Annotated in this window: 48 protein-coding genes, 1 tRNA gene and 1 pseudogene (1 of these 50 running past the window's edge); 31 read left to right on the top strand and 19 right to left on the bottom strand. The window is 35.1% G+C overall.

Annotation, left to right across the window (positions count from 1 at the left end; genetic code table 11):
- Together DEU40_RS13890 and DEU40_RS13885 are read right to left on the bottom strand one after the other, a co-directional pair.
- Positions 1-704, bottom strand: partial view of a YggS family pyridoxal phosphate-dependent enzyme gene (locus DEU40_RS13890; protein WP_110010377.1) — the 5' portion only. It extends 37 nt beyond the left edge of the window; 704 of the gene's 741 nt are visible here — the first part of the coding sequence; it begins with the start codon at positions 702-704; its stop codon lies beyond the left edge, outside the window.
- On the bottom strand, positions 701-1420 hold the full coding sequence (locus DEU40_RS13885; protein ID WP_110010376.1) for an AAA family ATPase: 720 nt from the start codon (positions 1418-1420) through the stop codon (positions 701-703). Before DEU40_RS13885 ends, DEU40_RS13890 begins: the two co-directional genes overlap by 4 nt.
- 981 nt (positions 1421-2401) lie before the next feature.
- Here DEU40_RS13885 and DEU40_RS13880 point away from each other — a divergent pair.
- Complete coding sequence (locus tag DEU40_RS13880) at positions 2402-2737, top strand: DMT family transporter (RefSeq protein ID WP_110010375.1); 336 nt, start codon at positions 2402-2404, stop codon at positions 2735-2737.
- Here the strand turns inward: DEU40_RS13880 and DEU40_RS13875 are convergent.
- Positions 2734-3390 carry a glycosyltransferase family 32 protein gene (locus DEU40_RS13875; RefSeq protein WP_110010374.1) on the bottom strand — a complete coding sequence of 219 codons (657 nt, stop codon included), beginning with the start codon at positions 3388-3390 and terminating at the stop codon, positions 2734-2736. The two genes, DEU40_RS13880 and DEU40_RS13875, sit on opposite strands and share 4 nt — an antisense overlap.
- Before the next feature lie 242 nt (positions 3391-3632).
- Positions 3633-4064 (bottom strand): hypothetical protein, encoded by a 432-nt coding sequence (locus DEU40_RS13870; protein ID WP_110010373.1) that lies wholly within the window; start codon positions 4062-4064, stop codon positions 3633-3635.
- 189 nt (positions 4065-4253) lie between these two features.
- On the opposite strand from DEU40_RS13870, the gene DEU40_RS13865 reads away from it, so the two are divergent.
- Together DEU40_RS13865 and DEU40_RS13860 are read left to right on the top strand one after the other, a co-directional pair.
- Entirely contained in the window at positions 4254-5330 is a 1077-nt protein-coding gene (locus DEU40_RS13865) for a sensor histidine kinase (RefSeq protein ID WP_110010372.1), read from the top strand.
- Positions 5330-6052 carry a LytR/AlgR family response regulator transcription factor gene (locus DEU40_RS13860; protein ID WP_110010371.1) on the top strand — a complete coding sequence of 241 codons (723 nt, stop codon included), beginning with the start codon at positions 5330-5332 and terminating at the stop codon, positions 6050-6052. Before DEU40_RS13865 ends, DEU40_RS13860 begins: the two co-directional genes overlap by 1 nt.
- Positions 6053-6224: 172 nt before the next feature.
- On the opposite strand, the gene DEU40_RS13855 is transcribed toward DEU40_RS13860, so the two are convergent.
- Positions 6225-6959, bottom strand: coding sequence for a DNA-formamidopyrimidine glycosylase family protein (locus DEU40_RS13855; protein ID WP_110010370.1), 735 nt, complete (start codon positions 6957-6959; stop codon positions 6225-6227).
- An 89-nt stretch (positions 6960-7048) separates the two neighbouring features.
- Positions 7049-7678, bottom strand: coding sequence for a class I SAM-dependent methyltransferase (locus DEU40_RS13850; protein ID WP_110010369.1), 630 nt, complete (start codon positions 7676-7678; stop codon positions 7049-7051).
- A gap of 203 nt (positions 7679-7881) precedes the next feature.
- Here DEU40_RS13850 and DEU40_RS13845 point away from each other — a divergent pair, with 203 nt between their 5' ends.
- Positions 7882-9237 carry a deoxyguanosinetriphosphate triphosphohydrolase gene (locus DEU40_RS13845; RefSeq protein ID WP_110010428.1) on the top strand — a complete coding sequence of 452 codons (1356 nt, stop codon included), beginning with the start codon at positions 7882-7884 and terminating at the stop codon, positions 9235-9237.
- A gap of 7 nt (positions 9238-9244) precedes the next feature.
- On the opposite strand, the gene DEU40_RS13840 is transcribed toward DEU40_RS13845, so the two are convergent.
- The 6 genes from DEU40_RS13840 to DEU40_RS13815 all read right to left on the bottom strand — a co-directional run bounded on the left by DEU40_RS13840 (position 9245) and on the right by DEU40_RS13815 (position 13016).
- A complete protein-coding gene (locus DEU40_RS13840; RefSeq protein ID WP_228406518.1) occupies positions 9245-10336 on the bottom strand; it encodes an NAD(P)H-dependent flavin oxidoreductase in 1092 nt (363 codons plus the stop codon).
- Between the two features lie 12 nt (positions 10337-10348).
- Positions 10349-10801, bottom strand: a complete 453-nt coding sequence (locus tag DEU40_RS13835; RefSeq protein WP_110010368.1) for a nuclear transport factor 2 family protein — start codon at positions 10799-10801, stop codon at positions 10349-10351.
- Entirely contained in the window at positions 10798-11532 is a 735-nt protein-coding gene (locus DEU40_RS13830) for an SDR family NAD(P)-dependent oxidoreductase (RefSeq protein WP_110010367.1), read from the bottom strand. The genes DEU40_RS13835 and DEU40_RS13830 overlap by 4 nt, the downstream gene beginning before the upstream one ends.
- A gap of 7 nt (positions 11533-11539) precedes the next feature.
- Entirely contained in the window at positions 11540-11758 is a 219-nt protein-coding gene (locus DEU40_RS13825) for a tautomerase family protein (RefSeq protein ID WP_062675241.1), read from the bottom strand.
- A 26-nt stretch (positions 11759-11784) separates the two neighbouring features.
- A complete protein-coding gene (locus DEU40_RS13820) occupies positions 11785-12318 on the bottom strand; it encodes a YceI family protein (RefSeq protein ID WP_110010366.1) in 534 nt (177 codons plus the stop codon).
- Between the two features lie 107 nt (positions 12319-12425).
- The gene (locus DEU40_RS13815) at positions 12426-13016 is read right to left on the bottom strand and encodes a Crp/Fnr family transcriptional regulator (protein ID WP_228406517.1); all 591 of its coding nucleotides are present in this window, start codon (positions 13014-13016) and stop codon (positions 12426-12428) included.
- A 179-nt stretch (positions 13017-13195) separates the two neighbouring features.
- Here DEU40_RS13815 and DEU40_RS13810 point away from each other — a divergent pair, with 179 nt between their 5' ends.
- A complete protein-coding gene (locus DEU40_RS13810) occupies positions 13196-14134 on the top strand; it encodes an SPFH domain-containing protein (RefSeq protein ID WP_110010426.1) in 939 nt (312 codons plus the stop codon).
- 167 nt (positions 14135-14301) lie between these two features.
- Here the strand turns inward: DEU40_RS13810 and DEU40_RS22665 are convergent, their stop codons facing one another.
- On the bottom strand, positions 14302-14916 hold the full coding sequence (locus DEU40_RS22665; protein ID WP_228406516.1) for a DUF4377 domain-containing protein: 615 nt from the start codon (positions 14914-14916) through the stop codon (positions 14302-14304).
- A 144-nt stretch (positions 14917-15060) separates the two neighbouring features.
- Between DEU40_RS22665 and DEU40_RS13795 the strand changes: the two genes are divergently transcribed.
- From DEU40_RS13795 to DEU40_RS13785, 3 genes are all read left to right on the top strand, one after another.
- Entirely contained in the window at positions 15061-17082 is a 2022-nt protein-coding gene (locus tag DEU40_RS13795; RefSeq protein ID WP_110010364.1) for a hypothetical protein, read from the top strand.
- Positions 17083-17207: 125 nt separating this feature from the next.
- Positions 17208-17663, top strand: a complete 456-nt coding sequence (locus DEU40_RS13790; protein WP_110010363.1) for a lipocalin family protein — start codon at positions 17208-17210, stop codon at positions 17661-17663.
- A gap of 24 nt (positions 17664-17687) precedes the next feature.
- On the top strand, positions 17688-18152 hold the full coding sequence (locus DEU40_RS13785; RefSeq protein ID WP_110010362.1) for a hypothetical protein: 465 nt from the start codon (positions 17688-17690) through the stop codon (positions 18150-18152).
- A 325-nt stretch (positions 18153-18477) separates the two neighbouring features.
- Here the strand turns inward: DEU40_RS13785 and DEU40_RS13780 are convergent, their stop codons facing one another.
- The 4 genes from DEU40_RS13780 to DEU40_RS13765 form a co-directional block, all read right to left on the bottom strand.
- A complete protein-coding gene (locus tag DEU40_RS13780) occupies positions 18478-18816 on the bottom strand; it encodes a DUF962 domain-containing protein (protein WP_110010361.1) in 339 nt (112 codons plus the stop codon).
- A gap of 159 nt (positions 18817-18975) precedes the next feature.
- Entirely contained in the window at positions 18976-20658 is a 1683-nt protein-coding gene (locus tag DEU40_RS13775) for an APC family permease (protein WP_110010360.1), read from the bottom strand.
- A gap of 104 nt (positions 20659-20762) precedes the next feature.
- Complete coding sequence (locus tag DEU40_RS13770; RefSeq protein WP_110010359.1) at positions 20763-23027, bottom strand: CocE/NonD family hydrolase; 2265 nt, start codon at positions 23025-23027, stop codon at positions 20763-20765.
- Between the two features lie 182 nt (positions 23028-23209).
- The gene (locus DEU40_RS13765; RefSeq protein ID WP_110010358.1) at positions 23210-25447 is read right to left on the bottom strand and encodes a CocE/NonD family hydrolase; all 2238 of its coding nucleotides are present in this window, start codon (positions 25445-25447) and stop codon (positions 23210-23212) included.
- Positions 25448-25704: 257 nt separating this feature from the next.
- On the opposite strand from DEU40_RS13765, the gene DEU40_RS13760 reads away from it, so the two are divergent.
- From DEU40_RS13760 to DEU40_RS13745, 4 genes are all read left to right on the top strand, one after another.
- On the top strand, positions 25705-28668 hold the full coding sequence (locus DEU40_RS13760; protein WP_110010357.1) for a tetratricopeptide repeat protein: 2964 nt from the start codon (positions 25705-25707) through the stop codon (positions 28666-28668).
- A 3-nt stretch (positions 28669-28671) separates the two neighbouring features.
- Entirely contained in the window at positions 28672-29163 is a 492-nt protein-coding gene (locus tag DEU40_RS13755) for a hypothetical protein (RefSeq protein WP_110010356.1), read from the top strand.
- 35 nt (positions 29164-29198) lie between these two features.
- Complete coding sequence (locus DEU40_RS13750) at positions 29199-30962, top strand: TonB-dependent receptor (protein WP_110010355.1); 1764 nt, start codon at positions 29199-29201, stop codon at positions 30960-30962.
- Positions 30963-31022: 60 nt separating this feature from the next.
- Positions 31023-31094: transfer RNA gene (locus DEU40_RS13745), tRNA-Arg, on the top strand.
- A 745-nt stretch (positions 31095-31839) separates the two neighbouring features.
- Here DEU40_RS13745 and DEU40_RS22855 read toward each other — a convergent pair.
- A pseudogene (locus DEU40_RS22855) lies at positions 31840-32076 on the bottom strand (recombinase family protein); the annotation flags it as partial.
- 1023 nt (positions 32077-33099) lie between these two features.
- On the opposite strand from DEU40_RS22855, the gene DEU40_RS13735 reads away from it, so the two are divergent.
- Positions 33100-33441: an alpha-ketoglutarate-dependent dioxygenase AlkB gene (locus DEU40_RS13735; protein ID WP_228406515.1), complete on the top strand. Its 342-nt coding sequence runs from the start codon at positions 33100-33102 to the stop codon at positions 33439-33441.
- 214 nt (positions 33442-33655) lie between these two features.
- On the opposite strand, the gene DEU40_RS13730 is transcribed toward DEU40_RS13735, so the two are convergent.
- Positions 33656-33796 carry a bacteriocin-like protein gene (locus tag DEU40_RS13730; RefSeq protein WP_110010354.1) on the bottom strand — a complete coding sequence of 47 codons (141 nt, stop codon included), beginning with the start codon at positions 33794-33796 and terminating at the stop codon, positions 33656-33658.
- Between the two features lie 142 nt (positions 33797-33938).
- Between DEU40_RS13730 and DEU40_RS13725 the strand changes: the two genes are divergently transcribed.
- The 18 genes from DEU40_RS13725 (at position 33939) to DEU40_RS13640 (ending at position 57031) form a co-directional block, all read left to right on the top strand.
- On the top strand, positions 33939-34064 hold the full coding sequence (locus tag DEU40_RS13725; protein WP_228406521.1) for a helix-turn-helix domain-containing protein: 126 nt from the start codon (positions 33939-33941) through the stop codon (positions 34062-34064).
- Positions 34065-34263: 199 nt separating this feature from the next.
- Positions 34264-34509: a hypothetical protein gene (locus tag DEU40_RS13720; RefSeq protein WP_110010353.1), complete on the top strand. Its 246-nt coding sequence runs from the start codon at positions 34264-34266 to the stop codon at positions 34507-34509.
- A 186-nt stretch (positions 34510-34695) separates the two neighbouring features.
- Complete coding sequence (locus tag DEU40_RS13715; RefSeq protein ID WP_228406514.1) at positions 34696-35520, top strand: helix-turn-helix domain-containing protein; 825 nt, start codon at positions 34696-34698, stop codon at positions 35518-35520.
- Positions 35521-35749: 229 nt separating this feature from the next.
- Positions 35750-36571, top strand: coding sequence for an alpha/beta fold hydrolase (locus tag DEU40_RS13710; RefSeq protein ID WP_110010351.1), 822 nt, complete (start codon positions 35750-35752; stop codon positions 36569-36571).
- A 116-nt stretch (positions 36572-36687) separates the two neighbouring features.
- Positions 36688-37596 carry an alpha/beta fold hydrolase gene (locus DEU40_RS13705; protein WP_110010350.1) on the top strand — a complete coding sequence of 303 codons (909 nt, stop codon included), beginning with the start codon at positions 36688-36690 and terminating at the stop codon, positions 37594-37596.
- Between the two features lie 63 nt (positions 37597-37659).
- Positions 37660-38103 carry a Rid family detoxifying hydrolase gene (locus DEU40_RS13700; RefSeq protein ID WP_171006352.1) on the top strand — a complete coding sequence of 148 codons (444 nt, stop codon included), beginning with the start codon at positions 37660-37662 and terminating at the stop codon, positions 38101-38103.
- Between the two features lie 721 nt (positions 38104-38824).
- Positions 38825-40375 carry a T9SS type A sorting domain-containing protein gene (locus DEU40_RS13695; RefSeq protein ID WP_110010349.1) on the top strand — a complete coding sequence of 517 codons (1551 nt, stop codon included), beginning with the start codon at positions 38825-38827 and terminating at the stop codon, positions 40373-40375.
- Between the two features lie 10 nt (positions 40376-40385).
- Positions 40386-43889 (top strand): hypothetical protein, encoded by a 3504-nt coding sequence (locus DEU40_RS13690; protein WP_146207860.1) that lies wholly within the window; start codon positions 40386-40388, stop codon positions 43887-43889.
- 8 nt (positions 43890-43897) lie between these two features.
- The gene (locus tag DEU40_RS13685; protein ID WP_110010347.1) at positions 43898-47437 is read left to right on the top strand and encodes a DUF6443 domain-containing protein; all 3540 of its coding nucleotides are present in this window, start codon (positions 43898-43900) and stop codon (positions 47435-47437) included.
- Positions 47437-48024, top strand: a complete 588-nt coding sequence (locus DEU40_RS13680) for a hypothetical protein (RefSeq protein WP_110010346.1) — start codon at positions 47437-47439, stop codon at positions 48022-48024. The genes DEU40_RS13685 and DEU40_RS13680 overlap by 1 nt, the downstream gene beginning before the upstream one ends.
- A gap of 582 nt (positions 48025-48606) precedes the next feature.
- Positions 48607-49842, top strand: coding sequence for a helix-turn-helix domain-containing protein (locus DEU40_RS13675; RefSeq protein WP_137905841.1), 1236 nt, complete (start codon positions 48607-48609; stop codon positions 49840-49842).
- A gap of 44 nt (positions 49843-49886) precedes the next feature.
- Positions 49887-50738 (top strand): RteC domain-containing protein, encoded by an 852-nt coding sequence (locus DEU40_RS13670; RefSeq protein ID WP_110010344.1) that lies wholly within the window; start codon positions 49887-49889, stop codon positions 50736-50738.
- 106 nt (positions 50739-50844) lie between these two features.
- Entirely contained in the window at positions 50845-51141 is a 297-nt protein-coding gene (locus tag DEU40_RS13665) for a helix-turn-helix domain-containing protein (protein ID WP_110010343.1), read from the top strand.
- Between the two features lie 242 nt (positions 51142-51383).
- Positions 51384-51563: a hypothetical protein gene (locus DEU40_RS13660; RefSeq protein WP_137905843.1), complete on the top strand. Its 180-nt coding sequence runs from the start codon at positions 51384-51386 to the stop codon at positions 51561-51563.
- A 493-nt stretch (positions 51564-52056) separates the two neighbouring features.
- Entirely contained in the window at positions 52057-53415 is a 1359-nt protein-coding gene (locus DEU40_RS13655) for a tetratricopeptide repeat protein (RefSeq protein ID WP_181397969.1), read from the top strand.
- A 399-nt stretch (positions 53416-53814) separates the two neighbouring features.
- Positions 53815-55296: a tetratricopeptide repeat protein gene (locus DEU40_RS13650; protein WP_110010340.1), complete on the top strand. Its 1482-nt coding sequence runs from the start codon at positions 53815-53817 to the stop codon at positions 55294-55296.
- 78 nt (positions 55297-55374) lie between these two features.
- Positions 55375-56022 (top strand): hypothetical protein, encoded by a 648-nt coding sequence (locus DEU40_RS13645; RefSeq protein ID WP_110010339.1) that lies wholly within the window; start codon positions 55375-55377, stop codon positions 56020-56022.
- A 373-nt stretch (positions 56023-56395) separates the two neighbouring features.
- Positions 56396-57031, top strand: coding sequence for a hypothetical protein (locus DEU40_RS13640; protein WP_110010338.1), 636 nt, complete (start codon positions 56396-56398; stop codon positions 57029-57031).
- Positions 57032-57671: the final 640 nt, after the last annotated feature.

Here is a 57671-nt window from a genome sequence, read left to right as displayed (position 1 = left end):
TCTGGGTAGATTCTCGCTCCAAAAACGGCAGTTCCCACCCGTACAATGGTGGCGCCTTCTTCAATGGCTGTTTCCAGATCGCCGCTCATTCCCATAGAAAGTTCCTTCATTTCTACGTTGGGGATATTTTCGGTGATGATGTCCTGCTGAAGATTTTTCAGGATTTTAAAGCATGCTCTTACTTTATCGGTCTCAGCACTGAACAGACCGATGGTCATCAATCCCTTTATCTTTAAAGTAGAGTAGTGAGAGACCTTTCGGGTAAGTTCAATCGCCTGATCAGGATTAACGCCAAATTTGCTTACTTCATTGGATGTATTCACCTGAATCAAAACATCCATTGTTCTGTTTTCAGCCAAAAGTCTTTGATGAAGTTTTTCAGCAAGTTCCAGACGATCCAGAGACTGGACGCAGGTAACATCGTATTTCAGGATATCTTTGATTTTATTGGTCTGAAGATGGCCGATAAAATGATTTTCATGGGGAATGTCTTTCAGGTCTTCATATTTCTCCTTCAATTCCTGTACCTTGTTTTCTGCGATCAATTCCTGTCCGTTTTCCAAAGCAATTTTGATACGGTCTGCAGAAACAGTTTTCGTAGCCAGTAATAATCTGACTTCATTATTGTTTCTTCCGGATTGCTCACAAGACTTTCTTATTCTTTCATTGATCAAAGCGAGGTTGTGGAGAATATCTTCTTTCATGATGGGATAATTTCTTTAGCCTCCAGTTTTTTTATTAAAGCAGCTTTGACGGCGGTTAAAGCATGGTCTTTAGCTTCAGCAAAAGAAACAGAGTATTTTCTTTCAATCGTTCTCAAATCTTCCGGAAACTGTGCTAATAATTGATTGTAGTACGAATCCAGAATTTCAGCGGAAGGCATTTCATAATTAATTTTTAGCTGGAAGCGTCTTAAAAGGGCAGTGTCAATAATCTCAGGATGATTGGTGGCACAGATTAAAAGAGCATTCTCAGGATAATAATCAATCAGTTGAATCAGGGTATTAACTAATCTTCTCATTTCACCCACATCTTTATCATCGCTGCCTCTCGCTTTTCCGATCTGATCCAGTTCGTCAAGAAAAAGTACGGATCTTTCTCTGGCGGCTTTATCAAAGATCATTTTAATATTCTGGGACGTTTCCCCGATACGGGATGAAACAATATTGCTAAGGTTTAAAATAATAATATTTTTTCCCAGAGCATTGGCAATGGCCTTGGCCGTCATTGTTTTTCCACATCCGGAACTTCCTTCAAGCAGAATCTTATGGTTAACCGGCAGGCCGTATTCCTGCAGTTCCTTAACATAAGCATGCTCCTTGATAAGTTGTACAAGCTGCTCCCTGTTGTTCGCATTGAGAAATACTTCGTTAAGATTTACCTGTTCTTTATCTTGAATAATAAGGTTGTACAGATTCATAATGACAATTAAAAAATATTGAGTAAACAAAGATAAAGCTTTATTGGACGTCAAAAAGAATCCTGAAAAATAATAAACAGCTGGTCCAGCGTAAAATGGATTGTAATGATAAATGAACTGATGTTGGTGTTATCAACAATTTGTGAAAATCTGTAAGATTTGTGGGAAAAAGACTCAATAAAAAATAAAGCCAGACTTGCGACCGGCTTTATTCGTTGGATATTAAAATTTGTTATGAAACTAAGATCTTTCTGTTTATGTTTTTGGACCCTTTTACCCGATGGGTAAAAGAGCGATCTGATCTCTCAGACTAAAAACATAAAACAATATAATTAGTATAGATTTTCTATAGGCTTTGTTTTGTTTAAGATTAGTTTCTTTCTCTTCTTACTGTCATGAAATATGAAGTAATTACGACTAAACCTGTTGCGATACCGATATAAGTTATCATTTTGTATTATTTTTAATTATTTGACTTTTTTTTATCAATCTTTCAATTGCAATATTACTACTTTCAAATCATGTGCCAAAGTAAAATATTATGATGTTTATCAGTGTATTAGCGTGTTTCAGGTTTATGTATTGGTGAATTTTTGTTTACAATAAATTAATGTATTATTTGGAATTTATTAATACTTTTATTGTTTTATCTGTAAAATTATGTGAATGTGTTAATCGTTTATCGACTTCTATATTGGACTTGATAAAACAAATAATAAATAATGCTTAGCATAATATTGTTTTAAAGCGTATTTTTTGAACGTTAATTTTTCACTTCATACAGATCTTTATGTTAATAAAATTTATTTTTAACACTGATTCCTATGTTGGAATTTTTGTCAGCTGTCATATTTCATGTCAGAGAGAAATAGGAGTTTGTGTCACAGCTGAAAATAAGACTGTCTGCTGACCGATGGCTTGGATGCCTTGTTTTTGAATTACCCGGAGGCTTTTACTACTTTTGTATAAAGAATGAATTTTATGGGACGCAGTTATATTTTTCTTGCTCTGGCAATCATATTTGAAATTATTGCCACTACTTTTCTGAAAAAATCTGAGGAATTTTCCAAACTATGGCCATCTGTAGTAACAGTTGCCGGATATGCCTGCGCTTTTTATTTTTTAAGCCTTACCCTTCGTCAGATTCCTGTAGGAATTACCTACGCCATCTGGTCCGGAGTAGGGATTGTATTTATAACGATGATCGGAGTGATAGCCTTCAAACAGATCCCGGATCTGCCGGCTATCATTGGTATTGCCCTGATTGTAACCGGAGTGATTATTATCAATGTATTCTCAAAAATGGGAACTCATTAAACAATAATATCCTGCTGCATTTGCTGCTGCTTCCAGTGTTCAGACCTTTTTTTGTATAAAAAGAACTTACCCAGTTTATATTTGAACTTTAAAAAACCTCTGAACTCAATGCCGTCAAACAAAGTAAAAGGAATAGATGGATTTTCAGCCAGAGACTGTTTTATGCCCTTACTGAAGACAGTAGGACCAGTAGTAGCATGTACATCATTCGGATACCGGTGATTATTGATATTATCAAGCATCAGTTCTAATGTCTTCTTAAGAAAAGGATGGTTTTTATTAAAAATAAGTCCCCATTGCACATATAAATTGGCATGTCTTTCCGCACTGATCACCGCTTCGTCACTTTCTTTGATAAGTTCCCGGAACGGCTTTACGATACTGCTGTCAATATCCAGATAAATGCCTCCTTTTTTATATAAAACAGCGTACCTGAAAAAGTCAGCTTTTGCAGCACCAATTGTCAGTTTATGGTAGGTTTCAATATAGCTGGGAGGAAATTCTTCTGTGAGAAATTTTTCAATATCACTGTCATCATAAAAGAAATAGCTGTATTCCGGGTTCTTCCTTTTCATATTCCAGATGTGATATCGTGTTATCAAAGGAAGTTTTTTAGTTTTAAAAGTCTGAAATATTTGTTTGGGTACTGCCATGTCCTGTTTTTAATAATCCTTATACAAATTCTTAAATCCTTTTCATCAGTGATGTGCATGCAGTAATAAGAGTTTTCATAAGGAGGAGGGAATTCCTGAAATTTGAAACAGCTTATGCCGGCTTTGTTTTTTGATTGTATTTTGAAGAAATGGTTAAAAGCCGGAAGAAGAAAATTTTAATTTTTTTTTAATCTTCCAGCTTGTGAATTTTAAAAATAAGTTCAGATATTATACAATCAGTTTTATTTTTTTAAGGGTTGAATGATAGATTGGAAAAAATTGAAGGTAAAAATCCTGTCGTAGAATATATCCAGGCTGTTTTCAATAATTGCATCCGTGTAGCAGGCGGTATCAGGCACAAATGTTTCCTCTACAAAAACAAACCAGAGCTCTGAGAGCCCAAATCTTCTTCTAAACTCTTCAGATGTATTGCTGTCGGGAACGGCAGAATGTTTCAGGTCACAAAACAGGATTCCTTTTTTCTTTCCTTCATGGTTTACAATATTAATGGAATGATGCAGATAGCTAACAATTTTCATTTTTGCGTCGAAACATTCTATAAAATGATGAAGATCGATAAGCTGTATTACTTTTTCTTCCTGCTGAGATTCGGTCATAAAAAAACATTCTACTGATATTTCCTGAGTGAGTTCTTGAAAAGCTGTTAATTCCATATGTGTTCATTTATCAGCACAAAGGAATAGAGAAAAGAAGGATACAAATTTGTTTTTATACAAAATGGCCGGTATTTTATACGAAATCCTGAAGCTTAATCATTGGTATAATAAAATACCGGTTTTGTATAATAAAAACAACTTTAATTTCCGTTATTGCCTATTTTTGTAATAAAATGAGCCTGCCATATGAAATATAGCCCGTGGAAATTTGAAGAAACCTTTGTGATGGATTTTCTGGTGGAAGCGAAGTATGGATTCCGAAGGCATCTCCTGTTCCTGATCTTTTTTTTCTTTTTGCTTTACAGCGCAAGATTCTGGCATTGGTATTCCGGAATATATCAGTACTATGTACTATTCTTTGTGTATGTGATTCTGATCGCAATGGTCTACATTAATATATATGTATTGGTTCCCCGGTTTTTCTTTAAAACAAAATATGTCACTTATCTTGTATTGCTGGTTCTTATGGGTGTGATGGGACTTAATTTCATCGGGTACAGTTTCAGACATCTTTTTCAGGATTTCAGAACACAATATATTCCGAAAGATAATGAAAGAGGAGGTATTTATGAGGGTGTTCTGATGTGTATTCCGATCATCCTGACAACGACAACCATCAAACTTCTGCAGAAATGGATCAGTGATAATAAAAGAATCAATGAACTGAGCAATCTTACCCTGAATATGGAGCTGAATGAATTGAGAAACCAGATTAATCCGCATTTTCTGTTCAACATGCTGAATAATGTAAAAGCATTGATCAGAACAGATCCGGCCAAAGCATCTGTAGTCATTGTAAAACTTTCCGAGTTTCTCAGATATCAGCTGTATGAAAACAGCGAAGAAAAAACGTTGCTGACTTCAGAGATTGATTTCCTGTCTAACTTTTTAAACCTTGAAAAAATAAGACGGGACAATTTTTCTTTTGACATTCAGGTCAATATTGATCAAAGAGTAATAAACAGTACCTTTATTCCTCCGAATCTGTTTACCACTTTTGTAGAAAATGCTGTGAAGCATAGTGCCGATCTCAGTGGAAGAGAATCCTATGTGAAAATAGAAATCAATATCAATAACAGGCAGCTTTATTTCAGATGTGTAAATTCAATAAGTACCGGTTATCTTCCTTCGGACAAAAAGAGCAGTGGACTTGGGCTCGCCAATATCACAAGAAGACTGGAACTTCTTTATAGTGATAATTTTGATTTGAAAATAGAATCTGATGATACAGAATATAGTGTAAATTTAAAAATTCCCATGTGATGAATTGTATTATAATTGATGATGAACCTCTGGCAAGATCCGAGATGAGATCGCTGATCGCTGAAATTTCCGGTATCGGTATCCTTGGGGAATTTTCCAATGCGCTTTCTGCTCTCGAATTTCTTAAAGATAATGAGGTAGATCTTATTTTCCTTGATATAGAAATGCCTATGGTAACAGGTCTCGAATTTGCAGAAATGCTTCCGAAAAAATCCCTGATCATTTTTACAACTGCCTATTCCCAATATGCCCTGAAAAGTTATGAACTGGAAGCTGTTGATTATCTTCTGAAGCCTGTTGATCCTCAAAGGCTGGAAAAAGCAATTGATAAAGCGGTACTTTACACCGAACTTTTATCTAAGAATACCGTGAAAAATACGGTAGAATCCAATACCGCAGACTACCTGTTCATAAAGGCAGAACGCAGGTTCTATAAAATCAGTTTTTCAGATATTAAATTTATTGAAGGGCTCAAAGACTATGTCGTTATTTATACAAAGCAGCAAAAGCTGATCACGGCAATGAATTTAAAAACCATTCATCAGAAGATTTCCGGGGAAACCTTTATCAGAGTCAGCAAATCCTACGTGGTGAATATGAATTATATAGATTCATTTGACAATCATAATATATACATTGAAGATTCCGAAATTCCTCTTGGTGAAGTCTACCGCTCCGAGTTTTTTACAAGATTTGCAGGAGGTCTTCTCAACTCAGACTGATATATAAGTAATGAGTAATAATAAATATCAGTCAAATGATTAGAAAATCTGTGTAAATCTGTGTAATCAGTGGGGAAAAATAGAATATTATGATTCAATAGCAACGGGCTTTGGCCGTTAGATTAATAAAAACAGTCAACAGCTTCAGCCAAAACATAAAATAACCGTTTATTCAATAAAGCTTCTGATCCTTTTCACAATAAAAACTTCTTCTTTTTCCTACGCCCGTTTGTTTCTTAACCAATTTTTGTCCACAAACCGGACATGCCGATTTTGTATGAACCAGCCAGTGCTTTTTCAGAATAAATTCTCTTTTCCATTTCAGAAAATCAAAACTGTAATTTCTGGCTTCAGCGATTAATTCTTTTCTTTTTTTAGCAGGAAGATTACCCACTAAGCTTTCCGGCTGTATGCCAATCCTGAAAAGAACCTCATTTTTAATAATATTTCCCACACCCGAAAAAATATCCTGATTCATCAATGCATCACAAACCATCATTTTCGGATTGGATTTCAATTTCTCTTCTGCTTTTTTGGGATTCCACTGATCGCTCATTACATCGGCTTCCCAATCAATGGTGGAGAGAAAATCAAGATCTACGGATTTCACAGAGCAGGTATAAAAATAAATACTTCCGGTAGCGAAAAACAAGGCTAAACGCAAACTTTTATCCGGCTTGGTCTGCTCATCAATGCTATAAGAACCAAACATTAATAAATGAATCCGGATGGCTGCTTTTTCAAAAACGAGGTAAGTCTGTTTTCCAAAAGTACGGATTTCGAGAAGAGTCTGGCCAATAAAAGAATCTTTCTCAAACTGGGCATTCCCTGAAACTTCTGTCACTTGCTGTCCTGCAAATGGCTGCACGCTTTCTTTCATTAATATGATGGATGGACCTTCAGGCATACGTTTGTTTTGAGATAAAGATTCAAATAATATTCCATAGCTGCATAAAACCTGATTTTTATCCCAAAACAAACCTGTTTAAAATATTTTTAGGCCAGTTTTTGTCCTACAAAACGAATGACGGAACCTGTCCCGTTGTGAAATAGTCCCTCATTGAGCTCAATTTCTGTTTCTGCTAATTCAATAATATCATAATCCGGAAAATCAGCTTTGATTTCTTCAATAGAAAATAAGGATTCAATATCCTTTGGACCGCCTACTTTCTCGTTCTTTGCAATATACTCAAGATGGTTTTTACTGAAAGCTTCGAAAATAATAAAACCGCCCTTACGCAGATACTGATTCAGCATCTGATGGATAGAAGATTTAATGCCTCCCGGGAAATGAGCGTAAATAAGAGCAATGGCATCAAATTGTTCTTTCTGATAGTTTAACGTTGAAAGTTCTCCAACCTGATAATCAATGGTGGTTTCCAGTTGTTCTGCAAGTTGTAACGCTTTATTCCTGCCGTTTGTACTGATATCAAAAGCTGAAACCTTCCATCCCTGTGTTGCTGCGAAAACGGCATTCCGGCCTTCACCCTCAGCAGGAAAAAGTATTTTTCCGGGCGTTAACCGTGTTAATTGTTCTCTGAGATAATTGTTGGGTTCTGTTCCATACGCAAACTCTTTGGTGCTGTATCTTTCATCCCATCTGTTGAGCCATGTGTTGTCTGTCATTGTATTAAGAATTTAAAATTGACATGAAGAAGAATCATTCATAATCTTCAATGTATTAGTTAGACCAAATGTAAAATATTTCATCAAGTTTTCCGATCCCTAAAAAACGTTTACTATAATAGATTTTTTGAATGAAAGATCTCACTAATAAAAATCTAAATACTATTCCATACAATTAAAATTTGGAGTAATTTTGAAAAATGATGAATTTAAACCAGATTTTCACCAATCAACGTACAGGAAACAATCCACAGACCAAAGCTTCGCGAACTGATTTTCAAAGGGATTTCGATAGAATTATCTTCTCTTCTGCCTTCAGAAGACTGCAGAATAAAACGCAGGTTTTTCCTCTTCCGGGAAGTGTTTTTGTGCACAACAGACTTACGCATTCTCTGGAAGTATCATCCGTAGGAAGAAGTTTGGGAAGTATTATCGGTGAATTTATTGCTGAAGATTTTAAAAACGACCTCACTGAAGATTCAAAAAATTTTTATCTCTATAATTTAGGAAATGTAATTGCCGCAGCGTGTTTATGCCATGATGTGGGAAATCCTGCATTCGGACATTCCGGGGAAGATGCTATTGCAAGCTATTTTGAACGAAATGAAAAGGATCTGAAATCAAAGTTCAATGAAAAGGAGTGGGCAGATCTGGTTAATTTTGAAGGAAATGCCAACGCCATCAGAGTGCTGGCACAGCAGCAGCAAGGGAAAGATGCAGGAGGTATCCAGCTGACATTCTCTACGTTGGCAAGTATTGCAAAATATCCGTGTGAAGCGGTTGCAAAGAAAAAAGGAATCATTCACAGAAAGAAATTCGGTTTTTTCCAGAATGAAAAAGATATTTTCCTGGAAATTGCCAAAGGAACACAGCTTATTTCTGAAAGTGAAGAACCTCACATTTTCAAAAGACATCCTTTTGTATGGCTGGTAGAAGCGGCTGACGATATCTGTTACAACATCATTGATATGGAAGATGCCCATAGATTGGGAATTGTTTCCACAGCAGACTGCAAAAACCTGTTTTTCGAGCTGGTAAAATCGGAGACGGATGATGTTCAGAGAATTGAAACAAAGTTAAGTTCTATATCCAATGAAAATGAACAGATTTCTTATTTAAGAGCAAAAGTAATCAATGCCTTGATCAACAAATCGATTGAAATGTATAAGCATAACTTTGAAATGATTCTTGAAGGAAATCTTGGCAATGGCTTACTTGATATTTATAAAAAAGAAAATAAAGCTCTGCAGGATATCGAAAGTTTCTCGGTAGAAAAAATTTACAATCATAAAGCTGTTGTTGAAATTGAAAATGCCGGTTACAATGTAATGTATGAATTGCTGGATCACTTTATTCCTTCCATTCTGAAGTCTAAGGACAATAGGAAATCCTATGATGAAAAAGCTTTGAAACTAATTCCAAAGCAATTTATTTACAATGACGGCACCGATTATCAGAAAGTTCTTGGGGTGATTGATTTCGTTTCAGGAATGACAGACAATTACGCTACCGATTTATATAGAAAAATTAAAGGAATAGACATCGGAATGACCGTATAAATTCTATTTACTGTAATAATTCAGAAGCCTCTTCAATTAATGCCTGCATTAAAGTGGAGGCTTTTTTATGCTTTAAAAGCGGCGCAATCTGACCGGACCAGAAGAAAACCAGATCATTTTTTTGCTGTTCCAAAGCTGCTTTTCTCAATGCCCCCATAAAATGCGTCTGCAATGGGAACGGTAATGTTTTTTCTGTTGCAGCCAATACATCTCTTGTGATTTTTGTCGTAATTCCACGTCCTAATCTTCCGGTATAAGCTCTGGTTAAAGTAGTGGATTTCGCAGCTTCAGAAAATAAAAACTCTTTGTGTATCGGTAACGCTCCGGATTCTTCAGTAGCCAGAAATGCCGTTCCGATCTGTACAGCATCAGCTCCCAGCTTAAAAGCACCCGCAATTCCACGGCCGTTGGCAATTCCTCCCGCAGCAACTACAGGAATTTTTACCTTATCTTTAATCAGTTGAATCAAAGCAAAAGTTCCCGTTACAGAAAACTCAGCACTATCCAGAAACGAAGGTCTGTGGCCGCCACTCTCAAAACCTGAAGCCACAATAATATCCACTCCTGTTTTTTCCAGAGCAACAGCTTCATCCGGCGTTGTTGCATTTCCCAGCACAACAGTCCCCTGACGATGAAGATCTTCGATGATATTTTCATCCAAAAGTCCGAACATAAAGCTGAAAACTTTAGGCTTAATATCCAGAACCGTGTTCAGCTGATTCTGAAATTTTGATTCAAAAGAGAGTGGTGGTAAAGGAATATCCGTCTGCAAAAGATCAAAATAAGGTTTGAAAGTCTCAACAGCCTTTTGGTATTGTTCTTTTGTGTGTTTTTCGTTAATGATATCGTGATCGCTTACCCAGAGATTGAGATTATAAGGTTTGTCCGTTTTGGATTGTATGGCTCTGTGAACATCATAGATTTCCTGCGGTGACAAAGTATAAGCTCCGAAACCTCCCAATCCGCCGAGATTACTCACTGTTGTTGTCAGTTCAACGGTGGAAAGGCCTCCGCCGAAAGGTCCCTGCAGAATAGGATATTCTATTCCCAGTAATTCCGTAATTCTATTTTTATTCCACATGATTGTATTGGTTTTCATTAAAAATCTGAATTAAGGCTGTACATTGGTCAAAGTCTTGTTAACGATCATCCATTGTCCGTCTATATGATTGAAAGTTATGAAATTATAATAATTAAAATCATACATCCTTACGTTTAATTTTGCAACAGCAATTGAATTCATAATGTCGATTGAAATAATTTTCGCTTTAAAACCTTTTCCTGATTTCTGCGGACTTATACGATTTCCAACGCCTTCAATATATTGCTCTGCAGTTTTGAAATACGGAACTCCATTGATATCTCCGAAAAGCAAAGCTCCTTTATAAAATGCTTTTCCAAGAAGTTCAGTATTTCCTTCATCAATTCCTTTGAAATAATAGTTCTCTATCACATTTCTTATTTCAGTTTCTGCGTTCTGATTGGTTTTCATATCCTTTAGATTTTGTGCAAGGCTACTCAGCGGAAAGCTGAGCAGCCATGCTATAATTAATGATAGTTTCATGATAAATGATGCCCGGCACTCATTCCGCCGTCAACATTGATGATGGCCCCGGAAATTAATGTGTTCTTTGCAATCGCATGAATCATTTGAGCAACTTCTTCAGGTTCTCCAATACGATTGATCAAATGGATTCCTGAATTATTGTCAAGGTCTGCACCATGCATGGGAGTTCTGATCAATCCGGGAGCCACCGTATTGACTCTGATATTATCTTTCCCAAACTCTGCCGCCAGCTGCAAAGTCAGTGCATGAATAGCTCCCTTACTCGAAATAGGCGCTGTGGAAGGAGACTCCGCAATGGCATGATACACCAATGGCGTTCCTACATTGATCACGACGCCGTCTTTTTGTCTGATCATCTGAGGAATAACAGCCTGTGTAGTGAAGAATGTTCCTTTTAAATTCGTTGTTAAAAAACGGTCCAGATAATCTTCGGTAACTTCAAGGAAAGGCTTGTTCTCGTAAATTCCGGCATTATTGACGAGAACGTCGATTGATCCGAATCTTTCAATTGCTGTTTTTACCAATGCTTCCCCTGTTGATTTGTCAGAAACACTTCCGGCAACCATTGCCAGATTTTCCCCTGCTCCCAATTCATGATAAACTTCCTCTAATTTGGATGCCGTTTGTGAGTTGATGATGACATTATCGTCTCTGTCCAGGAAATAACGGGCGGTTTCCAATCCTATTCCTGAAGAAGCTCCTGTTATAATGACGGTTTGTTTTTTCATTGCTGATTTATTTTTTTCCTGTTGAAAACCCCTGTTCTTTTAATACTGAAACCTGTTCTCCGGCGTATCCCCAGTTGTCATCTTCAATTTCATTGATGACAATATGCGTTAAATGAGGATCCTTATTTAAAACTGAGGTTACAGCTTCACTTATTTTTCTGATTAATTGCTGTTTTGTTTCGCGGTTAAGATCTTCGCGAAGTACATCTACTTTGATGAATGGCATGATGGTCAATTTTTAAGGTTATAGAATTAATAAGCTTCCGCTACAAGATGGATGTTTAAGTCAAAATTGTTGTATATCAGCGTATCACCAAGATTGGTGAAGAAATTGGAAGATCTGAATCTGATGTTGAATTTCGTTCTGTCTACTATGATCTTGGTTTTTAGAACGGCCATGTTATCTGTTTTTACAATCTGCAGGCTTGTGTCTATAGGATGTGTAATTCCTTTTATGGTAAGATCTCCTTTTGCATAATAAAGATTTTCATCACCCGGTTCAGCATGCTTGATTTCGAAATGAGCTTCAGGAAAATGCTCAGAATTAAAGAAATCATCAGAAGCCAGATGATTGGCAAACTGTGCATTGGTTTCAGCATCTTCAATGTCCAGGATTTTGATGGAACGGGTATCTATGACAAACTTTCCTGACATAGAACTTCCTTCTCCAAATGTGAAGTTTCCATCTTTTATACCGATAGTTCCATTGTGAGCGCCGGTTACTTTTCTTCCGATCCAGTCGATAGTACTGTTTTCTGTATTGACTTTAAAATTTTTTGTGTCCATTTTTATTGGCTTTAAATATTGACACAAAGTTCAGCCGACTGAAGGAAAAAATTACGTGATGTACCTCACAAAATAGAGGAAGAGATTAATTGTTTTAAAGAGGTTGATTACTGGTGCAGCCTGCTCAAAGTTTCTCTGGTTACTCCCAGATAAGATGCAATCAGATGTTTCGGAACCAGATTGTACAATTGAGGATACAAGGATAGAAGTTCTTCATACCGGAATCTGGCATCATTATTCATAAAAGATAACAGGCGTTTCTGGGCGGCTACATACCCTTTATTGGTTCTCCATCTGAAAAAATGTTCAACTTCATGAATTTCATTACAGATCTTTTCCCTGTCCTCGTTGGAAATAGAAAGGATGCTGGCATTGGTGATACAGTCTACATTGATGGTTGCTCTTGTTTTATTGTAAAGTGCATCAAAATCTGTCACCCACCACGTAGGCATGGCAAACTGAAGGATAAACATTTTCATGCTGTCATTAAGATAAAATGCTTTCAGACAGCCTTCCAGAACAAAATATTCATGATTCACAAAATCACCTTCCGAGATAAGACTTTGCCCTTTTTTTAAAGAGATCAGGTTAAAATGTCCGAAAACATAATCCAATTGCTCTTCAGTAATTGAAGTGAATTTAGAGATGTGATCTTTTAATATTTCTTTTGAATTGACCATGATGTAATGAATATTCAAAAGTAAGTCTTTTTCAGAATAATTTTGGTTTTAAAAAAAATATGATATCATCAAGTCTGATTTCCCGGGGATTATATTCCGGATCTACATTTATTTTTCTTATATTTAAGCAGCTACTTACAAAAAATGTTTTTAACAAAAACAGGTGGTGTAACGACATATTAATAAAAATTAAAACTATGAGTATATATTTTGCACCCGTTATTTTCTTCGGGCTTATCATTTTATTCGCTTCGTTTTTTGTCGTTAAGCAGGAAACAGCAGCAATTATAGAGCGTTTCGGGAAATTCCGTGCGGTAAAGCATTCAGGTCTTCACCTGAAGCTGCCCATCATAGATCAGATTGCCAAAAGACTTAATCTGAGAATTCAGCAGCTGGATGTCATGATTGACACCAAAACATTGGACAATGTTTTCATCAAAATGAAAATTTCTGTTCAGTATCAGGTCATCAGAAGCCAGGTGGGAGATGCTTATTACCGTTTGGAAAATCCTGAAAATCAAATTACTTCTTTTGTTTTTGATGTCGTAAGAGCAGAAGTTCCCAAGCTGAAGCTTGATGATGTTTTTGTAAGAAAAGATGACGTGGCCATTGCAGTGAAAAGCGAGCTTCAGGATGCTATGAACAGTTATGGTTATGATATTATCAAAGCTTTGGTAACCGATATTGATCCGGATGAGCAGGTAAAACATGCCATGAACAGGATCAATGCAGCAGAAAGAGAAAAAACGGCTGCTGAATACGAATCTGAAGCACAAAGAATAAGAATTGTTGCGGTTGCAAAAGCAGAAGCAGAATCCAAGAAATTACAAGGGCAGGGAATTGCCGACCAGAGAAGAGAAATTGCCAAAGGACTTGAAGAGTCTGTAAGAATGCTAAATAATGTGGATATCAATTCTCATGAAGCATCAGCATTGATTGTGGTGACACAGCATTATGATACTTTACATTCTGTGGGCGCCAGCAACAGAAGTAATCTTGTACTCCTTCCCAATTCACCCACCGCAGCCAGCGGAATGCTGAACGATCTTGTAGTGGCGATGACAACAGCCAACACAGTGGGAGAGGCTACGAAAGGAAAATATCCTGATCCTCCACAAAAAGAGACTGGGTTTTAAGATAAAAAGGAAGTAAAAAGAAAGTAAAAAGAAAGACAGAAATAAACACTTAAAATGGATTATTTGCTGACTTTTTCGGATCGTCCCAAAGCAACTTCTGGCTTCATTCTCCCAGCTTCCAGCAATAAAAAACCGCTTCTGAATTTTCAGAAGCGGTTTTTTATTGATTATTTCTTCGTTTTAGAAACCTGTTCTACCAATGTATATTTGATTGAAGAAGCATCTGCCGGAGGATTTTCGATTTTTTCTGTTTTTACTTTTAAAACATATTCGTAACCCGGCTCATAAGTAAAGCCTTCAATGTGGCTGTAGAAATTCGTCCAGGCTGCAGAAGCGCTTTCTTTTACCTGCATGCATTGCATACGACCGGCTCCAGCAGAACACTCTACGGTTTGCGGCCCTACGATAATTGTCTTTTCATTGGCTGCCATTTCTGCTTTTTTCGTTTTAGAAACCTGCTTTACCAAAGTGTATTTTATGGAAGATCCGTCAGCTGGCGGATTTTCAATTTTTTCTGTTTTTACTTTTAAAACATATTCATACCCCGGTTCATAAGTGAATCCTTCGATATTGCTGTAGAAATTCGTCCAGTTTCCGGAAGCGTTTTCTTTTACCTGCAGACATTTCATAGGAGCTACTCCTGTACAATCTGCTGTTTGTGGTCCTACGATGAATGTTTTTTCATCACCTGCGGATGCATTGGCTGTGGTTGTACATTGCGTCATTGCGAATAATGCTAATGCGGGTGCTGCCCCTTTTAGAATTGTTGCTATACTTTTCATAAACTTGATTTTCCCCATACCTCGCAATTACTGTGCCGAAAAAAAATACTGAATTTGTAGTACTTCTGCTATTGTTTTTTACTTTTTTAATTGTTTAATTTGAATTTCTTAAACACTAACCAAAATATAATTCTTATAATAAATATGGATAATCAAATGCAAGTTGAAAATTACAGGATTCAAAAACCTGAAATGTGGGCAGGAAATATCGGGGATGAGGAAATAAAGAACCGAATCAAAGACTCCGAATTTGCCAGAAGACAAATTGATGAAGGTCGTGATTACTGCTATTTTTTAGACAAAAAATACTATACAAGCAATACGGAAAACAGTGAGTACGTCTGCATGGCGTATACTCTGAACGAACCTGGAAACCTGGAAAGAGCTTCTGTTTCTGATGTGATTGTGGAGGAAAATGAAGTCTACCAGATTCACAGAATCAGTGTGTTAAGGGATGGAGTGCTGATCGATAAGATTCCGGACACAAAAATTAAGGTTCTCGACAGTGAAAACCAAAGCAGTGGAGGGGTTCTGAGCAGTAATAAAAAAATCAATATTACCATTAAAGATCTTAGGCTGTATGATGTTTTGATCTTAGAAGATTCAAGGATCAAAGAATTTACAGACCGTGATTTTCTAAGAAAGGAATTCTCAAAGTATGTCTGGGTAAGTCCGGATAACTATTGGGCTTATGGAAGTTTTAAATTTACATTCATCAACGAACGTGAACAGGCTGTTGCCTATAAAAAAACATTCTTCAGAGATGAGCAGGGAAATGTTCTTGAGCCGGAAATCAGTTATCTGAAAAAAGGAGACAGATTTGTCATTGAAGAAGAGAATTATATCAACCCTGTAGATTCAGGCCGTGAAATTTTTCCTTATGTAGATTTTGCTACAGAAAGCAACTGGAAAGATCTTTCCAATTATATTGTACCGTTCTATGAGGAGATTTTTAACAAATCTTCTTTACAGGATTTTGCTCCCAACCTGGTTGAAAAACTGGATGCCATTGCTGATCAGGATGAAAAGCTGCAGTTTGCCATAGAATATGTACAAAATCATATCTATTATGTCTTCAATGCAGATGAAATGAATGGACATAAGCCACAGGAACCATCAGTAACGTATGAAAATAAACAGGGTGATTGTAAGGCAAAATCGGTTTTATTGAAAGTAATCCTTGATTATATAGGAGTAGACGCCTCTGTAGTGCTGGTTAATTTTAATACGGATTATTATATTAAATATTATCTGCCGTCCCTGTTAAGTTTCAATCATGTTGTCGTAAAAGTGAATTATAAAGGTGAAGAATATTTCATTGATGCAACCATCCGTGATGAATTCGGATTGATTGAAAACAGAGGTTTTATCTATTTTATGCATTATCTGGAAGTGAAGAAAGATCAGGAGCTTCAGGTGAGAAAATCTTATAAATTCCCTTATTTCTGCATTGATGAAAGAGTAGATTTAAATGCACAGGGTAATACCGGAAAGCTTACTTTATCAACAACTTATAAAGGAAACAGAGCCAATGCTATGAGAAGGTATTTTAAAAGTACCAATAAAAGAGAAATCATAGACAGCTGGAACAGCTTTCTTTTCTATGCGCTTAATTATTCAGGCGACCGCAATGGTACAGATGTCCGAAACGTATTCAAAGATGCTGCTATTGATGTAGTAAGTGATGATAAAAGACTGAATGAAGTTAAGATCCAGTATACCGCAACCATTGAAAATCCTTATTTTGTGGATCCACAGAAAAACCGTTTTCTGATGTACTTTGACCGGAATGTAGTGAAGGCGAGTGCAAGAGATTTCATCCACAAAGATTTACCTTTCTGGCATAATTTCGATAGTGAGAAATATGAAATCAATTTGCAGACGGATCAGAAAATTGATGTTGAAGAAAAATATACAGTTCAGGAAAGTACAATATCCAACCCATATTTTGATTATAAAAGTCGAAAAAAAGTGAACAAAAATGGGGCAAGTGTTTATATTGAATACAATCCTCTGATCAATATTGAAATTCCGCAAAGTGAGTTTGAACAATTCAGAACAGATCATCATACCATTGCCGACAGCAATTTCGGACTGGGAATTGATATCATTGAACCGGGACTTATGAATATGCTTAAATTCAGTTTTAAGAAGAAGTTTAAATAGAGCTTTGAATTTAAGGTTTAAAGTTTAAAGTTTAAGGTTTAGAATTACGGCGGGCGGCGAAGCCGCCCGCCGTAATTCTTTACTCACTATTATATTCGTTTACAATCAAAAAACACAAATTCATTATGTCTAAGATATTTTTTCTTGCCTCTTTTCTGACCGTTTCTCTGGTCAGTGCCCAAAAATTAACCAAAGAAAACGTTACGGGATTCTGGAAACTGAAGGAAGCCGGATTTTATGAAGGTAAAAAGAAAGTGATAAAAGAATTCGATAACTGCCGCCTGATGAGAAATTATGCCATCAGGGAAGATGGTTTTGCCATTTATAATTATGTAGAAGGGAAGTCGGGTGACTGCAGTCCATCTGAACCAAGACTGTCTTTTTGGAGGATTGTTGAAAACAGGATCCAGTTTTATGTAGATGATAAAAATATCCTTGAAGAAGTGGAAGTAACAATCAATAAAGATCATACGATAACCTTTTCAAGCTATATTCCTGAACCGAAAAAAGTAAACGGAGATGCATTCGCTGAAAAAATAGCCAACACGGTTCATTACGACATACTTGAAAAACAATACTAACCGTAAACATAAAATTTTTAACGTATGAATTATGTAACGGTCATCTATCTCGGAAATCTGGTATTGTATGCCATGTATTTCTTTGGAAGAATGGGTAGTGAAGTTGATGTTTCAGGACTGGATTATACCGTTTCCGGAATTTTATCTTTATTTCTGATCTTCGCCGGATATCTGAATGCAAAAAATGGGATGATTTACAGAACCGTCCTATGGATGTTTTTTGTGAATGTTTTCTTATTCGTTTGCTCCGGCTTGTTTGATCAGTTTGGAAGCGATTTTAATATTCTTTCTACAGGTAATAGTGACAGTTTTCTTTTTACATTGGCACTGCTTGTTTATAACGGATATCTTTTTCCTTTAACGATTATCCTTGACGGATCAGGTCTGGCTTTGATAGTTCCGGTTGTATTATCATGTATTCTGCCTTCATTGGGTTATCTGATTGGGAAGAAACTCCCTCAGAATAAACAGAATTCTACCAACATATAGTCATTGCGAACCGAAGGTGAAGCAATCTCAATCTAAAAGTAAAGGTCGGAAAACGCAAAGGCGCAAGTATTATTAGAAGGAATTCTTTTAAGGCGCAAAGATTTTATCTCCGATAAAATTTCAAAACTCTGTTTTGTCATTCCGGGCAAAGCAAGGAATCTAAACTTTAATATCCTCTACAGCTCTTGAAAACTAGGCAGATATTATTAAAAAAAATTCCACAATCTGCGAGAAAAATAATATCATCATTTGCTGAAAATCTCACATTGTGCTAAGTCGAAATGCTCTTGCGTCTTCAAAATTAAAAAAGAAAAGAAACTAAAGGCTATTCCTGCTTTTGAGGCTGGTTATTGGACGTAAAGAATTTCTGCTTCCCGATCAATAGTTCAAAAAACAGTCTGAAATCCGAGATTAAAGACCATAAAGGATATTTAAAAGTAGCCGGCTTATTTCTCTCAATCACAGCATGACTGAACCAGGCAAATCCATAACCTACAATCGGGATATACCAAAGAAATCTTTCTTTTCCGGAACTGATGACATACCATAATACGAAAAATACGAGAAACGTTCCGATGAAATGGAAAATGCGGGTACCTGTTTTACTATGCTCAGTAAGATAAAACTGATAAAATTCTCTGTATGTTTTGATTCTTTCAGACATGGCGGGTTAGTTTATTGATTCAATTGAGTTGAAAGCAATAATTCTGCCGATTTTTAAAAGAGCCCAAAAAAGTAAAAAGGCAAAATAACAAATCAGGTCTTTCCATCAGGTGTAACCTATCTGCTATTTTGCCTTTCCGCAATTTTATTAAGAGCTTACTTAGCTGTCTTTTAATTCTTTTCCAAGCTTACTGTTTTTATATCCGTAGCAGAAATAAATAACCATACCGATCAGGAACCACATTCCGAACCAGAACCAGTTCTCATGGCTCATTCCTGTAAGAAGATACAGACATGAACTTAAACCAATCAATGGAATTAATGATAAATTCTTGATAAAAGCTACGACACATAGAATCAGGTTGATGATAATAAAAAAGAAAATAGAAGCTCTGAATTCTCCTTCATTAGGATCTGACCAGTTCATCAGATTATCAAAAAACTCAGGCTGCCATTGGTAGAAAGCCAGTAAACCTCCAATGAAAATGACAGGGAAAATGATTTTACCATTCACGTAAGGAAGGTGGAATCTGCCTTTAATTTTTTCTTTAGCTGGAAGCATTAATACTCCGGCACATACCAGTACAAAAGCGAAAATAGTTCCGATACTTGTAAAATCAAGGATGAACGTTTTATCTGTAAACAGGATAGGAATACCTACCACAATTCCCGTAACGATCGTTGCGTAGGATGGCGTTTTATACTTAGGATGTATTTTTTGAAATCTTGCAGGCATCAGTCCGTCACGGCTCATGGCATACCATATTCTCGGCTGTCCCATCTGGAAAACCAATAATACGGTAGTGATGGCAACAATCGCAACGAAAGAAACAACAAGCTCCATCCAGGCTACATTGGCATTCGTTTTTTCAAATATAAATGAAAGCGGATCTCCCACACCATCAAATTTTTTGTAATCTACCATTCCTGTTAAGACCAATGTCAAAGCAATATAGATCACGGTACACAATACAAGAGAGATAATCATTCCTTTTGGTAAGGTCTTCTGCGGGTCTTTCGTCTCTTCAGAAAGAACACTTAAGGCATCAAATCCGATATAGGCGAAGAATACTCCGGATACGGCACTCATTACTCCGGCAAAACCATTCGGCATGAAGGATGGTGTTCCGGTTGTCGGGCTTACCGGGGTCCAGTTTTCAGTATTGATATACGCAAAACCAACAAGAATAACGAGTAAAATTACTCCAAGCTTTAAGATAACCAGAGAGTTATTGAAGTTTTTACTTTCTTTTACTCCTACATAACAAAGCCAAGTAATCAAACCGTTAATAACCAATGCCGGAATATCTACAATGAATTTCAAACTTCCGATTAATGGAGCGGTCTTCCATGCATTTAAGAGTTCCTTGTTTTCTGAACCATATTGAACGGCTTTTCTGGCTTCGGTATAGCTGCAGGTAAGATAATCAGGGATATGCATTCCGAGACGTCCTAAAAAACTGGTGAAATAATCTGACCAGGAAAAGGCTACGTAAATATTCCCGAAAGAATATTCCATGATCAGAGCCCAGCCGATAACCCATGCAATCAATTCCCCAAAACTGGCATAAGCATATGTGTAGGCAGAACCTGCCGTAGGAATTCTGCTGGCAAATTCAGCGTAGCATAAAGCGGTAAACCCACAGGCAAAACCACAAATCAAATAGAGTAGTATTACACCGGGACCGCCTCTGAAAACGGCTTCTCCCAAACTGCTGAAACTCCCAGCTCCAATAATGGCCGCAATACCAAAAAATACAATGTCCCATACACCCAGCACTCTTAAAAGTCCCGTCGAAGTATCTGTATCTGAATAGATTTTTCTTCTAAAAAGTTGACTCATTCAATAACTATATTTGATTTGAAAAAAAGCAAATGTAATGATTTTTTATTTTGATGTTAACAGTTGTTAAAAACATTTGGGGAAAAATGAGCAAACAAAAGAATTTACTCTTTATAAATGGGAATTTCCACATAACTGTCGTTGTACCATTTTATTTCCAAAGGCTCACCTGCATCTTTTATAGTTTCATCACTTACATTTTTTCCTGTGCCATAATTGACCTGCCAGTTCTTATTTTTATTAACTCCTACCAGTAAGACCAGTTTACTTCCTTTTTCTATTTTTTTGCTGATGAAAAATGAGTTTTTGATTGGGATCTGCTCCTTTTTGCCAGGTTTAAGCAGATGACGTTTGGAATTGTTTTTTGCATAGCTGGCTCGGGTAAGATGTGTAGACAGTAAAAATATCTTACCATCAGGCTGTACCTGATATAATAGGGTTTTGGGATCAAAATCCTTTTTGTTGATGGAAACGTTGAATATTCCGGATAAATTTCCGCTTATTGTAATATCCTTTTCCAGAATTTCACTTTCAAAATAAATAGAATTGGTTACATACACACTATCCTGTTTGCTTACTGTATGATAAAGATATTTCGGATTTCTGTCTTTAAAATCAATGGTCTGTTGGGTAAATTGTTCAGTTCCGGATTTCTCAAAAACTGAAGAACCGTTTTTACGATCCTGAAGATAAAATTTAAGAGAAGATGAGTGCATTTTATCAAGAGTAGGAACATGTTTCCATGTATTACTGTTCATGATCTGAAAATTGACTTTATCTTTCAGAAGTTCCGGTTTTTTGCCATCCTTCAGAATATAATCAAACCATGAAAAAGCAAGTTGATCAATACTTATTCTGGCTACAGGATCTATGAGTAGATTCCCATAACCGAAAACATAAACATAATTGTTTCCATAGCTTTGAGCTGCTGCATGATCATAAGGTCCTATCACTAAATAATGGTTAGGATTTTTGTTGTATTTGTGATGTTCTTTAAAATAATACAATGCTCCGATCTGATCAGCATCATAATAGCCTGTAGTCGTTAAAACAGGAATGTTTATTTTGGCAAATTCTTTTTTGTAAGGGACCATGTTTTGCCAGTATTTATCATAACCGGGATGATCCAGCCATCTTTGGAATATTGTATTGGGCTTCCCGCTTAAAGAATCAAGGGCTCTGAATGATCTGCCGCTTTTGTACCATGCTGTATTGATGGAATCCCATTTTGTATCATTATTAAAGCTTGCTTCATCAGTCAGCTTATTATTGGTGACATAGTGAATCCACTGGAGCATATAACCCTTGAAGACATTATTCTGAGAAGGATAATCTATTCCGATCCCTACCGAAACCTGAGGTACAATGGTTTTCAAAGCCGGGTGCAGTTTTTTGGCAGCTGCCCATTGGCTGAATCCTAAATAACTTCCGCCTATCATTCCTACTTTACCATTGCTCCACGGTTGCTTGCTGACCCAGTCGATGACTTCATAAAGATCCTGAGCTTCGTCTTCAAATGGATGATTGGGGTCATTGCTGTCTCTTTTTCCACGGGTGTTAACCACGGCTCCTACGTAATTGTAAACTGCTGCTCTTTTCCCTATCGCTGCATCTAAAAATTCCCCGGCATAAATATTATTGGTAAGTATAACAGGAAGAGGAGAAGTGTTTTCTTTTTTTCGTACAATCGTAATGGTAAGTTTTGTTCCTTTTTTTAAAGTAAGGATTTTGGTTTCAATGATGAATTTTTCCTGCTCCTTTACTTTGAACAGCTGCATAATCTGAGGCTTGATGCTTGAGTAAGTCTTATAATTGACATAGTTCTTACATAAAGCCAGAGCGGAAGCATAGTCTATGCTGTCCTTATCTTTTTGTTTGTCAAGTGTTGCATTCAACCTCTTTTTATGGTCCTTTACATCTGAATCAATATCCAGAGTGGGTCCTACTTTGGTGGTCAGCGGTTCGGATAAACTTTCATATCTTGTAGTAAAGGCCGCTTGAAGAGCGGCTGGAAACGGAATATTTTTATCCTTTTCCATCAGTCTGGCTATACTGTAGATTTCATGAGCAAGATATTTGTTCCCCGCCATATTATGATCTGCATATTCCTTACGGTAATCGGTTAAACTTGTAATGGAATTTTTGTAATCCTTTGCCGCGAGCTGTAAACGAAACAGGTTATCTAAAAACGTGAGTACATACTTCGGTTTGTTCTTAGGAGACTGATATTCAGTAATCACCTTTAAAGCGAGTTCGGGAATTTGTTTTTCCAAAATCACAGAATCTGTTGTTGCTGCTTTCGGAAAGTAAAATTTCTGAGCCTGCATTATATTGACAAAACATAATGCTAAAAGTATCTTAAATTTCATTAATGATGTATTTTGAGCTTCTGATGAAAAAGTATCATATCAAAATATGTACTTCGCCATTAATTACCCAATTGGTTATTTTTTTTAGCGGGCTAAATTAAGAATTTTAATCAGTAAAGAATGAAATGATCTTATTATTTTTTATTGCATAAAGCCCGCTGAAATGTGTTTAGAAAAGGTTTTTAGTCTTTATAAACAGGAATTTCCACATAGCTGTCATTGTACCATTTTATCTCCATGGGCTCACCGGAATCCTTTATCGTTTCTTCACTTACGTCTTTGCCAGAACCATAATTAATCTGCCAGTTAGGATTTTTATTAACGCCGACCAACAACAGGAGTTTGCTTCCTTTCTCTATCTTTTTACTCATAACATATGAGTTGTTAATGGGAATCTGTTCTGTCTTGCCCGGTTCAAGAAGCTGTCGTTTTTGATTGTTTTTTGCATAGCTGGCTCTCACGATATGAGTTGATAGTAAATAGGATTTTCCATCAGGAGAAATCTGGTACAGATAGGTTTCTGTATCAAAATCTTTTTTATTGATCGAAACATTGAAAACTCCTGACAGGTTTCCACTCATGATCATATCCTTGTCGAGCACTTCACTTTCGAAAACTATAGAATTAGTCATTTTAATACTGTCTTTTTTGCTGACATTGTAATAAATGTCTTTCTGATTCCTGTTTTTAAAATCAATAATTTGGGTTGTGAAACTTTGAGCTTCAGGTTTATTAAAGACTGAAGGCGTATTTTTTTTGTCCTGAAGATAGAATTTCAAAGAAGAATTATGCATTTTATCGAGATCACCCACATGTTTCCAGGTATTCGTATTCATGACCTGAAAATTAATTCTGTCTTTCAGTAGTTCAGGTTTTTTGCCTCCTTTAAGAATATAATCAAACCATGAAAAAGCAAGATCATCAATGCTTATTCTGGCCAGCGGATCAATAGGATTGCCATTCACGTAAGTAAATCCGAAACTTTGGGCTCCTCCATGATTATAAGGACCTATGACCAGATAATGGTTCGCATTTTTATTATACAGATGATGCTGTTTAAAATAATACAGCGCACCAATCTGATCATCATCATAATATCCCGTTGTAGTCAGAATAGGAATGTTGATTTTAGAAAAATCCTCCTTGTAAGGAACCATTTTCTGCCAGTATCCATCATATCCCGGGTGATCCAGCCATCGTTGGAATATTTTGCTGGGTTTCCCGCTTATTTTATCTAACGACCTGAATGATTCCCCGCTTTTATACCATTTTGTAAAAATAGAATCCCATTTTACAGCATTGGTAAAATCTGCTTCATCGGTAAACTTATTATTGGTAACATACTGGATCCACTGAAGCATATAGCTCATGAAGATATTATTCTGAGCCGGATAATCAATCCCGATTCCCACGGCAACCTGAGGAACAATCGTCTTTAATGCCGGATGCATTTTTTTTACGGCTGCCCACTGGCTGAAGCCTAAATAACTTCCTCCGATCATTCCTACTTTCCCGTTGCACCAGGGCTGTTTGCTGACCCAGTCTATCACTTCATAAATATCTTGCGATTCATGCTCAAAAGGATTGTTCACATCATTGCTGTTTCTCTTACCTCTGGTATTGACAACCGCACCTACATAATTATAAGTGGCAGCTCTCTTTCCAAAGAAGCCATCAATGGGACCTGCATAGATATTATTGGTTAAAATAACAGGAAGCGGGGAAGTATTTTTCTTTTTGCGGACAATAGTGATCGTTAAGGTGTTCCCGTTGATCTTAAGATCTTTCGTTTCGGTAATGAATCTTTCATTGTCTTTTGAGGCCAGCAGCTGCATGACCTGAGGCTTAATGCTGGAGTAGGTTTTATAATTCAGATAACTTTTACATAGCGCCAGTGCCGTTCTGTAATCGATGCTGTCTTTGTCTTTTTGCTTAACCAGCAGACTCTTCAACAGTTTTCTGGATACGTTCACATCTCCGTTAAGAGCGAGTTCCAGTCTTGGAACCAGATTTTCCGGAAGACTTTCATATTTTTGGTTGAATACTTTCTGAAGGGCATTCGGAAAAGAGATGTTTTTTTCTTTTTGCTCCATTTTAGCCATCGTGTACAATTCAAAACCTATCAATCTGTATCCACCCATATTGTTATCGGCAAAGAAATTGCGGTTTTCAGAAAGGGAAGCCAATGAGTTTTTATAATCCTGGGCGACCATCTGTAAACGGAAAAGGTTATCCGTAAGATCAACGGGATTTTCCGGCTTGTATTTTACCGACTGAAGATGAGGAATCACTTGTTGTGCAAGTCCTGGAATCTGTTTTTCCAGTATAACAGAGTCATTTACAGCTGTCTTTGGAAAATAAAACTTTTGTGCCTGCAGGAGGTTTACCCAAATTAATGCTAAAAGAATCTTAAATTTCATGAGATGGTGTGTTTATGGTATGTTTTTAGCTGCTGTTGAAAAAGTATCAAATTAAAATATGTTTTTGATAACTGTTTGTAAAAATTGTTTATATTTTATCAAACGAATGTAGTAAATTTTATCATTGTATGGTGAGAAAATTTACATTGTTATCAAATAAGAATTAACTGTCATTAACACTGTTAAAACTTGCTTAAACAATAAGTTTTTAATATTTTCGTTAACTTATTTAGACTAATTTTCTTATATCAAGAAGAATGAAATCAAAAAAAATACTTTTAGCGGCTGCGGTCATCTATTTCGGAATCTCCGATGCTCAACAGTCCCAATATTTTACCCAGAAAGAAAATTACAGGTTCAATCTAGCCGAAAATCTTTATCAGACCAAAATATACAACGCTTCCCAATACGAATATGCAAGACAATATTTCTACAATCAGAATTTGTCCCGTTCGAAAAAGGAAGGCGCCCAGTTTTTTGATAATGTGATCGGTGTGATTCTTCAGAAAAATCATGCTGAAGAAGGGTTAACGGCTTTCATGAAAGAATATCCTAATTCTGCTTATTTTGCGCAAGCTAATCTTCCTTTGGCAGATTACTATTTAGCAAAAAAAGATTTCGATAAAGCGCTGGAGACTTTGAAAAAAGTAAATCAGTATCAGCTTTCGAAAGAGGAGAATACCGAGTATATTCTGAAGCTTGGATATGCAAAATTCATGACGGGTGATTCCAAGGGAGCTACTGATGCCCTTGAAGAAGCTTATAAATCGGCAGATCAGTCCCAAAAAGGAGATATTGCTTATATGCTTGGGCATTTGTATTACAGCAACAGACAGAATGATAAAGCTTTCCAGTATTTTGATTCGATAAAAGATCAGGATAAATTCTCAAAGCTGGTACGTCCTTATTATGTACAGATGTATTACAATGATAAGAACTACGATCAGGCTATTACAGAAGGAACAGCTTTGTTGAACGAAAATATTTCAGATTCTTATAAAGCGGAAGTTCATAAGATCATCGGGGAGAGTTACTTCATGAAGAATGATTACACCTCTGCGTATCCACATTTGAAAGATTATCTGAGTGTACAGCAGAATCCATCTGAAAACGATTTGTATGAGATGGGATTTGTCGCTGCACAGCTGAAGAAATATGATGAAGCGGTTTCTTATTACAACCAGCTTCTCAACAGCAATTCTGCCTTGGCACAAAATGCTTACTACCAGCTTGGAAATGCTTACCTGGCTGTAGATAAAAAACAGGAAGCGCTTTCCGCATTCCGTTCTTCTTATCAGATGAATTATGATGCTAAAGTGAAAAAGCTGGCTCATGAGCAGTATGCTAAACTAAGTTACGATATCGGTAACCCGTTTGAAAGTCCTTCAGCGGTGATCCAAAGTTATATCAACGAAAATCAGGATGGTGCCAATGCTACAGAAATGAGGTCATTACTGGTGAAATCCTATCTGTATTCCGGAAACTATAAAGAAACTCTGAATGCTATTGACAGATTGCAGAGTTCAACTCCTGAGATCAACAAGGTAGACCAGGAGGTTTCTTATTTATTAGGAACTGAAGAATTCAATAAAGGAAATTATGATGAGGCCGAGAAATATTTCTTAAGAAGTCTTGGTTTCAATATCAATAAAGAATTTAACAGCAGAGCTTTATACTGGCTGGCACAGGTATATTACCAGAAAGGAAACTATCCTTCTGCCATTGTTCGTTACGAAAAGCTTCTGACTGAAAACTTCCCTGAAAAACAGCAGCTGCCTTATGATTTAGGATATGCTTATTTTAAATCCAAAAAATTTGATCAGGCTGCTACTTACTTTAAGCAGTATCTTACCAATCCGAAACCGGAGTTTAAAAATGATGCAGAACTTCGTCTTGCAGATATCCATTATGCCAACAATGATCTGAATGAAGCCATTGCTATCTATGATAAAAACGAAGATGCTACGGATTATACCTTGTATCAAAAAGCAATGGCTCTGGGATTCAAAGGGGATACACAGGCGAAGATTAACAACCTTAAAAACCTTTTATCAAAATATCCGGATTCAGAATATTATGATGATGCTCAGTACGAAATAGGAACAGCATATGCCGCTCAGGATGATTTTGCCAACTCTAATGATTATTTCGGAAAAGTAATTAAAGGTTCTTCCGACAAAGATCTGATCGCGAATGCTTCTATCTATAGAGCGCAGAATTACATCGACCAGAATCAGAATGATAAAGCACTTTCTGAATTAAAATCTCTGGGTGAACAGTATAAAAATACGGCCTATGCTCAGAAAGTTGTTCAGGCTGCAAAACCTATCTTCACGAAAAACGGAGATGTTTCAGGATATGAAACTTTCGCAAGAAATATTGGAGTAAATGTAGATGCTGCTGAAATTGATGAGATCAACTTATCTACAGGTAAGCAGTTGTTCGCGAAGAAAGATTATAAGAATGCCATTTCTTATTATGAAAAGTATCTGACACAGAACCCAACAGGGGAAGGATTGTACCAGGCGAAGTACGAATTAGGAGAAAGTTATTATCAGACTAACAATTCAACTAAAGCTTTACTTGTCCTTCAGGAAGTTGCTGGAATTCAGAATGATTACCAGGATGATGCACAAACTCGTTTAGCTCAGATCTTCCTTGTACAGGGGAATACTGCTGAAGCTAAAAAGTACCTTGAAGGCATTAAAAACTCTTCCAACATCAGCATTAAAAACTATGCAAATGTGGAATTGATGAAACTGTATGCGGAAGAAAATAATTTCTCAGAAGCTGAAAAATTAGCCAATGCAGTAATCGCCAATTCTAAAAACTCGGCAGCCGTTATTGAAACTGCGAAAGTGATCAAAGCAAGAAGCCTGATGAACTCAGGAAAAGATAAAGATGCACAGACTGCCTATTCTTCTCTTGAAAAATCATCCAATACTTCAGTAGCTGCAGAAGCTCTTTACGCAAAAGCCTATTATCAGAACAAAGGAAAAGCTTTCAAGTCTTCTAATGAGACGATCTTTAAGCTTGCCAACAACTATGCATCAGAAGAATTCTGGGGAGCAAAAGCGTTGGTATTGATGGCTAAAAACTATATCGGCCTGAAAGATAACTACCAGGCAAGTTATACCTGTGATCAGATCATTGCAAACTACAAGGATTTCCCTGAAATTGTTGGAGAAGCAAAAGAAGTTAAAAAACAGATTAAGAAATAGTACATGAAGGTTTTTAAAATTTCCATATATTCTTTTTTAATTTCTGCTTCACTCTGGAGCTGTATTCCTTCATACAGTGCCTATCCAAAAGAGTATAACCACGCAAAAGCTGACTTCCAAAAACAAAAGGCTTTTGTAGTGAATAAGGATCTTAAGAAAGAATTTGAGATTTTAAAACATTCTGATATTTATGAAATTGTAGAAGACAGTACCAATGTATCTAAGATAACACTGCATCCGATGAAAACTTATACTCCTCCTTGTGGAAACCCAATGATTGGAAGTATGATTACAGTTGGGTTACTGCCTTCAGCATTTCCTTATGATATAGTTTACAGTTATGATGTAGCTGAGAATAGTGCAACGAAAAATTATCAATACAAATTACAAGTTTATCAAAGCCTTTGGCTGTTTAATATATTCAGACTGGGGAGAACTTTTTCAAAACAGTCGGGGAAAGCTTTATTAGGCAGTTATATTGCTTCCAATAAATAAAAGCCCGTTATATATTTTTTTCAAATAAAGAAAATATGAACAAGAAAATTCAATTATTATCCATATTATTTTTAGGGGTTTCGTCGGTGGCGTTTTCCCAGATCAAGGAGGAAAAGCTGGTTCTTAACAAAAAAAGAGAACCGGAAGTGAAGAAGATCGAGAAGAAGAAAACTTCTGTGGAAACCATTAAAAATTATCCGCCGGAAGAGAAATCGCAGACACCTGTGAAATATACCATCACAGATGTTCCTGCTGTTTCGGATTTCAAAACTTCAACCATTCAGGGAGAGGACGTAGCACCAAAATTTGACGGAACTGCTCAGAATAATTATTTCCAGTTCGGAATGGGTAACTACGGGAAAATCCTGGTAGATGGAAACGTTTCAAAAACTCTTGAAAATAAGCTTGAAGTAGGTGCAGATGTTCATGTTCTTTCCACCAATGGTCTTAAAAAAGATTATGACTGGAAATCCGGGCAGACTTCAGCGAATATCGCCGCTTTCCTCAACTCTTATGGTGAAAAAGGGAAGTTCAACCTTAATGCTGAATATGGCTTAGATAGCTATAATTATTATGGGATCTACGCTATGCAGCCTACCGGAGAGCTTGATCTGAAACAAAAAGTAAATCAGTTTAAAGTAAACGGGTACTACGATTTTTATTCCAATGAAATCTTAAATGATGTAAGGGTAAAATCATCATTCCTGAAAGATCATTTTGATGCTCAGGAAAATCAGGTGTCCATTCTTGCCAATTTCTCCAAACATGCTGTTGAATTAGGAAAATCAGGAATCAACCTGAATGCTGACCTTGGAGTAGGATTGGATGCGGTAAAGACAGATTTTGCCATCAGGGATAAAAACTCTGCTAACTTCTTCAATACCAGCCTGACTCCGAAAGTAACTTTCAGAAAAGGAGACTCTTATTTGACGTTAGGATCTTTATTCTCTTTCCTGAATGCTAAAAATTCCAACGACCAGTTAGAACAGCAAAAAAATAATAAAACCTATTGGTTTCCGCAGGCGGAGTTTCAGTTTGCTGCGGCTAATGAATTTAAATTCTACGGAGGGGTAGACGGTGGTTTGAAACTGAATACGTACGGAGATATGTTACAGACGAATCCATTTATCCTTTCTGACCAGTTTTTAAAGCCCACAGAGACTAAATATCATTTTTATGTAGGATTGAGAGGGGACATTGACGAAACGCTGAAATACGACTTCTCTGCGGGTTATGGAAAAATGAGAGATATTATGTTCTTTAAGGCCAATGATCTTTTCGATAACAACTCTGTTAATCGTTCTGCCTACAATTTTGCCAATACATTCTCTGCAGTGTATGATGACGGAAATGTAAGCGATATTAAGGGTAGTGTGCAGTATTTCCCATTGGCTAACCTTATTTTAGACGGAGAATTGAGGTTTACCAAGTACGATCTTAACACTTACGACAACATTTATAACGTTCCTTTGTTCAATGCGAGCATCGGGGCAAAATATACAATGCTTGACAAGAAGTTATTACTTGGATTCAAAGGAATATTTGCAAGTGACAGAACTACAAACTCTTATGCGATAGAAGGGATAGGTGATCCTAACATAATTTACCAGTCTACAGAGAATACAAATGATAAAGTTGGAGGGTATGCTGATTTAAATCTTTCCGCAGAGTATAAAATTCACAAAAATTTCAGTATTTTCGCACTCGGAAATAATCTTCTGAGCTCAAAATACCAGACGTACAAGGGATATAAAGTCCTGGGTGCACAGATTTTGGGAGGCGTGAAAATTACTTTCTAAAGTATAAATGACAGGTAATCAAGCATTACTCATTACTTATCATTCATTACTGATGAATACGGCTGCATAGTTTAATGGATAGAACTTCGGATTTCGGCTCCGACAGTGAGGGTTCGAATCCTTCTGCGGTCACTCGGACGGACGAGACATTTTTTTTAATGTTTTGTCCGTCTTTTTTTGTTTGTAAACAATTGTTAATGTGTAAGATATAAGATAACGCAGAATTTAATTTTGGTGTTCGAAACGCATTTTCTTCAAACTCAAGTTTTTCTGCTAAAATCGAACATAATATGTCACGTTTAGTTTCTGTATCTCCTTGTGAGTAGAGCTTTGACAGATTAGGTATGATCTTTAGAACCGTTTCAACTTTTTTCGTGATATTAAGATTTTTTTTTGTCAATTTCTGATTTTGTAATTCCATTTCTAAATTGTCTAACTTAGCTTTGGTATCAGATTTTATGATACGGTAATCATCATAATCTAGCAGATCGTTCAAGTATTTGTCTCTGGCATTGTCTAATTTATTATTTAAATCTTGTAATTGCGAGATAAGATCTTTTTTTCTGTCATCAACATTTTGTTGGATATGTTTAAAATTAAACAGTATTATTTCCTTTAATAATTGTTTTGCGCTTTCGTTAAAACTCAATGTTTTTAATTGCTCTTCAAAAATTGTATTGACCACAGTGGAATTGTATCTGTAGCCACACTTTGAATTACAATGGTAATAGTAATATATTTTAAGTTTGCCCTTGGAGCCGCTTCCTGAGATATGTTCCCCACATCTGGGACATTTCAGAAAACCTCTGAGTGGTAAATTCTCCGAAACAAGAATTTTGCCCCTTGGCCTTTCATCCTTCGCTTTTCCAGTGAGTACCTGCTGAACTTGGATGAATAATGAATCAGAAATCAGGGGGTTATGCTTTCCTTCAACAATACATTCCTCCTCATCTTTATCAGCCTTTATAAAAATTTTGCCACAATAAATAGGGTTACGGATAGACTTATAAAATGAACTTCTACTGATAGGACTTCCTCCCATCGAATTCATTTTTTTGCGTATTTGGTCTATGGCATATTTTCCTTTGGAAAGTTCGTTAAAAGCCCAGCGCATATTTGAAGCCTCAGGTTCTTTTAGGGCCACATATTTTCTTCCATCTTCAGTACATTTATTAATATAACCATAAGACGCGGTGCCCATCAGTCTTCCTTCTTTTTGAGCTCTTCTCATCCCATAGAATGTATTAAGTGCTCTTCGATCATTTTCTACCTCTGGTGCAGCTAAATAGATGGCAAGCATCATTTTGTTTTCCGGTATTGTATAGGTCTTCAGAAATTCTTCACCTTCACCGCTTGAATGCTTGAGGTGATGCTCAATCTGTTTTCCAATTTTTTCAGATTCTTTGAGAGGAGAGGTAAAAAAGTTAAATGAAGTAGGGTTTTTGAGCTGGCTGAGGAAATTGGAAAAAAAGTTGGAAAATAAATCGCCCTGCTTATCAATTTTTAAAAACTGATTTTGATTTTTTTGAGTATTGGGAACTGTCATTAGATTTCCTTTTTCATCAACTGTTTTTACCGCTTCAATCTTCTGGGTTTTGGGATTGAAAACCAATAGAGTATTGAGTGAAGAGGGATCAGGATTTTGAGTGTTTGTGCTATCTTCCATGATGTTAAATATTGATTTAACATCGAAGTTAGACATATTGGATAGGAAAAGTTAAAAGTGGAAGTAGGTGGGGATATTTGGCTGGTATTGTCTGGGAAATACCAATAAGACATTAATTTTTAACAGCTTTTTGTCGCTACTATGGTAAAAATAATTAATTTTAGGCCGTCTCGATCGAGACGTTTTTTTTCATCATTTGTGTTTTTTATCCTGTTTTATTATTGATAAAACAGGATTTCTAGTTTGGGTTAATACACAACATATATACCTCCTAATGACTGATGATTACTTTTCTTTAAATCTGTAAATATTCACATGCTTTTTTGAATAAATAATGTTATTATTTAACCTTATTTCCATAATAGATTTTCGATAATTTTTTTAATACCGTGGCACTGATCAGCATTAGTAAAAAAACATAGCCAAATTTTTGATTTAGATTTAAGATAAAGGGAACAGCGTACACAGAAAATGTATGATAAAATGGTATTGACTCCACGGCTGACAGCATGGTATGGGGATTCAAAAGATTATGGTACTCAAGAAAAAGAAAGGGCAAGGAATCCATGGACTCCTGAACTGTTCTTGCTCAAGGAAAGGATAGAAAAAGAGTTTAACTGTAAGTTTAATGGAGTTTTATTAAATCTCTACAGAGACCATAACGATTCTGTGGCTTGGCATAGAGATAAAGAAAGCCGGTATGGTAAACGGCCTGTGATTGCTTCTATCAGCCTTGGGCAAACCAGAAACTTTGATTTCAGGAAAAAAGACCATCATGCCAGTAAGTACAGTTTACCGCTTCCGTATGGTTAATTGCTCATTATGAAAGGCGATTTGCAGCAAAACTGGGAGCATCGGATAGCTAAATCTATAATACCCATGAAAGAGCGGATTAATCTTACGTTCAGGTTAGTTCTTGATTCTTAGGTGTATATAGATGTTTTTAAGGTAATAACCTGTTTTTCATGGTTTACTGTTGTTGAAAGTATTTTGGAAATACGTATCTGAAAAACAGGTTATTCTTTTTTTATGGCTCAAGCCCAGGACCGCCACATGAATTATACGGAACGCATGTTAATTTATCATTTATAAAACATAGCCTGGTACAATCTGCTCCGCCAACAATTGTTTTTAATTCTGCTTTATTAAGCTTTTTTAAATTTTTCATATTAATATATTTTATGTTCACAACAAATCTCAAGAATAATTATTATATAATAGTTTAAATTAACGAATTTTAACGTTCAAACCTTGTTTGTTACTTTGCATTCCAAAATTGATATTCTAAACAAAATCCTTACTCTTATCCTATTCCACTTACCAGACAGCAAATTGCCAATTTGACAGGTTTGCGGGTCGAAACAGTAATATGGACGATTAAAAAAATGGCACAAGAAAAGATTCTGAAGCTTGATGGCCGAACGATTTTCTATTAATGTATTTTTATAGTAACCCTGGTTAGGTAAATCCAAAGTATCTACCAGATCTTCAACGATCTCTGATCATAATCATCATAATCCTGTGCATAGGTTTTTAAATGATTACAATCATTCGTTCTACCATATAATAAAAAGAATCAGAAAATAGTGTTAAATTTGATTTGAACAGATCTTTACTATTTGAAAAACTATAATTATGAATGAAGAACTAAAATTTAATCCAGTGGATAAATTTCCTGCCAAGGTAGAAGGAGAGCAATTTTCAAGAACTGTTTTATTGTACGATAAAGATTTAGATAATTTTGATCTGGGCTATTATGACTTTGAGCTTCAGAAATGGCAAGGCATGGGAGGTTTTCAAATTGATGTAATTTGCTGGTCCTACATTCCTGTACCTAATGAATTACAAGTTTCCGGATTTGATTCTGTTACTATTGATTAATTACGGAACTCATTAATTAAAGCCAGATAACCAGATTACTTTAGATACATGAAAGTAATTGGAACTAAAGTATAATGAACTCTTGGATAATAAAGAAATACTGTTGACATTACTGTTATATTATTACTTATTTTTACAGTAGACTTCTAATTAAGTTTATGTACATAGCAATTTTAAATCATTATAATGATAAAGGAATTTTCATTTAAAAAATTTGGCAATTTAGAATTTAGCAAATCCTCCGTTCAAAACGATACCCTCAACAAAATAAACGAACATATCAAAGTACTGTTTATTCCAGAAAAAGCTATTATCCAAGTGGATTTTCAGGAGATTGAAATGAAAACAGATACCTTATTATTTATTAATCCCCATGTCATCTTAAAGCCCTGTGAAACTATTGGAGGGCAATTGATGCATTTTAACAGGGACTTTTACTGTGTGGAAATTCATGATCATGAAGTTGCCTGTGATGGTATTCTGTATAACAATGTGTTTGAAATTCCATTCATCAATTTAAATGAAGAACAGTCTGCTGATATCCAAAAGATCATCAGTGATATTCAGTCCGAATTGAAAAATGAAGATTCCGGTACAGAAGAAATGCTGAGGACATTGTTAAAACTGATCATTCTTAAATCTACCCGCATCTGGAAGCAGCAGCATCAGCTGGCAGACAATATACAGCAGGCCGATGTCCAATTTCTGCGGAAATTCAGCAAATTGGTAGAACAGCATTTCAAGACTCTCCATACTGTAGCTGATTATGCTGATTTGCTTTGTATTACTCCAAAAAATCTAAGTAAAAAAATAAGTCTGGTTAGTAAAGACACACCAAATGAAATTATAAAAAACCGTATTATACTTGAAAGTAAGCGTCTTTTAGTACATACTGCAATGAGTGTCAAAGAGATTGCCCACACATTGAATTACGAAGACGACGCCTATTTTGTCCGCTTTTTCACCAAACACACGGGAATATCCCCAACCAGTTTTAGAAAGCAGTTTTAACCAGGTATTTCTCCAATATCCAGTACAAGCACAGCCCTGATCGGTTGTGCTTTTTTCATATTTACACCTTACTTATCCCAAAAAACAGATTGTTCAAAATACTACTGGTTCCTGTTGGGGCAAAAAGTGCAATTCAAAGCGAAAACCATCCATTGATACGACTTCGGAATTACCCCAACTTTGCAATAACAAAAAGGAACAATAACAACAACAATTAAATAGTAAAGACATGAACAAGTTTACAGTAAAAGACGGAACAGAAATTTATTTCAAAGATTTAGGTGAAGGGCAACCGATATTTTTTCACCATGGATGGCCATTGTCATCCGACGACTGGGATGCACAGATGATGTTCTTTCTGGAAAAAGGATATAGAGTTATTTCCCATGACAGAAGAGGGCACGGAAGATCGACTCAAACCTATAAGGGTAATGACATGGACACGTATGCAGCGGATGTTGCAGAATTGGTAGAGTACCTGGATTTAAAAGATGTGATCCATGTAGGTCATTCAACAGGTGGTGGAGAAGCAATAAGATATGCTGCCCAATATGGAAAAAACCGCGTATCTAAAGTGGTTTTAATAAGTGCAATTACACCTTATATGATTGCTGATGTCAATAATCCTGAAGGGGTGCCACTTGCTGTATTTGACGATATCCGCCATAATACACTTCATAACAGACAGCAATTCTATCAGGATCTTACAGTGCCTTTCTACGGTTACAACAGAGAAGATGCGGTTATTAAAAAAGGTATACAGGACAACTGGTGGAGACAGGGAATGATGGGTGGTATCAAGGCACAATATGATTGTATCAAAGTCTTTTCTGAGACCGATTTTACAAAGGACCTAAAAAGTCTGGAAATACCTGTTTTAGTACTCCATGGTGATGATGATCAGATTGTGCCTTATCAGACTACGGCAGTAAAGGCTGCACAACTTCTTAAAAATAGCCAACTGATCATTTATCCGGGCTATTCTCACGGCATGCCTACCATCAATGCTGATGTAATCAATAAGGATATCCTATCATTTATAAAAGAATAGAAATCAAGAGAGGCAAAAAGTACAATTCAAAGCGAAAGCCGTCCATTGGAAGGCCTGAGGAATAAGAGCAACTTTGTATTGTCAAAATAACAACAATAATAAATATTTAAAGAAACATGAAAAATTTAATTTTAGCAGTCGTATTATTTACAACATTAATTTCAAACACAGTTTTATCACAAACAAAAAGAACACCAGCATCCTTTGGAAGAGAAGAATATATTGAAGTAGAGAAAAATGTGAAACTTCATGTAACGGACCTTGGTGAGGGAGAGCCAATTGTTTTAATTCACGGATGGCCATTGAGTGATGCCATGTATGAATATCAGTATGCCGATTTTATCCAAAAAGGATATCGTGTGATTGGTATCACTTTAAGAGGGTTCGGACTGTCTGACAAACCGGGAGGCAAATATAATTATGATGTATTTGCAGATGATATCAAGGTTGTTTTGGACAAATTGGATGTTAAAAATGCTACAATCGGCGGATTTTCAATGGGTGGTGCTACAGTGATCCACTATGTAGCCAAATACAATGCTGCCCACGTTTCAAAAATGGCTTTATTTGGGGCAGCAGCACCGATCTGGACAAAAAGGGCAGACTTTAATTATGGCCTGTGGACTAAAGAAGATGTTAATGGACTGATTAATCTTAACAATACCAACCGTCCGGAACTATTCGCCACATTCGGTAAGATATTTCCAGCTAATGAGACCAGCGTTTCCCAAGGTCATGGTGCTTGGTTGGGAGGCATTCAGGCTCAGGCATCACCTTATGCAATGGCTGAGGGATTAAAAACTCTGAGGGATAGCGATTTGCGTAATGATTTGAAGAAAATAACAATTCCTACTTTGATCTTACACGGTAAGTTGGATAAAATCTGTTCTTATGATCTTGCGGAACAAATGAATATTTTGCTTAAAAACTCAACGTTAGTTCCTTTTGAAAAAAGCGGTCATGCCTTGTTCATTGAAGAGTTGGATAAATTTAATACCGAATTATTAAAATTTATCAAAAAATAGGATAAGTACAGGATGAGGTTAGTCTAAAAAGCTAACCTCTTTTTTAATATCAAATGAACCAAAATGCACAGATTTATATTGCTTTTCTTAGCCCTGACATTGTTGTCATGCAGTACAAAAAAACAGATTGTAGCAGTAAAACATACGGATTTACCAAAAGCCATAGGTCCCTACAGCCATTCAACCGGCTATGAAGATTTAGTGTTTGTATCGGGCCAGATAGGAATAGATCCAAAAACAAACCGCTTAAAAGAAGGTTTTGAAGAACAAATAGTACAGATTTTTGAAAACTTAAAAACTATTCTCAGGGACAATCATTCCGATTTTGATCATATCACAAAGACAACCGTTTTTATTACAGATATCAAACAATTTGATGTTTTTAATAAAATATATGGTTCTTATTTTCGTGATCGTTTTCCTGCAAGAAGTACAATTGAAGTTTCCTCTTTGCCCCGAAATGCGAGTATTGAGATTGAATGTATAGCCGTTAAGAAAGGTTATTAGCACAAATTTCCATTACATAAAATAGTTTAGAGGATAGCATCTATTGTTTTTTATTCTTAAAACATAAAAAATTAATATCTTGAAGAGAGTAAACACGCACTTATTTCAAGGGCAAGTTAAGCCTCACCAGTTAACAATGAGTACAGAACATTACCCTCTTAATGCTGTTATCTGACAGTATTAAGAGGTAGTTTGGATTTAAATTTTTTCCTGCTGTTTCGTAGGGTATACTTTGGTGGATCTCCGGGAGTATTATTGTATCTGTTAACTACATCTTAGATTTTGCTTGCTCCAATAAACTTAATAAGTTCTGGAGGTCAGTCTCACTCAAAGTTCCCATCCTTTTACTGTTATATTTTTCAATTTTTAAGAAGCTTGTCCATCTTGATTTTTTAACTTCGAAGTAATTTCCCAGGCTGAATCCGCCTCTCGATGAATAGGTAACTTTCGTATACGTTGTTGGTGTTGTTTTAAATCATTGTCAAGTAAGTTTTTAATGGAAATAATAAGCCCATCAACTTCGTCTTTATCAATTGAATTGATATAAGTGTCTGGTTACTGTTAGGAAAACAGGAGATACCATTTGGGCGAAACTTTAAAAAGCTTAATTTTGCAAGCATTAAAAACTTAGCCATGAACAATAATTCCACTATACAGTTTGTGTATTTCTATTATACACGATTATAATTCACAATTCATTAACGTTAATTACAATATAAGCATGAAAAAACTCTACACGGGTGCATTATTCTTATGTACTATGGGGATATTTGCCCAGGAAGTACTCTGGCAGAAAGATATAAAGTCCAGTTCGCAGGATTTTTTAAGCCAGGTTATTACTACAATTGATGTGCAATACCTTATCACGGGAAGCAGTATCCAAACGGATAAACTCCAACAAAACAGCAAACAAAACAATGGTTATGACTTTCATCTGATAAAATTGAATCAGCAGGGAGAACAGGTTTTCGAGAAATATTTATCAGGAAACAATCACGACTATTTATCTTCCACTATCACTACCCAGGATGGTGGTTTTCTGATTTCTGGGACGTCATATTCAGAAAAAGGACTTGATAAAAAAGAAGACTCTAAGGGAGGTTCAGACATTTGGCTCATTCGGATCAATGAATTTGGAGACGAATTATGGCAGAAAACATTAGGTACCTCTTCGAATGAGGAAGCGAGAGCAGTTATCCAGACTATAGATCAGGGATTCTTTGTTGCGGGGAATGTGCAAAATTCCTCTAAAGGTTATGGTTCTAAGGACGTCTGGATTATAAGACTCGACAAAGATGGAAAAATATTATCTGAACAAACATTGGGAGGACGCGGATTTGATGAAGTTGAAAAGATGATCCCAACGAAAGACGGCGGAGCATTGCTGGGAATTTATTCCAGAAGTGGAACTGTAACTGGAGATAGGGCGGGCAAGCAGACAGAAAACTTTGGTGAAGGCGATTATTGGATTGTCAAGCTTGATAAAAATGGTAAGGTTGAATGGGAAAAGAATTTTGGAGGGAAAGATGATGACCATATCAGAACACTCGCATTAACTTCAAATGGTTTTATTGTTGGTGGAGAATCCAGATCAGAGAGATCCGGTAATAAAACCGCCGGATTAGAGGAAGGAACAGACCTTTGGCTGATTTCTTTAAATGAAAGAGGAGATGAGCAATGGCAGAAATCTTACAATTTGAAGAATCGTGATATCCTTATGGCAATGAGTGTGATTCATTCAGCAGATGACAAATCTTCCAAAGGAATTTTATTGGGAGGTTATACCCAGGCAGAAGGGAGAGTGGAAACCGATGACGAAACGTTCTGGATGCTCTATCTTGACCAAGACGGAAATGAGCAGTGGAGAAAACACGTCAAAGGAGAATCCAGAAAAAAGGAAGAAAGGCTTTCTGATTTAAAGCTGAACAGAGACGGTTCTATTATTCTGGCTGGAACCAGTGCAGAGGAGCTAGGTAAAGAAAATTGGAAGATTGTGAAACTGGGAGATAAACAGGTTGATCAATTAATCGAGAAATACGATATCAAGATCTATCCAAATCCTGTTTCTGATTATGCTTATGTAGAAATTGGATTTGATTTTAAGGACGCAGAGATTCTTTTGTATGACATGAGCGGAAGACAGCTTCAGAGTATTAAAACCAAGAACAGAGTGACTAAGATGAATACCCAGGCATTGGTGCAGGGAGCTTATCTGGTGACGATAAAAACGGATACCAATAAAACGGCGAATGCTAAATTGATTAAAAAATAAAATATAAATAATGAAAAAGGTATTTGTCATAATATTGTGGCTTTTAAATTTAGCTGACTTAAATGCACAAAATCAAAATAATGTTAACCTTCCCACTTCACCTGAAGTTGCAATGTTCAAAAGGTATGGAGATATTCCAGTCGGTACATATACGGGAGTAGCACAAACGAATGTTCCTATCTATACAATTCGTGAAGGAGGATTTGAACTGCCTATTAATTTGAACTATAATGCTTCGGGTATTAAGCTGGATGATCAGGCTACATGGGTGGGATTAGGCTGGAATTTGATGCCTGAGGGCGTAATATATCAAGATGTCAAAGGAAAGGCGGATCAGAATGATGTAAGTTATGCTACTCCAAACGAATATATTCCATTTTATAACAGACTCGAATTATATCCGGGAGGAACTGGAAGATTTAAAGTGGTAAAACAAAAAGGATTTGTTGATTATGATTGGTGTACTATCGGTAACCAGCAAAACCCCGGATGTTTCCCTCCATCATCTCCAAGCGGATCTGATGGAAGCACAGTTGTAAATGATATAGTGTATAGAAAAAATGCTGAGGTTGACATTTTCAGATTTAATTTCTTTGGGCATACCGGAAGCTTTTTCATTAATCTACAAACCCGCGAGATTATTCAGTTGGAGAAAAGTGAAAATATAAAATTTGAAGTCTTTAATGATCAGATCATAGCTACTGATGATAATGGGATAAAATATTATTTTGGGTACAAAGAAATATTTTCCAGCTACAATGGAACATCTTTATCAGAAGAATTTTCCAGTAGAAGCTATAAAATTAGTACAATAGTATTTCCAAATACGAAGCAGATCTCTTTTGAGTATCAGGATGCAAATTATAATTTTTATTCTTTTTCCCAACAGAGAAATATCAGAACTTCTGCTTATAGCTTAGGGCCCACTGATATGTGTTATGGAAAAATAAATTATCAGTTTGAGCCAGCACAAGCCACATTAAATAATAGTAATGTGAAAATTTTGCAAAAAATTAAAACCGATGATCTGGAAATCATTTTTAATCTTGGTGACAGACAGGATATTAATCTCTACAGTTGGAACAACCTTAAAAGACTTGAATCTATTGACTTTATAAATAGAAGAAATAACAAAAAATTTAAATCTTTAGATTTTATTTACACCTATTTCCCTTATCAGGAGGATTTTCCATCTGCTATTACTGAATTGCAGAACTTTACTCAGATGAAAGATGCATTTGGTAAAAGATTAAAGTTGGATAAAGTTTCTTTTTTTACTTATGATAATATGGGTAACAAGATCAATAACAATGAAGAATTTAAATTTGACTATGACCTTTCCGTTACCTTACCTTCAAAAGTTTCTTTTGCTAAAGACTTCTGGGGATATTATAACGGACACTATAATAATAATTTATTACCTGATTTAAGCTTTTACCTCACTCCTGCTATGGGTGTACCTGTATCTTACGAAGGAAATAATAGATATTCTAATAAAGACTTTGTAAGTTCTTATATGCTTAAAAGAATTGAATATCCTACTAAAGGATATACTGATTATGAATACGAGCTTAATTCCTTTAAGAATCAGTTTATTCCCAGCCATGACCAGATATTCAACCTATCCGAAACAATTCATCTAAATAATAATGGTATCGGAGGATATAGCCCTTTAAACAATATATATGATTTTCCATATGACAAAGGAGTTTCTTTGAACTTTCATGCTGAATTTTCAGGAGGATTTGATGGTGGTCCTACTGGACCACAGTCTAAAAGATATAACTATTATCAGATGACTAATGCTAATGCCAGTATTAAACTGTTAAAAATTAAAAAGAATGCAGGTGGCGGGGAAACTGTATTGGAAGTTATTAAAGAATGGAAGTTTGGGGAACTTACTAATAATGCTGATTTCAGTCAGAATTATAATTTTCAGATGGATGGGGTATTCAACTTTATCAATTATAATGATCCTACAATTCAAAATAGAGTGGTTTTAAATATTGATAACAATATGTATCAAGCTGCAGATATTTACCATTCCGCGGGAATAAGGGTCTCTTTTACCATCGTTAAAAAACCAGATATAGACAGTAATTTTACTTCTTATGGTCACGGACCGAGAATAAAATCCTTAAAAAATTATTCCAGTCAAGGAACTTTAGCAGAATGGAAACAATATGAATATGAAAGTGGTGTTCTTCAAAATACAATAAGTCCTTTAAGGCAAAAAGATTATTATTGTTTTAGCTGCGGACAGGCAACTAACTGTTCTGACTCCTATTCTTATAATAGTTTTTGGTCAATTACGGATCAGATATCTTCTGGTGAGTATGATGCTGTGGGATATGCTAAAGTTACGGAAAGTACAGTGAATGTTAATAATCCTTTACAAATAAAAGGAAAAACAGAATATCATTATTGGAATACAGAAAATACTGTAGCAGATTATTTTCCTGTAATTAAAAATCAGCATAATGGACTTTTACAACAAAAAGTGACCAGAAATGAAGATAATAATGTTATTGAATCTGTGACATATAAATATAAAAATTTATTACCATTTAATCAATTTTATAGTGTTAGGGCTGAAAAGAAGTTTTTATTGAGTGGAAAAGATCCTATGATAGCCTCAACGGGAGAGTATGATGGTATTGCTAAATATCATTTTTATACTACTCCTATGATGGCAGAATCTCATAAAATTGATTCTATAATGACCCAACGATATTTTGGCAATAAAATTATCGAAAGCAAAGAACATTTCACTTATAATACCCTTGGATCAGTTGAGAAACATGAAGCAATAAATCCTGACCAGACTATAATTACAAGTTATAAATATTCTGAAGGAGGTAATAATCCTTATTTATTTAGTAAAGGAATTACTGGAATTCCACTGGAAACTGAAGTAAAAAAGAATAGTAATATTATTTCCAAAATAAAAACTCAATATCCATTATCCCAAGCTGATGCAGACTTAAAAACGTCAAGCCTTCCAATACCTTATGAAGTGCTTAACAAAAATTTGTACTCTGACGATATGGAAAAAATGGTTGTCTATAATCAATACGATTCCAAAGGAAATTTACAACAATATACTGCAAAAAATGGTGTTTCAACAGTGATCGTTTGGGGTTACAACCAAACCCAGCCCATTGCCAAAATAGAAGGAGCCAAATTAGCTGATATTCAGCAGTCCTTAATTGATTCTATTGTGACAGCTTCCAATACAGATGCATCAGCAGCTCCCAACAATGATGAAACTGCCTTCTTATCAGCATTGAATACCTTCAGAGCTAATACTGGATTGTCCGGTTATCAGATTACCACCTACACCTATGATCCATTAGTTGGAGTAAGAAGTATCACGCCACCATCAGGAATTAGTGAGTTTTATATCTATGATCCATCAAACCGATTAAAAGAAATCCGTCAGCAGGAAAAAGACAGCAGTGGAAATATGATTTATAAGACGCTGAAAGAATTCAAATACAATTATAAAAATTAAACACCATCATGAAAAAACTTATAATTCCTGTAGGGATTCTTATAATTGGAACTACCCAGGCACAGCTTACCAATACCGAAAATTATGTTTATTCAAAAACGTATTTATCAGATCCTACGCTCCCCAATGTTAAAAGTTCAGAAACCGTTCAGTATTTTGACGGGTTGGGAAGACCCAAACAAATTGTTAATGTAAAAGCCTCTCCATTAGGAAAAGATGTAGTTATACCCATTAAATATGATCGGTTTGGAAGGCAGGTTGAGGACTACCTTCCTATTCCACAGGGAGGAACTCTCAATGGTGGTATTATTACCGATCCATTAGCCAATGTGAGCAGTACCCCTTATGGTTCAGAGAAAATCTATTCAGAGAAGATTATTGAAAACTCGCCCTTAGACCGTGTTTTAGCACAAAAACAAGTGGGAACTGCCTGGGATAGCAGACCTGTACAATTTGGATATGATGCCAATGCTGATGGCGAGGTTAAAAGATATACTGCCACTTTTGATTATAACAATTTTACTTCTCAACTAATTTTATCAGGTTCCTACGGAACAGGGCAGCTGTATAAAAATACGGTAACCGATGAAGACGGAAACACAACTATAGAATTTAAAAACGGACAGGGGCAGGTTATATTGGTCAGAAAAGTAATCAGTGCTACAGAAAGCGCCAATACCTATTATGTTTTCAATGATTATAACCAATTGGCGTTTGTGATCCCTCCCAAAGCCTCTGTAGAAGCAGATCCTAATACCGTACTGAATGATTTATGCTATCAGTATAAATATGATGGAAGAAACCGTCTTGTAGAAAAGAAGCTTCCTGGTAAGGGCTGGGAATATTTGATCTATAACAATGCCGATCAGCTGGTAATGAGTCAGGATGCTCTATTAAGAACAAAAGGACAATGGTTTGTTACCAAATATGATCAGTTTGGAAGAGTAGTGATTACAGCTATTACCAATAATAATAGTACGAGACAGTCTTTGCAAACTACTATTACAGGAGCTGCTTATACGTTTGAGATAAGAAGCGCTGGTTCTTTTACAGTAAGCGGAATGCCTATTTATTATACCAATAGGGCTCTCCCGGGAAGTCTGGCACAGGTCTTAAGTGTTAATTATTATGATACTTATCCTGCAGGCTCCTCTGCGATCACCAATGTGTTTGCCCAGCCTCTTCTTACCGATAATCCAGCTAATGAACAAACGACCAAAGGACTTCTTACTGCTTCCTATATCAAAAATATAGAAGATGATAAATGGACCAGAAATTTTATATGGTATGATACCAAAGGAAGGAACATTGGTTCAAGAAGTAACAATCATTTAGGAGGATATACCGTGGTCAACAATAAACTTGATTTTGCAGGTGTTATCCTTCAGACCAATAATTATCATAAAAGACTTGCTGCAGATCCTGAAAAGGCTATCGTAGAAAAATTCACCTATGATCCTCAGAACAGGCTTCTGACCCACACCCATCAGGTGGGCAGCAACCCTGTTGAATACCTCGCTCAGAATAAGTACAATGAAATCTCCCAGCTGGAATCTAAGAAAGTAGGAGGAACGGTTGCTGCATCCCCATTACAGACCATAGATTACCAATACAATATCCGGGGCTGGATGACAAAGATCAACGATCCTGCCAACTTAGGGAGCGATCTTTTTGGTTATAAGATCAATTATAATCAGATAGAAGGATTGGAAATGCCTAACTCGGATTTTTCTGATTTAAAGGTAAAACCAAAATATAACGGAAATATCGCTGAAGTATCATGGAAAACCTTAACAGAAGATAATGAGCCGTTGAAAAGATATGGGTATGTTTATGATAGTTTAAACAGGTTGTCTGCGGGGTTCTATCAGAAAACAGGAGCAGAAGTTGCTAAAGAATATTTTGAAAAGCCGGAATATGATCTTAACGGGAATATTACACGGCTTAAAAGATCCGAAGGTATTCTTCCGGGAAGTACTGTGGCAGTGAGTATCGATAATCTTAAATATGATTACTCCGGAAACAGGCTGATAAAAGTAATCGATGAACAGCAGAATCCTTCAGGTTACCCTTATCTTGCTGTTCCTAATTCTATTGAATATGATAATGGAAATCTCTATGGGAATGGAAACATGACTAAACATTTGGATAAAGGGATTTCCTCTATTGAATATAATTATTTAAATTTACCAGATAAGATTACCCAAAACTCAAAATTGACAAGCTATCTTTACAGAGCAGATGGGGTAAAAGTAAAGAAGCTTTTTGGAGATCTGGAGACCCATTATCTGGATGGCTTCCAGTATAAATCTACATTTTTAAGAGAATCATGGGATGGTGAAGGAACTTTCATTCCTGATCCCAATGAGATTCCAGAATTGAAATTGAGGATAATTCCTACTTCTGAAGGATATTATGATGCGCTTCTCAACAAGTATGTCTATAATTTTACAGATCATCTGGGAAATGTAAGATTAAGTTATACCGATACAAATGGAGATGGTACTATCCAGCCAAGGAGATATAATACATCAACATGTTCCCCAATATTTGGTTGCCTGGGAGAATGGAAGCCGGGAGAAATTGTAGAAGTAAATGATTTTTATCCTTTTGGATTACTGCATAATTATACAGCTACAACGCAGAATGCTTATCAGTATAAATACAACGGCAAGGAGCTTCAAGAAACTGGAATGTATGATTATGGAGCTAGATTCTATATGCCTGATTTGGGTAGATGGGGAGTAGTCGATCCATTGGCTACTGAAATGAGGAGTTATAGTCCTTATAACTATACTTTTAATAATCCAATAAGATTTATTGATCCTGATGGGAGAGCTCCTGTCGGAGGTCCGGGAGATGGAACTGATGGAAAAACTTATAATATAGAGGAAATTGTAATAACGGTTAGACGGAAAACAAATAATTTTCTAATAAGAACTTGGAATGCAATCCAAAATGCTCTTGCTCATCAATATAGTTCTAAGACCAATGCCGATAAATATGGAGGATTAAACTCTTATCGCCAATGGCAGGCTAGCCCATTTTATAATGAAGGAGAAACAAAAACAGATAGGATTTTTCGATTAATTGGGAATAGTAAAAGAGAAGAAATGCTAGATTTCGGTGGTGGTGGATACAATATGTGGGGGGGCTATGGGCGAGCAACAAAAGCAGTTAATGCAATTGAAGAAGCAAGCAATTTAATACCTGCAAAAAGTACAGCGCCACAAGTTGGTGAAAGCTTAGGATTAACAGTAAAAGAAGGTAATATTTCGATAGGAGGTAATGCGAATGGACGTTTTGATTTTGTTGTTACTAAATCAGGAGATTTAAAAGTTGGATCTGGTCATTATTATTTGTCAGGGGAAGCTAGTAATGTACAAGCCGCGGGGCAGATAAGATTGCACAATGGTCAAATAGTAGAAATAAATAATGTTTCTGGACATTACGCTCCTTCTGCTCGGGAAGCACAAAGTTTCCCCTCAATAATATCTAAAGCAGGAGTAAACACAAGTAACGCTAAGTTAACAATATTTAAAGAATAATGAGTAAAATTAATATCACATTGCCTATAAAAGAATTATCAGATTCTTTGTTTAATGATAGAAAAACAGAACAGTTAAAATATTACCCAATAGACAGATTTTATATAGTTGATAATAATTATTTAGGAAGAATATTATCAGCGAATCATTTAGAATTTCTTTTTTACAATTTAGAAAAAATGAACCCGACCTATAGTGTTCAGTTATTTGTATGTTTACCAGAGCTATGGGAAAAGCTAACTTTTAATGATGTAATCACTTTGATTGAAAATTTTACCAGTCCTTTTTCTTTGTATTCTTTGGTAGAGTTTACATATAAATATTTAGAGATCGATATAATGGATGATATATTTTATAATGAAAAAGTAGATCTTAAATTTAAAAAAGACTGTCTTAGCTATTTTATGAAGACCATTGCAAACCTATATATGAATGAATTTGACTATATGGAATTAGAAGATAACTTATATGGAGTAAATATTGAACAAATAAAAAAGATACGGCAGAAATTTAAGAATGACAGTAATTTCAAAAATGTTATGCCCAAAGAAGACGTTTATAACAAATTATCAGCAATTCAAATATGATAAGCATTAATCTATTAATCTTAATGGAAGTATTTAATACACTATCCCCAATGAATTGCATTTTTACTTTGTAGAGCAAGTATATAAGATGATTATAAATAGTAAATGATTTTACATTGATATATTTTAATAATCAGGAACGGGTTCTCAAAGTGGTATCATTGTTTATTTATTATTTAATAAGTTAACAATGACTAGTCCTGAAAAAGATGGACTAGTTTAATATTTCAAATATACTTAAATCAGAGTAGGAATTTTCCTATTCTGATTTTGTTTTTTGTATGTTTTTAATTTCACTTTGTAGTGTCACTCAGTGCCAAATATTGATAATCAGCGGCCATTGAAGTAAAAAACTTTTTTCTCTTTGTATCTTAAATCTTTACTCAATATTTAAGTCATGGATAACAATATAAACGAAGAACTGAAAACAGCAGAAAAAACTAGCGATACCTTAAGGGCAGTATATATTATTTCACGTTACGTAAATATCAGAAAGCCTTAGATGAATATCTAAAGGCCTGGAAATATCTAAAAAATTCTGATAATTCTTATCTCTACTACAAAAATCTCTATCATATAGGAGTGGTTAAAAGCTACCTGGGATATTATGAGGAAGCTCTTAGTATCTTTTTACAATGCAGCAAATACTATAATAAACCCCATACTTCGGAAACACTTCCCAACCTTCGATATAACAGAAAGAAAGGCTATCTGAACAGCCTTAACCAAATGGGTATCTGTCTTGTCCTGCTTGGCAGGTATCAGGAAGCCTCAGTGCTTATAGAACAGGGTCTGGAGCAATCATCAAATGATAAAGATTTTGATCTGGAAAGGAGTTACTTTTATAAACTTAAAGCAGTGCTGGGCTATCTTAATAATAAGGATAAAGAGGCACTGTCGGATTTTGATACTGCTATAGGAGCTATTGAAAAGATAAATGACTTTACGAATGTCTCATTGATTTACTTTTTGAAAGGTAAAATTCTGCTAAGAAATAAAAAAGACGATGAAGGTATAGGTTTTCTTAAAAAAGTGGATTCTGTATTTCAGCAAAATAATTTTGTTTTACCAGCGACCAGAGAAACATATGAGCTGCTTATTGATTATTATAGAAATAAGAAAGATCATAAACAAGAACTTTACTATACTAGACAATTATTGAAATTCGATAAAATATTATCTGCAGATTTTAAGTATCTCTCAACCAGGATTCATAAAGAATATGATACACAAGATCTGATGGAGTCAAAGAAAAAATTGGAAAATACCTCGTACTACGTTTATACCATAGCACTGCTTTCGTTCATCAGTGTTTTAGTGTTTTCTGTAGCAGGTTATTACAGAACAAGGAAAAAAAATAAAAAGGAAAAGGAGTATGTTCAACCAGATCAGGATGATCCTAAGCAGAGCAGTAGTGTCAAGACTTCCAGGCTGCCTGAACATTTGGTGGAAGACATTCTAAGTAAGCTGCGGCAAATGGAAGAGAAAAATTTTTATCTTGAAAAGGGACTGACACAAAACCAGCTGGCCAAGAAACTGAAGACCAATACAGCATATTTATCTGCCATTATCAATGAGCATAAAGGCTGCAATTTTAATGCTTACATTAACCGGTTAAGAATTATATATGCAAAAGAAAGGCTTATTCACGATTCTCTATGGCGAAAATATGCGGTTGATGACCTCTCTAAAGAATGCGGTTTTTCCAACAGATCAAACTTTTCTAAATTGTTTCATGAAATGACTTCAATGAGTCCTGCTGAGTTTATCCAGAATATTGAGAATGAAAAAAATAATGATGGTACTGTTCTGGATTGATGAAAAGATGATTTGATTAATTTTTGTACTTTTTAAATAAAAATATGGAAATACAGCTGTTTTTTAAAAAGTGCAAAGAATTACAAACAGAACTGGACAAAAAATTAGAGATGATTGATTCTGCTCATTGTGAAGATAGGATAGGAGCCTGCGAAAAATCTTTAATGGAAATTGACACAGCCATAAGACTCATCAAATCAATGGTAGCCAAACTTGAATTTTCATCCGTAGCGGATGAAATTTATTTTTTTAAAGAACTCAAGCCGCTTTTTATTTCGCGTTTTATTTATTATTCGAATTTATTAGCTATTGAGGCAGCTAAACCGAATGCAGGACAAGTAAGTCTTAAAGAATATTATAATTGTGAATTGCAATTGATTAAAGATTTTTATCAGCAGCATATTGACTTTTATGAATATTACAGAAGGAAAGCAACATTTCTGGACCAGAAATATTTTGTCAGGAATCAATTTGATCTCAAAACAAAGCTTCAATCTGGGCTGTATAATTATGATGAAAAGTTTGCCACGTCGCATGATCACCTGATTGCTCAGATTATAGCCAATGATCTTTTAGAGAAATATCTTTTAAAATCGATCAGCCAGACAGAAGGATACATTTTTGAGAAAGTCACTGACAGGTCGCCCCTGAACTGGTCCGCTTCAAAGTCAGGATTGGTTGAACTTCTCTACGCACTTCATCAAACCTGCTGTTTCAATGGCGGAAATATTGAATTCAGTGAGGTAATACGCTTTACCGAAAAATCTCTGAATGTTAATTTAGGGAACTTTTATAAGACACTCCATGAAATTAAAAGCAGGAAAATTAACAGAACTAAGTTTCTTCGGCTTTTAAACGATAATCTTAATCAGTTTTTTACAGATTGTGATCAATGAATTGAGCTTATGTTTTTTTGCGAACAATCTTTCGGTAGTTATGAGAGCCTACCAAAAGAATTTTCAATAAAATGTAAACTTTGCTTTGCTCTTAAAAGCAAATATCATGAACATTGACAGAACAGAATTTATGGTATGGATGGAGCGTATTATGACCCGATTTGATATTCTTGGCGAAAAATTAAGTCGAAAGCAAAATGATTTGAATAGTATTGACGGAGAGCAGTTACTGGACAACCAGGATGTTTTGCAATTACTTAAGATCAGTTCAAGGACACTGCAGAGGTATCGTTCTGATAAAAAACTGCCTTATTACACAATTAGTGGAAAGTTATATTACAAGTTATCAGATGTTCATCAGTTAATAAGGGAGAGTTTTAGCAAGTTTTCCCGAAATCTTTAAGCAGACGCGCTGGTGAAATCTTCGATAATAAAAATGAATTGGTCGGAGGGGATTCATCAGTAATTATTCCGTATATAGTAACGATATAAACTTAAGCAGGTTCACAGGAACAGTTATCGAGCCATTGGTTTGGAGATCTTAAACTTCTAAATATGTACAAATTATATTTTATACTAATAAGATTTTTATTTATAAGTGCTCGTGATTCCTTTTTTATTATATTTATATCAATTAATAAAACCATGGAATCTGCTAAAAAAGTAATACCAAATGAAAGCCCTTTTTCATTAGAACTTGATGTTAATATATTAACTAATGACGAGAATTCAGGTGATGAAAACAACAAAATTATGGGCTTTTTATTCGTTGATAATAATCTTTTTAGAAAAGAATTTTTGATATTTACATATACATTCATATAATGTAGGCGGTGTTGACATCATTCTTTTGAAATTTTTAGAAAATTGTTATCTATTGAAACTGTAAAGGTAATTTATTGAAGATAGAGACGGAATATTTAATTTGAAAAAACTGTAGAAAACTAGCTTTATCACAAGCTTAGGTAACATGAAATTTTTTTATAATTAATTCTATACCATTTAATGATGAAAACTTTTTGTGTAAATCCCTATTAAAGTATATGTTAATAAGTGTTGTCTTATTTTTATTTCCTTTTTTACGACTTTTATTATGCTTTGAATAAAAGAGGTTAGTGAAAAATTACATCCGAAATAATATCTTTGTAATAACAGGAAATGTGACTATTTATACCTTATTTCCATATGTTTTGGCAAGTAGATTATTCTCGTAGAAGGGGGAAGTTTTAATGATGATATATTTAAGAGTACAATTATGATTTTAAACTACAATAGGGGATATATAATTGCCCTTTTACTTTTAATTTTCACAATAAAATTGAGTGCACAGAGGTATTCAGAACTAGATATAGACAGTTTGCAAACGAAAGAGATCAAAAGGCTGATGGAAAATGGTGATTATAACGGAGTAATTGTTCTGGAAAAGAAATTGCTGAAGCGGTCTCAGGAACTACATTACACTAAAGGTGAGATCCGCGGATATATCAATTTAGCCAATTATTTATGTGGTCTAAACAGGAATAAAGAAAGTTTTTACTTTCTTTCGGTTTCAGAGAAAATGTTAAAAGAATTTAATGATCCGATTCTGATAACAAGGCTGAATATAATTTATGGTAAGAACTATCACGGTTTGGGCTTATATAAGGAATCACTTTTAAGTTTTAATAAGGCTATTCGTCTTGCCTATAGAATTTCTGATAAAGAAGAAAGAAACAGGAGACTCAATTATATTTATAATCAGAAAATGATTGCTTTTACGGAAAAAGGTATCATGGATTCTGTGTATGCCATGGAACGCAAGTTACCCGTGAATTCTGCATTATACGTCTCTCTGGCCGAAAGAAATCTCAAAGGCAAAAAGCTAGATTCAGCAGAGTACTATCTTAATAAAGCTGATTCTTTTTTCAATCAGGTACCTGCCGAAAGCAAATCTAGGATATTGTTGTCTTATGGAGAGCTTTGCTTTGCGAAGAAAGAATATGAGAAAGCTTTGAAATACTACTTCCAGTCTTTAGAACTAGTTAGGAAGATTGGATTGAAAAAGTCTGAGAGAGCCACTTATCAACACATTTATGAAACCTATAAGAAACAGAATAATATTGAAGGAGCAAATAAATATTTGGAAAAATATACTGCATTAAATGATAGTCTTAATAGTGTGGAGAGAAATATCTTAGAAATTCCGATAAGGAAAATTATCAATGAAAATATTGAAAGTGAAAAACAAAAAAAATATACTTTTTACTATATATTCGTTGGTCTCGTTTTACTTAGCTTCATATTATTTGCATTTCTTCGTAAAAGGAGCAAAAATAGAGAGAAGCAAAAGGATTTCCTGATTAAGGAGAAAGAAAGGGAAACGGAAATTCTTAAGAAGAAATTGTCTTCATCCATTGATGAACTGGTACAGCTGGCTATCCATAATGATCCTGCATTCCTGGGGAAATTTGAAGAGGCTTACCCTCAATTCTTTAACAGTTTATTACTGCAGTGTCCTAACATTACTCCTAAAGAATTCAAACTTTGTGCATTAGTAAGGCTTAACTTTTCTAATAAAGAAATAGCCCAGTACAACCATATATCTATCCGTACTGTTGAATCACAGAAATACAGACTTAGAAAAAAACTTGGGTTTGCGGCTGATATTGATTTTAATAAATGGATCTTAATGCTGTAACAAAGAGCGTTATTGAGATTCTTGCGTTACTGCATTTATACTGCAATTAAGTATAATGTGTTATATATCAGTGTTTTATGTTTTTGAGTGTGAATGCAGTAAGTCCTTTTTTATAGGATTGTTGTAAATTTGCCGCACATAGTATTCCTGTTAGGAATTATTATTAAAAGATGACAGCGGTGTGTGATTTTTTTCAAATTAAAGCAATTTCAATTTGATTTAATTCAAATTGAAACTAATTGGATACCCTAACAGGCTCAATGATGATGTGTTTTTTGTTTTCACGTTGGCGCTCAAATAGGAATTGGTTCGTAAGAATAAATACCACAGCAAAGTTTCATTGGTTGCGTTAAGATAATTATTATTTTGCTAAAGAATACAACAGAGAAAAATTCATCTATGATTAAAAAAAATTTATTGACACTCTTCTTCTTTCCTCTTTTTTTTGCTGCCCAGCTTCCCACTCAAAAAGAAGTAGACAGCCTTATACTGGCTGCCTATAATGAACAATTCAATCTTGATATTGTAAAACTTATATCAAACTCAAAAACAGCACTTTCTAAAAGTGAGCAAATTGGATATTCAAAAGGAAAGGCTGTTTCCTGTGTATTTATTGCGAGTGGATTGTATGAATTAGGGGATTATCAAAAAGCCCTCAGATATCTTTCTATTGCAGAAAAGGAAAAATTTGCACAATCTGATTTTGTAGAGCTTTCGGAAATATGCAGGATCAAAGGTAGGATATATAATAATATGCAGTTTAAGAATAGAGCAATTCAAATATTCAAAGAAGGAATTGGCTACATTGATAAAATAAAACATGAGGATAAACGAAATCAGGCATTGTCTCTGGCTTTTCAAAATTTAGCTGACTCTTATGAGGAAGCTGAAAAGTTCGATTCAATGTATGTGTATTTAAAAAAGCAAGAAAATGTTCTAAATAATTCCAATGAAGAAAGTGTTTTTGCGAATGCAATTAATTTTTATTCTTCACTAGGAAATTATTATACCCATAAAAGCAAGTATGACTCTGCAGCATATTCTTTTGCTAAAGCGGACCATCTGATGAGGAAATACAGTTTTCCTTATACAGCAGCCAACGAAAAGGGAAGGGGACTTATGGAGATGAGCAGGAATAATCCGGAAGCTGCATTAAGACATTATTTTTTAGCCTTAGACAATGTAAAGAGAAATAAATTTAAGCCTGAGGAAGTTGAACTTTATTCTCTGATAGCATCTGCCTATTCAAAGAGCGGGAATATTTCAGCATCAAAAGAATATAATCAGAAGGCCTTGTTGTTAGAAAATAGGTTAAACTTACAAAATAAGCGATCAATAGAATACATCTCCAATGAAATTCTCAAAGATAAGATTAAGAAAGTTTCGGAGAAGAATTATACAGTTGTAATTGTGGTTTCTATATTTTTCTTTGTTATATTATTGGGGATAGTTGTGGTTTATCTTCGTATGTACAGAAGAAGTAAAAAGTTGATTTTAGAAAAAGCTCAGGCGCTGATGCAAAAGGAAAATGCTTTGCTGATGAAAGAAAAAGAAAAAGAAATTCTTCAGCAAAAACTAGACGGAGCATTTTTTGAAGTTGTTCAGCTGGCTAAAGAAAATTCGCCGGAGTTTTTTACCCGTTTTAATGAAGTATATCCCGAGTTCAGAAATAAATTATTGGAAATTTCTCCTCGCTCAAAAACAAGTGAGCTTACTTTTTGTGCTTATTTATTTCTTAATTTTTCTACTAAGGATATTGCAGAATTTACTTTTACATCTCCTCGAACTGTCCAGACCCGTAAATATAATATTCGTAAAAAATTTAATATTCCTACTGATGAAGATCTGTATATATGGATTCAAAATATTATTACGAATTAAAATTTACGTACTTAATACGTATCATGTTTGAGGTCATCTCTTGGTTTTTTTTTGTTACTTTATGTTAAAATTAAAATCATGAAAAAAATTATGTTACTTTTAAGTGTTATTTTTGGTGGGATGATGTATTCACAGGTAGGAATTAATACCGCTACTCCTACCAGAACACTTGATGTGAATGGAAATGTAAGGTTTCGTTCAGTAGATGTTGTTACCAATTCTGATAATTCAGGAATCTTACTTACTGATACTGCTGGTAATGTTTCCCAGATTAGTTCTAGTGATTTTTTCAGCACATTGAAAATTCCAAGTAATGCATTTAATGCTGAACAAAATACAAATATTTCCACTAATCTTTCAGGTAATAGTACGTATCACAATGTTGTATTTGGAACGGTTAATCTTAATGTGGCGGGAAATGGAATCTGGAATGCAGCAAATAATACTTATACTGTTGCCAAAGCAGGCGTTTATTCTATTTCAACAGGAGTACAACTGTCGAATACTCTTAATTCTGCTGTTACTTATGGATTTTATGTTCACGCTGGCTCACAAAGATGGGGGTTTAGTGGGATGAGTCAGGCAGGAAATATTATGGTTTTTTCTGGAACTTATGTGAAATTGCTTTCTCCTGGTGATGTTATATACTGTGAAACAATAACTACTGGTCCTTCAAGTTATCGGCAAGATGTATCTTTTTTACATATCATGTTTACTCCATTATAATTCTTAGATTAAAGAATATGTTCTGAATGTTCAGTAAAATTGTTTCTAAAATCATCATGATAATAGAAATTTAAATAGTTGCTAATAGGAGAAAATCAGTAGAATTACTGGTTTTCTTTTTTTATTTGTTGATTGATAATTTTCTTAAAATAATAGGATGTCTTGTATAAAATTTACAATGTATCCATAATACATTTCTGTTTTCTAAAAAAATTGACATAGTTGGTAAATTTTCAAAAAAATAACACACTTCATTTACATTGCAATCTTAATAGTATTATTGTATTGAATCCTACTTACTTTATACGTATGCTGTTTTTGTGTAATCCCCCAATTTAGCTGTTTCTTTGTGCCAGATTTAAAAACAAAAAAAATGAAAAAACTTGTATTACTTTTAAATGTGTTTCTTTGTTCATTGATTTATTCACAAGTAGGAATAAATACCACAACTCCCACTCAGACCCTTGATGTGAATGGAAACGGGAGGTTCAGATTGATACCGGATGTTCAGAAAGATGCCTTATTTTACAGGCTTGGTGTTAATGTTGCTGGTGATCTTACAAAAGAAACATCAATATCTTCTTATAATACTTATTTGGGATTCAGTCCTATGGCTCCTACCCATACCCAAACGATACCCTTAACTTTAGAAAACGGATATCTTACTAAAATTACAGGAACTTCTATAGGTGCTGTGGCCGGAGTTATGGTGGATTTTACAATTTATTTTATAGGAACCTCATATTTAGGAGCTTCGTTACAGGCAAGAGCAACAACAAATAATAATACGTATGCGGCAGTTACATTATCAAGCAGTCAATCTGTTTTCGGAACACCTCTTGAAAAACTCGCCAATGCAGTAATTAATCCTAGTTATCCAAATGCGGGGCATACATTGAGCTATTCTGCTGGGCAGATTACTGTCAGTTTTTTAGATTTTCCGATCTACTACCCTAATGCAGGTCTATTTGTTATTTACACGATTGATAAGATAAAACAGACAAATTAAGATAAAAGTACAGATTGTAGTTGTATACATTATAAAACTTCCAATTATATTATAATAAATATTACAAAGTCCTAAAAAAAATAATTAATTTTTCAAAAAATATTATAATAAATAGAATGATTTGCTTTTTTTGTATAGAGCTAGAATAAAGATTCATATGGAGTATTGAATTAATCCACTATATTTTTTGGAGCCATTGCATGGAATAAATTGCTTTCAAAGATTTTTTTCTATACTATAATGCATATCACATCAATCCAGAAAATTCGGAAAGTTGTATAAAAATATTTCTAAAATCATCATGATGATAGAAATTTAAATAGTTGCTAATAGGAGAAAATCAGTAGAATTACTGGTTTTCTTTTTTTATTTGTTGATTGATAATTTTCTTAAAATAATAGGATGTCTTGTATAAAATTTAAAATGTATCCATAATACATTTCTGTTTTTCTAAAAATATTGACATAGTTGGTAAATTTTCAAAAAAATAACACAATCTTAATAGTATCATTGTATTGAAGTATACGTACTTTATACGCATGCTGTTTTTGTGTAATCCCCCAATTTAGCTGTTTCTTTGTGCCAGATTTAAAAACAAAAAAAATGAAAAAACTTGTATTACTTTTAAATGTGTTTCTGG

The sequence above is a fragment of the Chryseobacterium sp. AG844 genome (assembly GCF_003182335.1).
In the GTDB taxonomy this organism is placed as follows: Bacteria; Bacteroidota; Bacteroidia; order Flavobacteriales; family Weeksellaceae; genus Chryseobacterium; species Chryseobacterium cupriresistens.
Note: the sequence above shows the minus strand (reverse complement) of the source record. Positions and strands in the feature narration are given on the sequence as shown.

Coding starts and splice junctions, on each gene's coding strand:
- DEU40_RS13690 (WP_146207860.1), top strand. CDS start 40,386: ATGAAAAAGGTATTTGTCATAATATTGTGGCTTTTAAATTTAGCTGAC.
- DEU40_RS13735 (WP_228406515.1), top strand. CDS start 33,100: ATGTATGATAAAATGGTATTGACTCCACGGCTGACAGCATGGTATGGG.
- DEU40_RS13700 (WP_171006352.1), top strand. CDS start 37,660: ATGCACAGATTTATATTGCTTTTCTTAGCCCTGACATTGTTGTCATGC.
- DEU40_RS13780 (WP_110010361.1), bottom strand. CDS start 18,816: ATGTCTGAAAGAATCAAAACATACAGAGAATTTTATCAGTTTTATCTT.
- DEU40_RS13720 (WP_110010353.1), top strand. CDS start 34,264: ATGAATGAAGAACTAAAATTTAATCCAGTGGATAAATTTCCTGCCAAG.
- DEU40_RS13795 (WP_110010364.1), top strand. CDS start 15,061: ATGGATAATCAAATGCAAGTTGAAAATTACAGGATTCAAAAACCTGAA.
- DEU40_RS13875 (WP_110010374.1), bottom strand. CDS start 3,390: ATGGCAGTACCCAAACAAATATTTCAGACTTTTAAAACTAAAAAACTT.
- DEU40_RS13835 (WP_110010368.1), bottom strand. CDS start 10,801: ATGAAACTATCATTAATTATAGCATGGCTGCTCAGCTTTCCGCTGAGT.
- DEU40_RS13870 (WP_110010373.1), bottom strand. CDS start 4,064: ATGGAATTAACAGCTTTTCAAGAACTCACTCAGGAAATATCAGTAGAA.
- DEU40_RS13845 (WP_110010428.1), top strand. CDS start 7,882: ATGAATTTAAACCAGATTTTCACCAATCAACGTACAGGAAACAATCCA.
- DEU40_RS13885 (WP_110010376.1), bottom strand. CDS start 1,420: ATGAATCTGTACAACCTTATTATTCAAGATAAAGAACAGGTAAATCTT.
- DEU40_RS13680 (WP_110010346.1), top strand. CDS start 47,437: ATGAGTAAAATTAATATCACATTGCCTATAAAAGAATTATCAGATTCT.
- DEU40_RS13695 (WP_110010349.1), top strand. CDS start 38,825: ATGAAAAAACTCTACACGGGTGCATTATTCTTATGTACTATGGGGATA.
- DEU40_RS13685 (WP_110010347.1), top strand. CDS start 43,898: ATGAAAAAACTTATAATTCCTGTAGGGATTCTTATAATTGGAACTACC.
- DEU40_RS13825 (WP_062675241.1), bottom strand. CDS start 11,758: ATGCCATTCATCAAAGTAGATGTACTTCGCGAAGATCTTAACCGCGAA.
- DEU40_RS13855 (WP_110010370.1), bottom strand. CDS start 6,959: ATGCCTGAAGGTCCATCCATCATATTAATGAAAGAAAGCGTGCAGCCA.
- DEU40_RS13850 (WP_110010369.1), bottom strand. CDS start 7,678: ATGACAGACAACACATGGCTCAACAGATGGGATGAAAGATACAGCACC.
- DEU40_RS13640 (WP_110010338.1), top strand. CDS start 56,396: ATGAAAAAACTTGTATTACTTTTAAATGTGTTTCTTTGTTCATTGATT.
- DEU40_RS13645 (WP_110010339.1), top strand. CDS start 55,375: ATGAAAAAAATTATGTTACTTTTAAGTGTTATTTTTGGTGGGATGATG.
- DEU40_RS13785 (WP_110010362.1), top strand. CDS start 17,688: ATGAATTATGTAACGGTCATCTATCTCGGAAATCTGGTATTGTATGCC.
- DEU40_RS13705 (WP_110010350.1), top strand. CDS start 36,688: ATGAAAAATTTAATTTTAGCAGTCGTATTATTTACAACATTAATTTCA.
- DEU40_RS13665 (WP_110010343.1), top strand. CDS start 50,845: ATGAACATTGACAGAACAGAATTTATGGTATGGATGGAGCGTATTATG.
- DEU40_RS13715 (WP_228406514.1), top strand. CDS start 34,696: ATGATAAAGGAATTTTCATTTAAAAAATTTGGCAATTTAGAATTTAGC.
- DEU40_RS13775 (WP_110010360.1), bottom strand. CDS start 20,658: ATGAGTCAACTTTTTAGAAGAAAAATCTATTCAGATACAGATACTTCG.
- DEU40_RS13765 (WP_110010358.1), bottom strand. CDS start 25,447: ATGAAATTTAAGATTCTTTTAGCATTAATTTGGGTAAACCTCCTGCAG.
- DEU40_RS13710 (WP_110010351.1), top strand. CDS start 35,750: ATGAACAAGTTTACAGTAAAAGACGGAACAGAAATTTATTTCAAAGAT.
- DEU40_RS13730 (WP_110010354.1), bottom strand. CDS start 33,796: ATGAAAAATTTAAAAAAGCTTAATAAAGCAGAATTAAAAACAATTGTT.
- DEU40_RS22665 (WP_228406516.1), bottom strand. CDS start 14,916: ATGAAAAGTATAGCAACAATTCTAAAAGGGGCAGCACCCGCATTAGCA.
- DEU40_RS13770 (WP_110010359.1), bottom strand. CDS start 23,027: ATGAAATTTAAGATACTTTTAGCATTATGTTTTGTCAATATAATGCAG.
- DEU40_RS13830 (WP_110010367.1), bottom strand. CDS start 11,532: ATGAAAAAACAAACCGTCATTATAACAGGAGCTTCTTCAGGAATAGGA.
- DEU40_RS13760 (WP_110010357.1), top strand. CDS start 25,705: ATGAAATCAAAAAAAATACTTTTAGCGGCTGCGGTCATCTATTTCGGA.
- DEU40_RS13820 (WP_110010366.1), bottom strand. CDS start 12,318: ATGGACACAAAAAATTTTAAAGTCAATACAGAAAACAGTACTATCGAC.
- DEU40_RS13650 (WP_110010340.1), top strand. CDS start 53,815: ATGATTAAAAAAAATTTATTGACACTCTTCTTCTTTCCTCTTTTTTTT.
- DEU40_RS13660 (WP_137905843.1), top strand. CDS start 51,384: ATGGAATCTGCTAAAAAAGTAATACCAAATGAAAGCCCTTTTTCATTA.
- DEU40_RS13860 (WP_110010371.1), top strand. CDS start 5,330: ATGAATTGTATTATAATTGATGATGAACCTCTGGCAAGATCCGAGATG.
- DEU40_RS13840 (WP_228406518.1), bottom strand. CDS start 10,336: ATGAAAACCAATACAATCATGTGGAATAAAAATAGAATTACGGAATTA.
- DEU40_RS13810 (WP_110010426.1), top strand. CDS start 13,196: ATGAGTATATATTTTGCACCCGTTATTTTCTTCGGGCTTATCATTTTA.
- DEU40_RS13880 (WP_110010375.1), top strand. CDS start 2,402: ATGGGACGCAGTTATATTTTTCTTGCTCTGGCAATCATATTTGAAATT.
- DEU40_RS13755 (WP_110010356.1), top strand. CDS start 28,672: ATGAAGGTTTTTAAAATTTCCATATATTCTTTTTTAATTTCTGCTTCA.
- DEU40_RS13670 (WP_110010344.1), top strand. CDS start 49,887: ATGGAAATACAGCTGTTTTTTAAAAAGTGCAAAGAATTACAAACAGAA.
- DEU40_RS13750 (WP_110010355.1), top strand. CDS start 29,199: ATGAACAAGAAAATTCAATTATTATCCATATTATTTTTAGGGGTTTCG.
- DEU40_RS13790 (WP_110010363.1), top strand. CDS start 17,208: ATGTCTAAGATATTTTTTCTTGCCTCTTTTCTGACCGTTTCTCTGGTC.
- DEU40_RS13865 (WP_110010372.1), top strand. CDS start 4,254: ATGAAATATAGCCCGTGGAAATTTGAAGAAACCTTTGTGATGGATTTT.